A 57,671-nucleotide genomic window follows, 5' to 3' on the forward strand; every position below is an offset into this window, starting at 1 on the left:
ATCACGTTTTCCACCGAACGCGTGCGATAGCGATGGCCGCTCACCGTCTGCGGCCACAGGCAGAACGTGCAGCGCGACTTGCAGCCGCGGCCCGTATAAATCGACACATACGGGTAGTTCAGATAGCCGATGAAGTAATTGTCGATCTTCAGATCGCGCTTGTAGATCGGCGCGACGAACGGCAGTTCGTCCATGTTTTCAAGGATCGGACGCGCTTCGTTATGCTCGATCGAGCCATCCTTTGCGCGCCACGAAAGCCCCTTGATTTCGGGGAATGGACGGCCTTCGGCAATTTCCTTGCAGGTGTAATCGAATTCCTCGCGACAGACGAAATCGATCGCTTCGGTCGCCGTCAACGAATTGTGCGGATCGACCATCACCTTCGCGCCCACCATGCCCACCAGCAGCGACGGCTTGCGCTTTTTCAGATCTTCGGCGAAGAGCGCATCGGTGGGGAACGACGGCGTGCTGGTGTGAATGATGACGAGGTCATAGTCCTGCGCGATCTTCAGCGTTTCTTCCACGCCGATGCCGTCGGCGGGCGCATCGAGCACGCGGCTTTCGGGCACCAGCGCGGCGGGCTGCGCAAGCCAGGTCGGATACCAGAACGAGCGGATCTCGCGCTTCGCCTGATAGCGCGAACCCGCGCCGCCGTCAAAGCCGTCATAGGACGGGGCCTGCAAAAACAGCGTTTTCATATCGTCGATACTGCCGCGAGTGCGCGCGGACTTACGCTTCAAGGTGGGTTCCAGATCGGACAGCCGCAGCGAAAGCTTCCAGACGCGTTTCAATCCGCATGCAATCCACTTTCCAAAAAGACCATGTATTACGGGAACAACAGCCCCCTGGCGCTCTAGCGTACTCGCGCGGCCTGAAGAGAACCTTAGCTCGGAAAGCGTCTGGCGGATGCCGCAATTACCGCGCGTTACGCGGCAAGCCGCGTACTTCACGCCCTAACCCTCTAGTGTCGTCGGTGAATATGACAAACGCAGCAACGCGAACGCCATGAAGCCTGACGCCCGGCTTACCAGCCCGGCCCGCGATCCTGGCAGGCGAGCAGACAGCCCAGCGCCGACACCGTCCCCGCCACGCCAATGCCCGCGCCCAGCGCAATATTTTCAAGTGTGGTCGAACAGCCCTGCAGCGACATCGCGCCAGCAAGCGTGAGGCCCAGCAGCAAGCGACTCAATGCACGCCGAATGGATGAATGATTTTTTGACATGCTCCGGTCACCTCCTCAGACCCGTTACTGGCAATCAGGACGTGAGCATAGCGATCGCACGCGGGCGCTATGCGTGGAGCTAATCCCGGCAAATCGAAGCCCTTACAAGGTATTTCACGCGCTTTGCCCAACACGCATTTAGCGGTTTAAAGAGCGCTTGTAATACGCCAAAACCTTTCATTTAACCTACGTTTCGAAATTAGCGCGCGAGTTGGTTAGACTGCATGTCTCAAGCTCACGCGATTCGCCCCTGCATGGCGGATACGCGCTGCGGCTGCACACAACAACCATGAGAATTCGTATGCGAACCGACGACACCCGGCACGGCGCTTGCGCGGCCCGCCTGCCGCGCGCCCCCCACGGCCCCAGCATGCACATCAGTGCGCGTGCAGCGCAACGCGCCGGCACGAACGGCCTCGTCGGCTTCGATATTCTTCCCGGGAGACGGGCATGAGCGACACGCCCAACCAGGCACCCGTTCCGACCACGCCGCCCAGGCCGCCCGTGCCGCTCACGCCGCCGCCGGGCAGCAACCCGCCGCCGCCGCGCAAACGAGGCGGCCGTGGCCGCTGGATTCTGATTGCGCTGATCGTGCTGCTGATCGTCGTCGTGGTCATTCACATACTGCATCGCAAAAAACCTGAACGGGGCGCCGCTCCGCAGGTCGTGACGGTGGCGCCCGCCACGACCGGCTCGATGCCGGTCACGCTCGATGCGCTCGGCACGGTCACGCCGGTCGCCACCGTCACGGTGCTGCCGCAATTGAGCGGCTATCTCACGGAGGTCGGCTATCGCGAAGGTCAGGACGTGGTCAAAGGCCAGTTCCTTGCGCAGATCGATCCGCGCCAGTACGAGATCAGCAAGGAGCAGGCCGAGGCGCAACTCGCCAAGGACCGTGCCTCGCTGGCCCAGGCGCGCGCCGACCTCGAACGTTATACGCAACTGAACGAAAAGAAGTCGATCGCCGAGCAGACCTACAGCGACCAGAAGTTCCTCGTCGCGCAGGACGAAGCGGCGGTCAAATCGGACCTCGCCAACATCAAGCAATACGAGCTGGATCTGATCTATTGCCGCATCACCGCTCCGGTTTCGGGGCGCGTCGGCCTGCGTCTGGTCGATCCGGGCAACTACGTGACCGCGTCCAGCTCCACGGGCATCGCCGTCATCACGACGATGAAACCCACCACCGTGCAGTTCACGGTGCCGCAGAATTCGCTCTCCGATGTGCTGCAACGGGTCAACGCGGGCGCGAAACTGCCGATCACCATCTTCAACAGCGAGAACACAAAGCAACTGGCAACCGGCACGCTCTACGCCATCAGCAACCAGATGGCCACGGCCACCGGCACGGTCACGCTGCGCGCGAGCGTGCCCAACGACGACGAAGCGCTGTTCCCCAACGAGTTCGTCAACGTTCGCCTGCTGGTGGACACGCTGCAGAACGCCGTGCTCGTGCCCACGCCGGCCGTGCAGTCGGGTGCGCCAGGCGACTATGTGTATCTCGTGAACGCCGACAACACTGTCTCGGTCCACAAGGTCACGCTCGGCCCGAGCGACGGCCAGCACACCGTCATCACCGCAGGGCTGCAGGCCGGCCAGCGCGTGGTGACCGATGGCCTCGACCGCCTCAACGACGGTGCGAAGATCCAGCCCTCGACCGGCAAACCGGCTACGGCGAAGGGAGCCAGCGCCGCGCGCATGGGCAATGCCTCGCACGCACGCGCGGTCTCCGCACCGGCGGCTGACACGGCGGCTTCCAGCGCGTCCTCGGCCTCCGATGCCTCCTGATTCCACGCCTTAAGCGCCGATGAATATTTCGCGTCTTTTCATTCTGCGGCCCGTCGCGACATCGTTGCTGATGATCGCGATGGTGCTGGTCGGTCTCGTGGCAATGAAGTTTCTGCCCGTGTCGTCGCTGCCCGCCGTCGATTACCCGACCATTCAGGTGCAGACCTTCTATCCGGGCGCGAGCCCCAGCGTCATGGCCACTACCGTGACCGCGCCGCTCGAAGTGCAGCTTGGCGAGATTCCGGGTTTGCAGCAGATGGTTTCGTACAGCTCCGAGGGCGCCTCGGTCATCACGCTGCAATTCGATCTCTCGCTCAGCCTCGATGTGGCCGAGCAAAACGTGCAGCAGGCCATCAACGCCGCCAACAGTTTCCTGCCCAGCGGCCTGCCCGCGCCGCCCACCTACGCCAAGGTCAATCCGGCGGATCAGCCAATCCTCACGCTCGCGGTGACGTCGAAATCGATGTCGCTCACGCAGTTGCAGGACGCCGCCAATAACCGGCTCGCCACCAAGATTTCCGAGGTGCCGGGCGTGGGTCTCGTGAGCACGGCGGGCGGCAACGTGCCGGCCGTGCGCGTGGAAGCCGATCCGCAGAAGCTCGCCGCCTACGGCCTGAATCTCGACGATCTGCGCACCCTGCTCGCCAACGTGAACGTGAGCGCGCCCAAGGGCAACTTCGACGGCCCCGAGCTCGACTACACGATCAATTCCAACGACCAGATTTCCGATCCGAAGGATTACGAAGATACGGTCATCGCCTATCAGAACGGTGCGCCGGTCTTCATGCGCGACGTCGCTCGCGTGTCCACGGCGGCACAGGATGTCGAGCGCGGCGCGTGGTACAACAAGCAGCCCGCCATCGTACTGAACGTGCAGCGCCAGCCGGGCGCGAACGTGATCGCCACGGTCAACCAGATCATGCGTCAGCTCCCGCAGCTCGAAGCCACGCTGCCCGCCGGCATGAAAGTCACCGTGGTGTCGAACAGCGTGGGCGTGATCCAGGCGTCCGTGCACGACGCCGCGTTCGAACTGGTGCTCGCCGTCGCGCTGGTGGTGGCGGTGATCTTCGTGTTCCTGCGCAACCTGCCCGCCACCATCATTCCGAGCATCTCCGTGCCGGTCTCGCTGATCGGCACGCTGGCGGTGATGTACGAACTGGGCTACTCGATCGACAATCTCTCGCTGATGGCGCTGATCATCGCCACGGGTTTCGTGGTGGACGACTCGATCGTGATGATCGAGAACGTGGTGCGCTATCTGGAAGAAGGCGAAAAGCCCTTGCAGGCGGCGTTAAAAGGCGCCGGGCAGATTGGCTTCACGATTCTCTCGCTGACGATTTCGCTGATTGCCGTGCTGATTCCCCTGCTCTTCATGGGCGGCGTGATCGGGCGTCTGTTCAGCGAATTCGCCGTCACGCTCGCGGTGACCATCGTGCTTTCCGCGGTGGTCTCGCTCACTGTCGTGCCGATGATGTGCGCGCGTATCCTGCGCGCCCAGGCCGAGCGCCACCCCAGCCGCTTCGAGCGCATCAGCGAAGGTCTGTTCGACAAGACCCTCAACGCCTACGAGCGCGGCCTGCGCTGGGTGCTCGACCATCAGACGCTCACGCTGATCGTGGCGGTGTTCACGGTTGCGCTCACGGGTCTGCTGTACGTGGTGATTCCCAAGGGCCTGTTCCCCGTGCAGGACGTGGGCGTGATCCAGGCCATCAGCGTGGCCGACAATTCAGTCTCGTATCAGGCCATGGTGCGCCGCCAGTCCGCGCTGGCAGAAGAGATTCTTAAGGACCCCGATGTGGTTTCGCTCACTTCCTACGTGGGCATCGACGGCATCAATAAAACGCTCAACAACGGCCGCTTCCTGATCAACCTGAAGCCGCACGACGACCGTTCGGAAAGCGCCGGGGAAATCGCCCGGCGCATCCAGCAGTCGGTGTCGAACGCGGCGGGCATCAAGCTCTATCTGCAGCCCGAGCAGGATCTGACGCTCGATACCACGGTATCGCCCAACCAGTACAACTTCGTGCTGCGCGGACCGAACCAGCAGGCCTTCAACCAATACGTGCCGGCGCTCATCGCGAAGATGAAGCAGATCCCGTCGATCGCCGATGTGACCAGCGACCTCAATTCCGACGGCCTTTCTGTCGACGTGCAGGTGAACCGCCAGCTCGCTGCGCGCTACGGCATCACGGCGGCGACCATCGACAACGCGCTCTACGACGCGCTGGGCCAGCGCATCGTTTCGACCATCTTCCAGCAGTCGGACCAGTACCGCGTGATCCTGGTCGCGAAACCCGAGTCGCTGCCCACCGTCGACTCGATCGGCGATATCTATCTGCCTAGCCAGACCGCCAGCAGCGGCCAGGTGCCGCTGAAGGGCATCGCGACGATCCGCATCACCCGCTCGCCGCTGACGATCAGCCACCTGGCGCAGTTCCCCGCGGTGACGATCTCGTTCAATCTCGCCGATGGCGCGTCGCTCTCGGCCGCCGTGCGCGACATCCGCAAGGCCGAAGCCGACGTCAAGCTGCCGCCGTCGATCACCTCGGCGTTCCAGGGCGCGGCGCAGGCCTTCGAGGATTCGCTCTCTTCCGAGGTCTATCTGCTGATCGCTGCGCTGGTGGCTGTCTATATCGTGCTGGGCGTGCTGTACGAAAGCTATGTGCATCCGGTGACGATTCTCTCGACACTGCCTTCGGCGGGCATCGGCGCGCTGCTCGCGCTGATGATCGCGGGCAAGGATCTGGACGTGATCGGCATCATCGGCATCGTGCTGCTGATCGGCATCGTCAAGAAGAACGCCATCATGATGGTGGACTTCGCGCTGGAAGCGGAACGCGTGCACGGCAAGGCGCCGCGCGAGGCGATTTTCGAAGCCTCGCTGCTGCGCTTCCGCCCGATCCTGATGACCACGCTTGCGGCCATGCTGGGCGCGCTGCCGATGCTGCTGGGCACCGGCACGGGCTCCGAACTGCGCCGCCCGCTGGGTCTTGCGATCATTGGCGGTCTCACGGTTTCGCAGATGCTCACGCTGTTCACGACACCTGTGATCTATCTGTTCTTCGACCGTCTCGCGATCCGTTTCGGCCGCAAGAACAAGCCCGGCAGCGAAGGCGACAGCGAAGCAGACGCTGATGGCAGCGGCGGCCCGAACGAGCCGCCTCACAGCCCTGGCCCCACGCCCGCGCCCGAGGGCACGCCGTGAACCTTTCGGCCATCTTTATCCGTCGCCCGGTCGCCACGTCGCTGCTGGCCGTCGCGATCCTGCTTGCCGGCGCGCTGGCCTTTTTCCGGCTGCCGGTCGCGCCGCTGCCCAACATCGCCTATCCGGTGATCGTGGTGCAGGCCAATATGGCGGGCGCCAGCCCGGAAACCATGGCCTCCACCGTGGCCGAGCCATTGGAGCGGCGGCTGGGCACCATCGCCGACGTGAGCCAGCTCACCTCGATCAACAACGTGGGATCGTCGCTGATCGTGGTCGTGTTCGGCCTGAACCGCGACATCAACGGCGCCGCGCGCGACGTGGAAGCCGCGATCCAGGCCGCGCGCGCCGATCTGCCCACCACCCTGCGCAGCAACCCCACCTATCGCCAGTACAACCCCGCGAGCGCGCCGATCATGGTGCTCGCGCTCAGCTCGGACACGCTCACCACGGCGCAGCTTTACGATTCCGCCGATTCGGTCATCATGCAGCAGCTCTCGCAGGTCGACGGCGTGGGCCAGATCACGCTGGGCGGCGGCGCACTGCCTTCGGTGCGCGTCGAACTGCAGCCTGGCAAGCTCAATAGCTACGGCATCGGCCTGGAAGACGTGCGGGCGGCCATCGGTGCGGCCAATGCGGATAGCGCCAAGGGCCACCTCGACCAGGGCGACCAGCGCTTCGTGGTGACCTCGAACGACCAAATCAGCACCGCCGCGCCCTATCGCGACGTGGTGATCGCGTATCGCGACGGCGCACCGGTCTATCTGCGCGACGTGGGCACGGTGCGCGACTCCAACGAAAATATCCGCAATGCCGGCCTCTACAACGGCAAATCCGCGGTGCTGGTGATCATCTATCCGATGCCGGGCAGCAACGTCGTGAAGACCGTGCAGCAGATCCAGGCGCGCCTGCCCGATATCGAGGCCGCCCTGCCCGCCACCATCAAGGTGAACGTGGCCGTCGACCGCTCGGAATCCGTGCGCGCGTCGGTGGCCGACACCGAACGCACGCTCTTCATCGCCGTGCTGCTGGTGATCGGCGTGGTGTTCGTGTTCCTGCTCTCGCCGCGCGCCACGCTGATTCCGGCGGTGGCGCTGCCGCTGTCGATCATCGGCACGTTCGGGCCGATGTATCTGCTGGGCTACAGCATCGATTCGCTCTCGCTGATGGCGCTCACCATCGGCACCGGCTTCGTGGTGGACGACGCCGTGGTCGTGCTGGAAAACATCGTGCGTCATATCGAGGCCGGGCTCGACCCCAAGGAGGCGGCGCTGCGCGGCGCGGGCGAAGTGGGCTTTACCGTGCTGTCGATGAGCCTCTCGCTGATCGCCGTGTTCCTGCCGATCCTGCTGATGCCGGGCATCGTCGGCCTGCTGTTCCATGAGTTCGCGATGACGCTGTCGATTGCGATCATCATTTCGCTGATCGTCTCGCTCACGGTCACGCCCACGATGTGCGCCTACGTGCTCAAGCGCGAACGCGAAAGGCGCGAACCGCCGCGCGCGGCGGTGTGGATCGACGCGCAATTCGAGCGCTTCAAACAGTTTTATTCACGCACGCTGGACGCCGCGCTCGATCATGCGGTGCTGGTCATCGTGCTGTTGTTCGTGCTGCTGATCGGCAATGTGTTTCTCGCGCGGCTGCTGTCGGGCACGTTCTTCCCGGAGCAGGACACCGGTATCCTGATCGGTCAGATCGTCGCCGACCAGAGCATCTCCTTCACGGCGATGGAAAAGAAGCTCGCCCAGTTGCAGGACATCGTGCAGAAAGATCCTGCCGTGGCCTCGGTCGCGGGCTTCACGGGCGGGCGCGCGCTGAATACGGCAACGGTCTTTATCGAACTCAAACCGCTCGCGCAGCGCAAGCTGTCCGCCACGGAAGTCGTCAACCGTTTGAGGCCCAAGCTCAACGCGGTTTCGGGCGCGCGGCTGTTCCTGCAGGCGCAGCAGGATCTGCAGATCGGCGGGCGCCAGTCGGCGGCTGAATATCAATACACGCTCACCAGCGACGACGCCGATGCGCTATTCGAATGGACACCTAAACTTGTCGATGAGTTGAACAAGTATCACGGCACGCTCACCGACGTAAATTCAGACCTCCAGCAAAACGGTCTGCAGGCGTATGTAACGGTGAACCGCGCGAGCGCCAAGCGCTACGGCTTCGATCCGAACCAGGTGGACAGCGTGCTTTACGACGCCTTCGGACAGCGCACGGTATCGACCATCTACAACCCCATCAACCAGTATTTCGTGGTGATGGAAGTGGCGCCGGAGTACTGGCAGTATCCGCAGTCGTTCAACCGCATCTGGTTGAGCACGGCAGCGGGCAATGCGAGCGGATCGGCGTCCACGCAGATGCCGGGCAGCACGGTTTCGGGCATCACGGCCTACAGGGCCGAAAGCACCGCCAGCAGCGGCACGAGCAGCACCAACTCGCGCAACGCCAATGCCGTGGCCAATCAGCAGAACAATTCGATCGCCAATAGCAAGGGCGGCAGTTCGAGCGGCAGCGCGGACAGCACCGCCGCCGAAACCATGGTGCCCGTCGACGCACTGATGAGCTGGACCACCGGCCACACCGCCACCCAGGTCAATCACCAGAGCGGCGAAGTGGCGGGCACGATCTCGTTCAATCTGCCCCAGGGCGGCTCGCTCTCGGAAGCCGGCCAGATTATCGAGCAAGCGCAGCGCAACATCGGCATGCCCGCCTCGATCCACGGCGCGTTCGCGGGCGCGGCGCAAGCCTACGCGCAATCGATGGGCACGGTGCCGCTGCTGATTCTCGCGGCGCTGGCTGTCGTCTATATCGTGCTGGGCGTACTCTACGAAAACACGATTCACCCGCTGACGATTCTGTCGACGCTGCCTTCGGCGGGCATCGGCGCAACGCTTGCGATGCTGATTTTCGGCACGCCGTTCTCGGTGATCGCGATGATCGGCATCATCCTGCTGATCGGTATCGTCAAGAAGAACGGCATCATGATGGTGGACGTGGCGATCCAGTTGCAACGCAAGGAAGGCCGCAACGCGCGCGCCGCGATCCACGAGGCCGCCGTGGTGCGTCTGCGGCCGATCATGATGACGACCTTCGCGGCGGTGCTGGGCGCGGTGCCGCTGGCGATCGGCATCGGCCAGGGCGCATCGCTGCGCCAGCCGCTTGGCGTGACGGTGATGGGCGGCCTGATCCTGAGCCAGGTTTTCACGCTGTACACCACGCCCGTGATTTATCTGTTCCTCGACCGCCTGCGCGCCCGCCTCGCCCGCTGGACCGCACGCCTGCCCTGGAACCGCCAGGCCGATGAGAGCGCATCATGAAGATTCATCCGACCGTGTCCGTTTCCGTTTCTGATTTCATTTCCGATCCCGTTTCGTCCATGAACGACCGCGCCGGCTTGCGCCCACTACGATTCGTGCCCCTGTGCCTCGCGCTGCTGATGAGCGGCTGCATGGTCGGCCCCGAATATCATCGCCCGCAGGTCAACGTGCCCGCGCAATGGAAAGAGCTGCCCGGCTGGACCCAGGCCGATCCGTCCGCTGCCGAAGGCCCGAAGGGCGAATGGTGGACCGCCTTCCAGGACCCCTTGCTCGACGAACTTGAGCCGTTGGTGGCGGTCTCGAACCAGACCGTGGCGCAGAGCTACGCGAATTATCAGCAAGCGCTCGCCGAAGTGCGCGTGGCGCGCGCGAGCCTCTTCCCGACCATCGGCGTGACCGGGTCGGCCACGCGCGAACGCGCGTCCACCAGCACGACCAGTGGCTTTAGCAGCGGTGGCGCGCGCATCGTCAATTCGGGCTCGCTGGAAGCGAACGTCAGCTGGACGATCGACTTCTGGGGGCAGGTACGCCGCCAGATCGAGGAACAATCGGCCACGGCGCAGGCGAGCGAAGCAACGCTCGCCAACGCCCAGCTATCCGAGCAGATCGCGCTTGCCAATGCGGTGATCGATCTGCGCGTGACCGACGCGGATATCGACCTGCTGACGCAAACCGTCGAGGCGTACAAGGACTCATTGCGCGTGGTGTCGAATCAGGACACGGCGGGCACCGTTCCGCCATCCGACCTCATCACGGCGCGCACGCAACTGGAAAACGCGCAGTCGAGCCTGATCGCCCTGGGCGTTTCGCGCGCGCAGTATGAACACGCGATTGCCGTGCTGGTGGGCCGCAATCCCGAAGATATGACGATCCCGCACAGCGCAAAGCTGCCCACGCTGCCGGTCATTCCGGCAGGCGTGCCGTCGACCATCCTGCAACGGCGGCCCGACGTTGCCACGGCGGAGCGGCAGATGGCCTCGGCGAATGCGGCGATCGGCGTGGCCATCGCGGCGTACTACCCGACGATTTCGCTTTCGGCGCTTGACGGCTTCACCCAGGCGCCGCTCGCGGGCTTGTTGCATGTGAGCAATTACGTGTGGTCGCTGGGCGCGAGCGCAACGGAAACGGTCTTCGACGGCGGCGAGCGCAGCGGCGAAGTCGCGGTGGCGCGCGCGAGCTATAACGCTGCGGTGGCGAATTATCGCGGCACGGTGCTGAGCGCGTTCCAGAGCGTGGAGAACGACCTTTCGGGCCTGCGCATCCTGGCGCAGCAGAGCGAGGCGCTGGACGCCGCGGTGCGCGACTCGATTCGCGGCGCGCAGATCGCGCAGAACGAATACCAGGCGGGCACGGTCGATTACACGACGGTGGCGACGGCCCAGGCGACCCAGTTGAGCACGCAACAAAATGCGCTGACGGTGCAGCAGTCGCGCTTGCTGGATGCGGCTGCGCTGATCGGCGATCTGGGTGGCGGATGGACAGGCGTGCTGCATGACGCGGGTCATCCGCAGCAGGTGAGTGTCGATCGGGGCAGTAGCGCTAATGCAAACGCCGCTACGCCGCCTCAGTAGCGAGATTTCAGCGGCCGACTCGCGGCCTTGCGGATCAAGCCCCTCATTGCAGGGGCTTTTTTTCACCTCAACCAATCCGTATTCGAAATCAAACCGACTACTCACCTTGACGATTCTTGACTGTTTTTGCGCGAAGCCAATGCGACAATTCCGCGTTTTTAACCGTCCTCCTCCGCAGAAACCCGCCCTGATTTCATGGCGTGGTGGTGAGAAGCCGTCAAGGCGAGGTAAAAAAGTGAGAAAGGCAATTGCGGCCATGCTGGTCGCCGCAACATTATCCGCAGGCTGCGCAACGGGCTCCAAAGTCAAGCTCCACGATACCGCGATGCTGGGCGACGCCGCGCTCGCGCCGTCCCTATATGGCAAGTATCGCGTGCTGCAGGGGCCTTCGGAGGCGCGCATGGCTTACCTTGAGGTTTACGCCAGCACGCTGGGCAAGCCGGTATTCCGGCTCGTCGATAAGGACAATATCGAACTGGTCGTAGCAAGCCCGCTCACTTGCGAACTGAAGAAAAGCGGCGCCGATGTAACAGGCAGCATCACCTGCGGAAAGCGCCGCTCTCTCGCCGGTGAATATCCCTTCGTTCATCTTGGCTCTGGCACACATTACCCGACGAATGCGGACGGCGTTCAAGGTATCTATAACGGAAAACTGATTCCGTTTAACGATAACTGGTATTTGTTTGAGTTCAACGGAAGCGGCGGCTTCCAGACCGACGACTACCTGCTGGAAAGAATACCTGGCGATTGAGCGTAATCGCGTGCGACACAAGAAGTTGTAAAGAACAGTTAACGCGGCATGACGCCGTCAACGACGGTGAATCGCTGATCGTTAGCCGTGCAGACGCCTATGGCGTCATCCAGTCAAGCAAGTAGATCTCGATCACGAGGAAGAAAATGAAGAAGTCGTCTATCGCCATTCTGGTTTCCCTTTCGGCATTCGCCAGCATCGCCTCGGCGCAAAACGCAGACAACGGCATCCAGATGAGCAACGATCCCGCACGCGCCGCCCAGGTCGAGGAACACGCCCGTAACGTGCAAGCGCAACCGGCAACGATGCAATTCGACGAAGGTTCGGATGTCGCTAAGGCATCGCCGCAAAAGGCAAAGAGCCATCACAAGCACGGCGCAACGCAATCGAAATCGAAGAAGAAGCACGCGCACAAGGCTGAGAAGGCTCACGTCGCGCAGTAAATCGCGCGGTTAGCGATCGGCAACCCGCCGCCCGTTCAATCGGGCGGCAATCCTTGCATTAGCGACGCGCAAGGTCAATTAAGCAGGATGACGAATCAGTCCGATATCGGTGAGCCGTGTCGATACGACCGCCGATGCAATTAATTGCACGGCTCAGCCTGCGAAGCGCGCGACTCCTGCGGCAAGGGCAATGCGGACGCCGGCAAGCCAAAGACCGAATCGAAGATCAGATTGAAGATGTAGGCGTAGACGAGGAAGAACATCGTGAGGCCGATGTCCATCAAGAAGGCCTCGAGCAGCGAGACACGCAGCGTAAGCGCGATCATCGGCACCAGAAAGATCACGAGGCCGCCCTCGAAACCCACCGCATGCATCGCGCGTCGCAACGGGCTGCGCCCGCGTTTGGTTTGGCGCACTTCCCAGCGTTCGAAAAGCCAGTTGTAGACGGCGTTCCACCCCACCGCCACCAGCGACGTCAAGATCGCCGCCGCGCCCGCGCGGTCCGCGCCGCTGCCGGCAACCGTGGCGAAGCTCGTGCCGGTGATCAGAATGCCGAAACCCTCGAACAGCGTGAGATAGACGATCCGGCGCTTGATGCCTTGCATGGCCTTAACGCTCCGTTATCCGTTTGTAGCGCGTCACTGGAACGCCGATACTACACGAGCGCCAATATCCGCAGCGCCGCCGCGGTTATTGGCGAATACCCACGGCTCAGGCGAGGTCGGTGAAGACCGCTTGCGTGCCCAGACGCGACTTCGGCAGCTTTGCGTTGAAATCGTCGCCGCTGCGATAACCCAGACCTACCACCACGATGGCCGTCAGGCCCTGCGCGGCGAGACCCAGTTCCTCGTCCAGCGCCTTTGCGTCGAAACCTTCCATCGGGCAGGCGTCGATTTCGAGCGTCGATGCGCCGATCAGCAGCGTGCCCAGCGCAAGGTACGCCTGCTTCTCCATCCACGCGGAAAGATCGTCGCGTTCGCGATGCAGGTTGACGTAGAAGCCGCGCGTGTTCTGCTGGCCCGTCTTTGCCTCGGCATTGGCGAAGCGGCCGTCGGCCTCTTCCTGCGCCAGCACGGCGTTCAGATGCGCCTCATCCATGTCCTTGCGCACGCACAGCACCATGACGTGCGAGGCGCGCGTGACCTTCGCTTCGTTGTAGGCGTAACCCGGCTGCATCGACTTCGCCACGCGGGCGCGTGCGGCGTCGCTTTCGGCAACGATGAAATGCCACGGCTGCGAGTTCACCGAAGACGGGCTGAAGCGGATCAGTTCCTTGAGTTCATCGATGACGGCAGCGGGGATCTTGCGAGCGGAATCGAAAGCCTTGGTGGCGTGGCGAGCCTTGGCGAAGTGCGTGAGATTCAACGACATAGTCCTTGTAAGCGGTTTCAGAGCAAGGCCGGTATCCTACCAGCATGAGCCGTTTCCCGCGCGGGGCGGCTGATTGCCATATGACAGCCATACAACTGCCTACACGCCGCATCGACACAGGAGATCCCCACCATGCGCCAGGCCATTCATCATCTGCATGTGAGCGCGCGCTCGCGCGGTCTGACCGAGTTCACCGGGCAAGTGCGGGCGTTCGTGCGCGAAAGCGGTATCGGCATGGGGCTTCTGACGCTGTTCTGCCGCCATACCTCGGCCTCGCTGCTGATTCAGGAAAACGCCGATTCCTCGGTGCGCCGCGATCTCGAACGCTATTTCGACCAGCTTGCGCCCGAAGACCCCCAGCGCTATGAACACGACACCGAAGGCCCCGACGATATGCCCGCGCATCTGCGCACCGCGCTCACGCAGAGCCAGTTGTCGATTCCCGTCGAGCACGGCGCGCCCCTGCTGGGCGTCTGGCAAGGCATCTATCTGTTCGAACACCGCCGTCACGCCAGCGCCCGCGAAGTCGTGTTGCACCTGATCGGCGAGTAGGCGAAGCCGCCCACCGCCCCACCGCTGCGAGCAAAGCCGCGGCACAGACGCTATGCTTGCGCTTTGGCGATCTTATCTGCCTGACCCGTTCTGCCTGTTCCCTTCAACCAATCGACCGGATCCATCATGAAACACTTCAGCGGCTCCATGATCAGCTTCAACCGCCCCGACGGCAAATCGCTCCAGGGCTACCTCGCCACGCCTGAAAAGACCGAAGGCGCGCCCGCCATCGTCGTGATCCAGGAATGGTGGGGCTTGAACGACCAGATTCGCGGCGTTGCCGACCGCCTGGCGCAGGCCGGCTACTACGCGCTCGTCCCCGACCTCTATCGCGGCAAGAGCACCGTCGAGGAAGAGGAAGCGCATCACCTGATGACGGGCCTCGATTTCGGCGACGCCGCCTCACAGGACATCCGCGGCGCGGTCGATCACCTCAAGACGCTCACCGACCGCGTCGGCGTGACGGGCTACTGCATGGGCGGTGCGCTCACGCTGCTGGCCGTCAACCAGATTCCGGGCCTCGCAGGCGCGGTCGTCTGGTACGGTTTCCCCCCGCTCGAATATCTCGATGCGAGCAAGATTACCGTGCCGGTGCTCGGCCACTGGGCTACGCAGGACGGTTTCTTCAAGAGCGAGACCGTCGACGAACTCGAAACCAAGCTCAAGGATGGCGGCGTGAATGTCGAGTTCCATCGCTACATGGCGTTCCACGCGTTCGCCAACGAAACGGCGGTCGGCCCGGGCCGCATTGCGCACACGCAGTACGATCCGGTCTGGTCGCAACTTGCGTGGGACCGCACGCTGACGTTCTGGGGCCGCACACTCTGGAAACAGGCGTAAATCGCCTGAAATGAAAAACGCGGCGCACTTGTGAGACGTGCGCCGCGTTTTTGAACCTGTGCGCCGCGCATCGTATTCAGCGAAGTGTTCCGGGCACAATAGCAACTGTTGTCAATATTCCGAGGTTTCGTCGGATCGCAAAATGCTCAGCCCGCGAAGTCGTATTTCATCCGCTTGATCGGATCCTTCGTCCGTTCGAGGTTTGCGCACAGCGGGCACCATTGCCCCCTTATGACGCCAAGTGGCTGGGTTGACCAGACATGCCCCCGTCGGCACTGCCATTGCAGCGGGTGCCGCACCGAGATGTACTCCTCGGACAAGCAGCGCCCGCCATGGCTCGCGGCGATTTCGTGCATCTTCCCAATGCCGAGTCGACGCCGCTCGCGAAAGCACCGCTTGCACCAGTGCTGCTTCGCGTTCTGCGCCGTCGTCTCCCATTCGTGCCCGTTCGCGCAACGCCAGCGCAAAGGTACGGTCTGATTTTCGTAGCTCTGCGACAGGCAATCGCCACCGTGGCTTGCCGCCAGCGCGCGCATCGCGTCGATCGTATCGCGCTGCCGTTCGTGCCAGCATTGCCAGCACCATCGTCCGTTCAGGATAGCCCTGAACGATGTGCGCCAGCGATGGCCCGCTGCGCACTCGAACTCCAGTGGACTCAGAACATTGATGTACGCGGTCGAAAGGCATCGGCCGCCGTGCGCGCGGGCGGCGCGCCGGACGTCGTCCAGCGGGTGGCACTTCTGCTGCACAGCGCAGGCGCGGCACCACGAACCTCGGCTTTTCACGTTACCGAAACTTGCGAACCAGCGGTGTCCTTCGGCGCACTCCCATTCCAGCGGTCTGCGGTTATTGACATATTCCGGCGACAGGCACCGGCCCCCGCGCGATGCAGCGATCGCGTGGGCATCCTCGATTGTTAGGCGCCGGCTCATACCCGCTCCGGTCGCTGGGTGGCCATGATCGGCAAAGTCCCGATCCGTGATAACCCAATGGGCAAACGGGCGTTGGACACGCGCAGCCCCACCAACCGAGTCTTGCCGCTCCCACAGTTAAACGCGACGTGCATCTCACACCTCGCAGTAGGAACGCGTCCGCGATGCGACCAGTCGGGGCAACGGACTACAGTTCGTTTCATCTCACTGCTCCTTGGGTGATCGTGGGGGATGGCGACAGACACTGCATCGCCAGTCGGCAACGTTCCCCTTGCCTTTCGAAAATTCATCTGTTATCCGAATCAATGACCAGCGTCCGATCGGCGGCGATCAGCTTCACTAGATCCGTTTTTTTCCACTTCGATTTCGGAAGCAGCACTGACCACTCCGCATCGGACGTGTCGCGGAAGAACGCCGCCACGCCCACAAAATTCGCCGCATCGTCCATCGGCTCCGAAATCTTCAGCGTCTGCCCCGGCCCGAGCGTGACATCGCGGCTCCAAAGCATCGACGCCTTCAGTGCATCGTTACCGCCGAGCAGTTGCGCATAGGTGGCCGTGGCGAACGGTTTGTCGTCCTTCAACTGCCAGATGCGCAGCACCACCGGCAGCGATGTGCCCCGCGCGTCCTGATTCAGCGCGCCGCGTGCCGTGACGACAAGATCCATCTGTTTGACCTTCGTCTCGAATACCGCTTTCGTGACGGCCACAGTGCCGTCCTTCACGGCCTGCAACGTCCCGCATGCGCTGAAGCACAGCGCAAGGACCACGCCGCACGCGCGCCCGATCATCTTCGTGTGCATCAGAACGGCGCTCCCTCGAACATCGTGCGGGGATAGACGGTCTCTTTTCCGTCGACGACCAGCGCCAGCCCTACCGCATGGTGAACACCCGCATAACGGCCCAGGAAATGATTCAGCACATCGCCGAACAGCACGGCATCGCCCGGCCCGTCAAAGGCGCTCGCGTCAAGTTCGACATGCAGACGGATTTCCCGGAGCATCCCCCCACGCGCCAGCACCTGCCGAAGGGACACCCGTACCTCCCGGATCGCGTCGATGCGCTGCGCCGCACCGTCGTCCGGCGACCAGTCGTACAGCTCCAGCACTTCGCGCAACGCGGTCGCGCCCTCCGGGTGAAAGCGGTTTAGCTCGTTCGCGGCGCCCGAGGTGTGGTGACCCAGCACGCGCCAGTCGTAGCCCGGGAAGTAACGCGGTGGATACGGATGCGCTTCCAGCGCGTCACCACGCCGTTGAAGGTGGCCGCTGCGTGGTCCACCGGGTCGGTCCAGCTTGCCAGCGGCATCGCAGCCCGCTCGTCAACATGGAGGCCCGCGCGTCGCCCAACGTAGTCCTTGCCGTCGATATCCAGACGTGGCGAAGTAACCGTGAGATTGACCACGTAGTCCTTGCAGAACCCGCCTTTCACCTTGAAGTCCAGCACGTCAAGATCATGCTCTTCCTTGCCGATCCATAGCCTGAGGTGCTGCGTCAGGCGGACATCAGGATTACGTAGTGCATCGGCAAAGCTCTTTGTCACGGCATTCATATGCCCGCCCCTGTCAGATTGGAAGACGCAGGTCGAATTCGTTGCGCCCGCATCCACAGGGGATAAAATCTAGGTTTGGATCACCAATCAGTCAATTTCAACTTACGCCGCTTTCGCAAATTCTTAGATTCGTCTGTTGAATGACAAAAAGCCTGCACGCTTAGTTTTTTGATATTTAAATGCGTGATAGAGGAAATAAAAAACGCGGCGCACGTTGTGAGACGTGCGCCGCGTTTTATTACGACCGCTTGTTTTCTGTCGAAGCGCCTAGTGCGAGCGCCCCGCCGCCCCATCCAGCAGCGCGATTTCGCGCTCGCTCTGCAGGACCGCCTTGCGCTCGCCTTCTGCGTCGATCGAACGCGCCAGCACCAGATACGCGATCGCCGACACCACCAGGCCCACCGCCCATGCCACGTCCACGCCGCCGATGCGCGCGGCCAGCGGCCCCGTATAGATACCTGGCAGCACGAAGAACGGCACCGTCGAGGCAAAGCCCACCGCGTAGGCGATCAGCCCGCGTGCACCCCATGCGCCGTAAAGACCGTCGGGCGTGAAGAGTTGCGTGATCGCATAGTGGCCGCGCCGCACGAAGAAGAAGTCGACCAGATTCACCGATGTCCATGGCACCAGCAGATACAGCATGATCGTGAGCGCCGCGAACAGGATGTCGATGGCGTTGCCCGAGAGCGAGAGCGAAATCACCACCCACACGAGACCCAGCACGAGCACCGTGATCACGCGCACCGCCGAGGTCGGCCGCACCGGCTTGAACGAATCCACCGCCGTCACCACCGTAAGCATCGCGCTATAGGCGTTCAGGCCCATCGTCGCGACCATCGCGCCCACCGAAGCCAACGAGATCAGCACGCCGAAGCCGCGAAACATCGCATTGCCCGCATCGTAGAGCGCAACGAGGCCGTCCGATGCGCCAAGACGCGTCGCGAGCCATGCGCCCAGCGCGATCAGCCAGATCGCCGATGCCGACGCCCCGACGAACACCGCCGCAATGATGGCGCGCGGCTTCGTGTCACGCGGCAAATAACGCGAGTAATCCGACACATAGGGCGCGTACGTGATGTTGTAGCTGGCGCTCGCGGCGAACTGCGCGGCAAACGCCACCAGCGAGAAGCCGCCTGCATGCGCCACGCCGGCCTTCACGCCCACCGCGCCAAACATGATCCACAAGGTCAGCAACACGTAGAGCGGCAGGCTTGCCACCAGCAGCCACTTGAACACGCGATGCAGCCAGTCGTGGCCGTAGATCGCCAGCGCCAGCGCGATCAGCGCCGTCACGATGGTCACGAGCGTGGGCGACCAGCCGAAGATGCCTTTCACGCCGCTCGCCATCAGCACGGTATCGACCACATTGAAGCCGATGAAGGTGAAGAGTGTAGCGATAAGGATCAGCACCACGCCGCGATAGCCAAACTGCGCACGCGACTGGATCATCTGCGGCAGGCCCAGATGCGCGCCCTGCGAGGCGTGAAAGGCCATGAACAACGTGCCGAACAGAATGCCGAGCACGCCCGAGAGGATCGTGTAGCCCAGCGAAAGTCCCATGCTCGGCCCCACGAAGCCGATGGCGATCGTGAAGAACTGGAAATTGCCGAGGAACCAAAACGGTCCCTGGCCTGCCACGCTGCCGTGGCGTTCGTGCGCGGGCACATAATCGATCGAGCGAACTTCGATCTTGCGCCATTTGCCGGGCTTCGGGCCGGCTGCATCGGCGGTCTCGGCCGCGCTGTTCGCAGCGATGTTCACAGCACTGCTCGCCGCAGGCGGCGCCCAGCCATTAACGTTATCGGTGCTCATCTGTCTGTTCCTGTGCGATTCTTTGTGGGGCGCAGTGCGTCAGTTTTGCTTCACGACTGCGGCGGATGAGCGGCGCCTGCGCGCGCCCGGATGACGTGTTTGATTTCCTGGTAAGCGCGCACGCCCCAGGGACCGAGTTCGCGGCCAAGGCCGCTAAGCTTGCGTCCGCCCCAACCCGTCTGCGGGAAGATCACCTGCGGGGCATTCACCCACACCACTCCAGCCTCGCAGGCGTCGCTGACCCGCGCGGCGCGTGCGGCGTCGGCGGTCACGACCGTGGCGACCAGGCCGTAATCGCTATCGTTGGCCAGCGCGATGGCTTCGTACTCCGTATCGAAAGCGCGGACCAGCGCAACTGGGCCGAAAATCTCCTCGCACCAAAGCACGTTGTCGGGCGCAACGTTCGCGCACACCGTCGGCGCGATGAAGTAGCCGGCCTCCAGTTGCGTGGGCGCTGCGCCGCCGCACAGCACGCGTGCACCCTGCTCCTTGCCGCGCGCGAGCAAACCCAGCACGCGCTCGCGTTGCGCCGCGCTGATCAGCGGCCCGACCCGTACATCCGTTTCATGCGGCGCGCCCACCACGGCGCTGCGCGCCAGCGCAACCAGTTTCTCCACGAACGCATCGTGCAACGACCGAGCCACCAGCACGCGCGACGTCGCCGAACACATTTGCCCCGCGTTGAAGAACGCACCGTTGAACGCGAGTTCGACGGCTTCGTCGAGGTTCGCATCGTCGAATACGATCAGCGCCGATTTGCCGCCCAGTTCGAGCGAGATGCGCTGCATGCGCTGCGCAGCGGCGCGCATGACCGCCTGGCCCGCTGCCGTGCTGCCCGTGAAGGAGACCTTCGCCACCCCGCGATGCGAGGCCAGTTGCGCGCCCACCTCGCGGCCGCCCGCAACCAGATTCACCACGCCCGCAGGCACATCGGCGGCCGTGACGATATCGACGAGCGCGCGTTCTGCCAGCGGCGTCAGTTCCGAAGGCTTGATCACCACCGTGCAGCCCGCCGCCAGCGCGGGTGCGAGTTTCCACGATGCCGTCACGAGCGGGAAGTTCCACGGCACGATCAGCGCGCACACGCCCACGGCCTCGTGGCGTACATCGGCTTCGAATGCGTCGTCGGGCAAGGCGACCGGCGTGCTGGCGGCCACGCCCCCTTCGCGGCACAACTGCGCGTAATAGCGAAAGGTGGCGGCAGCGTCGCTCACGTCAAGTTCGGCTTCGAAGCGCGGCTTGCCGTTGCAGCGCATCTGCAACTCCACCAGCTCGCGCGTATGGGCTTCGATGCCTTGCGCAATGCGTTCGAGCCGTTCGCCACGTTGTGCGACGGGCGCGGTGCGCCAACTGCGCAAGGCCCGCGCCGCCGCGGCCACGGCTTCGTCGACATCGTCCGCCGCTGCGCCCGACACTCGCGCATAGGGCTGCGCGCTGCAAGGATCGACGAGTTCGAGCGCTGCGCCCGCGCCTTGCCGCCATGCGCCGTCGATAAACACGCCCGGCTCGACCGCCAGCGTGACGGCTGAAATCGCTTCGCGTTTCATGCGCACACCTCGCTTTCGTTCACGGCATCGTGCACCGCCGTGCAGGCGTGCGGCGACAGATGTTCGTGCACCGCCAGCCACTGGCCGCCGCGCTTCGCGAACGCAATCGTCTCGCGCTCGTCGAGCGTTTCGCTGCCCGCATGCGTCGCGACGCGGGTGCGCACGTTATGCACGAACAGCGCCACATCGCCGATGCATTGCACGCTGCGCGCACGCGATTCGCAGCCCAGCACGCGAAAGCCGTCCTCGCGCTCCCATTGACGCCACAGCGCCTCATAGGCCGCGCGCGTGGGCAGCGGCTCGCTCACGTGATGGAACACAAAGCTTGCGTCGGCTGCAAAGGCGGCAAAATAGACGTCGCGGTCGTGACGCGCAAAGGCGTCGATCAGGGCGTCGGCGGCGGCCAGCACCTGGGTTTCTGTGTCGCGTTCGGTCTCGCTCATGAACACTCTCCGGGGATAACGTCTGCTTATGTTTTTTAGTTTGGACGGCGAATCATCTGGATTGGACTTGCGTTCACGCGTTTTTCAAGCACGATACTTCACGCCCGGCAGCACGCACAGCATCTCGAATGCGAGATTCGCGGCCAGCAGCGCCGTGGTGCCTTGCGGGTCATACGGCGGCGAGACTTCCACCAGATCCGCGCCGACCAGATTCAGCCCGCGCAAGCCGCGAATGATTTCCAGCCCTTGCGGCACGGTCAGACCGCCGATTTCCGGCGTGCCCGTGCCCGGCGCGAAGGCCGGATCGAGACCGTCGATATCGAAGCTCAAATACACGGGGCCGTCGCCCATCTGTTCGCGCACTTCCTTCATGAGCGTTTCGAGCGAGCGGTTCCAGCAGGCTTCGGCCTGCACCACGCGAAAGCCCTGATCGCGGCACCAGTCGAAATCCTCAGCGTGATAGCCGGTGCCGCGCAGGCCGATCTGGATCACGCGGTCGCAGTCGAGCAGGCCCTCTTCCACCGCGCGGCGGAACGGCGTGCCGTGAGCGATTTTCTCGCCGTACATGGTGTCGTTGACGTCGGCGTGCGCGTCCACGTGGACCACGCCCACCTTGCCGTACTTCTTGTGCATCGCGCGCAGGATCGGCAGGGCGATGGTGTGGTCGCCGCCCAGCGTCACCGGCTTGCACCCGCTGGCGATGATGCCGTCGTAAGCCGCTTCGATATCGGCAATGGCCTTGTGGATGTCGAAGGGGTTGATCGCCACATCGCCGATATCGGCCACCTGGAGCGAATCGAACGGCGCGGCGCGGGTGGCCATGTTATAGGGCCGCAGCAGCACCGATTCGGCGCGAATCTGGCGCGGGCCGAGACGCGCGCCATTGCGGTTCGACGTACCCAGATCGAACGGCACGCCGACAAAACAGGCGTCCAGCCCCGCGCTGGTTTCGGCGATCGGCAGACGCATCATCGAGGCAATCCCGCCAAAGCGCGGCATGGCGTTACCGGAAAGGGGCTGATTCAGCGTGGTGTTGCGGGAGTCGTTCATATCCGTAAAAACCCTGTAAACATCGATCGGAGCAGTGGGTTCAAACCCAATGCTGGCAATGCTAGAGGGAAAAAATTTTGGATAAAATGATGGCCTGATGATGTTTACATCGATCTGGATCAATGTAAAAGGTATCCCGTGCTCGCCAACCTGACCGATTTCGACCTGCGGCTGATCCGCGTTTTCCTCGCCGTGGTCGACGCGCGCGGACTCACCGCCGCCCAGGCGGCGCTCAACGTAGGGCAATCGACCATCAGCACGCAGCTGTCGTCGCTGGAAACGCGGCTAGGCTTCAGGCTCTGCGAGCGCGGACGCGGCGGCTTCAAACTCACGGCCAAGGGCGAGCGCTTTGCGATGTCGGCGCGGCGGCTGCTGGTGGCCGCCAACAGCTTCTGCGCCGAAGCCGCGAACATGGACCGCCAGCTGGTGGGCGAGCTGAACCTCGGCCTGATCGGCCATACGCCGTTCAGCCAGAACGCGCGCATCAGCGATGCGATTGCCCGTTTTCGCCAGCGCGACCAGGCCGTGCGCTTCAATATCCAGATCCGCTCGCCGGGCGAACTGGAGGAACAGGTGCTCAACGGCAAGGTGGATATCGCCATCGGCTATTTCTGGCATCGCGTGCCCAGCCTCGACTACACCGCGCTCTTTATCGAGCGCCAGTACGCCTATTGCGGCGCGCGCCATCCGCTATTCGAGCGCGCGGCAGAACCCGGTTCCATCGGCGCAGACGAAGCCGCCGCCTGCGAATGGGCATGGCGCAGCTACCCGCTGCCCGAGGCGCAGCACTCCACGCACGAGCGCAATGTCACCGCCATCGCCGACAACATGGAGGCCGTCGCGCTGCTGATTCTTTCGGGCCATCACCTGGGGTATCTGCCGGTTCATTTCGCCAAACCGTATGTCGATGGCGGATTGTTGCGCGCCGTGAATCCGGCGGCGCTGCGCTACGACGTGACCTTCCATATGGTCACGCGCCGCGCGCCGCATGCGGGCGATATCCAGCGCGCCTTCGTCGACGATCTGCGCGCCGTGCATCTGAACGAGATGGCGCCGGAAGCCGCCTTATAAGACGCCCGGCACGGCCGCATCACGCAAAAAGCGTTTGCCGTAAAATCGCTTTCGCCTAGTCAGAATAGTTCGTAGTCCCTCCTATCCGCTCTTGCCGTGCATGCGCCTTCGCCTACCGGAGCCATCGTGACGCAACTGATCCAGCATCCCGCTTTTCTGTTCTTTTCGCTGATCGTCTGCCTGCCGCTTGCGGCCATGTTTGGCGCGCTGGTGCTGCACCGCCGCGCGCCGCTGTCCGAAGAGGCGCGCGAGAACTACAACATCGTGCAGGGCGCCACGCTTACGCTGCTGGCGCTGCTGATCGGCTTCACGCTGTCGATGGCGGTGAGCCGCTACGACCAGCGCAAGAATTACGAGGAAGAGGAAGCCAACGCGATCGGCACCGAGTATCTGCGTGCGGACCTCGTTGGCGCGGACGCCGCCAGAATCAAGACGCTGCTCGCGCGCTATCTGGAGGCGCGCATCGAGTACTACCAGACCCGCGATCATGCGACGCTCGACGCCAACAACCACACCACCGCCGCCTTGCAGGCGCAGCTCTGGGACAGCGTGCGCCAGGCCGCAGCCGCGCAACCGAATCCCGTCACGGCCCTCGTGGTGGCGGGCATGAACGACGTGCTCAACACCCAGGGCTATACGCAGGCCGCGTGGCTCAACCGCATTCCGGCGGCGGCGTGGATACTGATGCTCATCATCGCGCTCTTCAGCAACATCATGCAGGGCTATGGCACATGCGGCAAAAGCGGCCGGCGCGTGCTGATGTTCGTGCTGCCGGTGACGGTGTCACTATCTCTAACCTTGATCGCCGATATCGACAGCCCGCGCGCCGGCCTGATCCGCGTCGCGCCGCTCAATCTGCTGAGTCTGCAGCAGTCGTTCCAGACGCCGAACTAAAGCCTGGTTAAAGCTGAAATGCACATCAAGAAGCAATCGCAATGCACTCACGCGCTAACATAGCCTCCCCGCGCGTCGCTTGCAGGACGCGCGCGGTGCTTACGTGTGTGTATGTTTAAACCAGGACTCACGATGAAACTCTATTTCTCCCCGGGTGCGTGCTCACTTGCCTCGCATATCGTCGCGCGCGAAGCCGGTCTCGACATCGAACTCGATCAAGTCAACCTCGGCAACAAAGAGACCGCCAGCGGCAAGGACTTCCGCACGATCAACGCGAAGGGCTGCGTGCCCGCGCTCGAACTCGACAATGGCGAGCTGCTCACCGAAGGCCCGGCGATCATGCAGTATCTCGCCGACCGCAATCCCGCCAGCGGCCTCGCACCCGCACACGATTCGATCGCGCGTTATCGTCTGCAGGAAATGCTCGGCTTCATCAGCACGGAACTGCACAAGCGCTATTCGCCGCTCTTCAATCCGAACTCACTGGATAGCGTGCGCGCCGAATCCATCGCCGCATTGCAGCGTCAATACGGCCTGCTCGACAAGCGTCTGGCCGAGCATGAGTGGCTGGTCGGCGATCACTTCACTGCTGCCGACGCCTATCTCTTCACGGTCACCAACTGGGCCGCGCACGTCGGCCTCGACCTGTCCGCGTTCCCTGCGGTGCTCACGTTCCAGAAGCGCGTGGCCGCGCGTCCCGCCGTGCAGGCGGCGCTGGGCGCGGAAGGGCTGATTCCGAAGCAATAAAGCCATAACGGAACAATGGCGCACGGCGCATCCGCACAGACCGTGCGCCATTCGGGCGACGTCTGCGCGCCGGCGGCATTTCCTCTACACTGTCTCGCCTCGGTGCGTCGCACGCCCCCGTTGCGCGCCCCCTTTTCGCCTCGTTACAGGACAGCCCATGAGCGATCTCAACGCCTTCCCCATCTCCGCCAGGTGGCCCGCGCAGCATCCCGAGCGCATCCAGCTCTATTCGCTGCCCACGCCCAATGGCGTGAAGGTGTCGATCATGCTCGAAGAAACGGGCCTCGCCTACGAGCCGCATCTGGTGCGCTTCGATACCAACGATCAGCTCTCGCCCGAATTCGTTTCGCTGAACCCCAACAACAAGATTCCCGCGATCATCGATCCGCATGGCCCGGACGGCCAGCCACTCGCGCTGTTCGAATCGGGCGCGATCCTGATCTGGCTCGGCGACAAGACCGGCCAGTTCCTCGCGCGCGAAGGCCGCGAACGCTACGAGACGATCCAGTGGCTGATGTTCCAGATGGGCGGCATCGGGCCGATGTTCGGCCAGCTCGGTTTCTTCCACAAGTTCGCGGGCAAGGAGTACGAGGACAAGCGACCGCGCGAGCGTTACGTCGCCGAATCGCGCCGCCTGCTGGGCGTGCTGGAGCAGCGTCTGGAGGGCCGCGCCTGGTTGATGGGCGATCACTACACCATCGCCGATATCGCTACCTTCCCGTGGGTGCGCAACCTCGTCGGCTTCTACGAAGCGGGCGATCTGGTTGGCTTCAAGGACTTCAAGAACGTGCAGCGTGTGCTGGAAGCGTTCGTCGCGCGTCCGGCTGTGAAGCGCGGGCTGGAGATTCCGGCGCGCAATTGACGGGGCAACCGCGCGCTCAAGGCGCTGCCTTCACGCGCGCGAGCACGGCATCGGATACTTCGCTGGCCGCATGCTCGACGGTCTTGTGCTGATCGCCGCGCGCCATCACGAACTTCGCGGCGGCCACGTAGGGATTGAGCGCGATGGCCGCACCCGCGCCCGGTTTCGACGTGCTCGAATGGCTCTCGATAACCTGATAAAGCGGCGCGGGCGTTTGTTTCGAAAGATCGTCGATGGCCACGGCCAGATCGACTTCATTGGCTCCCGCGCCGAAGCCCACCATCGCCCGCCGCAGGCGATTGCCCTCATCGCCATCGAGAAACACGCCGCGCACCAGCCAGCCTTGCGCGGGCGGCGTGACGCCGGCGGGCAAGCGGCGCGCATCCCGTCCCGCGCGGCGCAGATCGCTAACCAGCGCTTGCGCTAACTGCTCGACAATGTCGCTCGCGCGCGTTTGCGGCTTGTCCCGGCGCAGCAGCGGCCTGGGCAGCAGCCCGCCCCCAGGACGCCGCGCATTGTCGAGCGGATTTTTATCGGCGCTGACGCTGGCGTCGTCCAGTTCGAAATCGCTCACATAGAGGGTGTTGGCGTTGCCGTCCGCTATCTGGGCAAACGCCGGACATGCCGCTGCCGCCAATATCGCCAGGCAGAGAGTTCTGCGGTGATTCATGGTGCGGGTCTCCACAGTGCGAGCCCCATCATAACGGCCGCGCGCAAAGCCTTATCGCCGGATGCCGCGCATTCGTGAAGTGCGTGAGTTGCGCGACTTGCGCGACTTGCGTGACTTGGGCGGCGGGATCGTTCCCCAAAAGCATCACGCGATTTTGGGTAAACTGAATCGATGGATAAATGCCAATACTGCGGAATAATGCGCGACGAGTGGGATTGCCACGGTCAGGCCTGCCGCAACGCGATTGCGCGTGCGCTGCGGCGTCAGCGTCAGGGCCTCCCGATGGTGGCCAATCTGATCCGCAACGAGATCCCGGCCCACGCCAGCACTGGTGAAGTCATCAGCGCGCTGTCGCGCCAGCGCAAACGCGCGCGGCGCGGCAACGAGGAGCGCCGCGAGCGCAAGGCGCTCGAAAACGCCGATAAGGTCGGCGGGCTGGACAACCTGTAGACGGCACGCTTCGCGTAACGGGTTTAGCGCTTGCGCCGATAGTGGATCTGCGCAGGCACCTGAAGCGACTCAGGCGGCGCATCGCCTTCAAGCAGCGAGAACACGCAACGCAGGCTATGCGCGGCAAGCTGCGCGCTGTCCTGCACGATGGCATCGATCTGCAGCGGCAGGCAGTCGAGCAATTGATGATCATCGAAGATCATCAGGCGGTCTGGCGATTGCGCAAGCGCATTGGCTTCGTTGACGAATTCCAGCACGCCTTCAAGCAAGGTGATCGAGCCCGCGAACAGCGCTTCGGGAAAGCGGCCATGCGCCTCGAACCATGCCTTCATCAGCGTATAACCCGATTCGCGCTGATAATCGCGCTCGAATACCCAATCGGGCCGCACTTCCAGGCCATGCGTATGCAAGGCCTGCCGATAACCGGCCAGACGGTCGCGGCTGGCGGAAAGCTCGGGCTGGCCGCCAAAGTACACCACTTCACGCGCGCCCTGGGCCAGGGCCTCGCCGACCAGCGTGGCGACGATTTCGGTGGCATCGGTAATCACATAGGGAATCGCGCTCGTTTCCACACGGCGATCGGCGAAAACAAGCGGCAAACGTTTCACCCATTTTTCATAGCGCGGCGCATCGGCCGTGCACGGCACCACCACCAGACCGTCCACCTGATGCGAGACCAGATGCGCGATGCCTTCGGTTTCGCGCGCCGGGTCTTCGTCGCTCGTCACGATCACCAGCTGGTAGCGGTACTGCTCGCGGCATTGCGATTCCATCGCCTGCGCGAGCGCCGCGTGCGCCGAGTTGGTGAGATCGGGAATCACGAGGCCAATGGTGTTGCTGCGCCGCGAGCGCAGCGATCGCGCCGACTGCGAGGGCGTGAAGTGATTGTCGCGCGCCACCTGCAGCACACGCTCGACCGTCGCCGCCGAAATGCGGTAGCGCTCGGCATTGCCATTGAGCACCATGCTGGCCGTGGTGCGCGAGACCTCGGCGAGGCGGGCAATGTCGTCGATGGTCAAACGCTCGAACTGGGACACGCGGGCTTCCTGCTGTGTGGGGAAAGAATTGGGGACTGCCGTGAAAGACGAGGGATTGCGGCCAGCGCAACGTTCCGGGCGCTAGCTGCGTGAAAGCGTACAACAGAATGGCACGCTCCGTAAAACAAACGGAGCGTGCCGGATTTATCGATGCAATTGTACGCAGTGACTCAGTGCATCAACTTACTGCAGCAATGAATGCGGGAATTACTGCTGCTTGTACAGATTCAGCGGGACCGGGATGAACTTGTCGACCGTCTGGCCGTCCGCAAGCTTCTTCGCGGTCTGCACGCCATACTGGCCGATCAGTTCCGGCTGCTGCTGCACGGTCGCGGCCATCTGGCCGGCCTTGACGGCGGCGATCGCGTCGTCGGTGGCGTCGAAGCCCACCACGGCCACGTTCTTCAGGCCCGCTGCCTGCAGCGCCTTCACTGCGCCCAACGCCATTTCGTCGTTCTGTGCGAACACGCCCTGGATGTCCTTGTTGCTCTGGATGATGTTTTCCATCACCGAAAGACCCTTGGCGCGGTCGAAGTCGGCCGGCTGCTTCGTGGCGATCTTCACGCCGCCCCTGGCCGCGATTTCATCGTCGAAGCCCGCGCCGCGCTCGTTGGCCGCCGAAGAACCCGGGATGCCCTGCAGTTCGACGATATTGCCCTTGCCGCCCAGCTTGTCGGCCAGGAAACCGGCCGCCATCTTGCCGCCCGCCTTGTTATCCGAGGCGATATGCGAGCTGACTTCCGCGCCGTTTACGCTGCGGTCGAGCGAGATCACCTTGATGCCCTTGCTGGTGGCTTCCTTCACCACATTGGCCACCGCCGACGAATCGGTCGGGTTGATCAGAATGACGTTGACCTTCTTTTCGATCAGATCTTCGACGCTGGCCTGCTGTTTGGCCGGGTCGTTCTGCGCATCTACAGTGATCAGCGTGACGCCATCCTTCTGCGCTTCGTCTTCCGCGCCCTTCTTGAGCGACACGAAGAACGGGTTGTTGAGCGTCGAGATCGACAGGCCCACGGTCAGCGCGCCCGATGCCGCAGCGGCGGCCGACGCGCCGCTGGCTGCATCCGCCTGGCTGCTGCCCGGACCTTCCTTCGAGCAGGCCGCAAGGCCCAGTGCGAGCGAACCGGCGACGAGCGCGGCGAACATCTTCGAAAGCGACGGCTGGAACGGCTTGTGCATAGTCTTCCTCCTCGTTTTAATGTGTGGAGTGTGGATCGAAAAACAATGATGCTAAGGATTGCTACTGGATCTGGATCGAGGCATCGCGCCAACATGGCGCGCGATGCAGGAAATACCGTCAAGACTTACGACGACTTCTTGTTGCCACGGTCGATCAGGACGGCGAGCAGAATCACGCCGCCCTTGATGACCTGCTGATAGAACGACGACACGTCCAGCAGATTCAAACCGTTATTGAGCACGCCGATCAACAAAGCGCCCACCAGGGTGCCGAAGATCCAGCCACGGCCACCCGTGAGACTGGTGCCGCCCAGCACCACGGCGGCAATCGCGTCAAGCTCGTAACCGGTGCCCGCGGTCGGCTGCGCCGAATTCAGACGCGAAGTCAGCACCACGCCCGCGAGCGCCGACATCACGCCCGAAATCGTATAGACCCACAACTGGATGCGATCGACCCTCACGCCCGAAAGCTTCGCCGATTCCGCATTGCCGCCCGTCGCGTAAATATGACGGCCAAACACGGTCTTGCGCAGCAGCACCCAGAACACGCCGAACATCACCAGCATCAGCACGACGGGAATGGGCACGAGGCGTGCAACGTAACCGCCGCCAAGCAGCGAGAAGAAGTCGCTGTTGAAGCTGCTGATCGGGCTGCCGTTCGAGACGACCAGCGCGAGACCGCGCAGCACAGTCATCGAGCCGAGCGTGGCGATAAACGGCGCGACCTTGCCCTTGCTGATGACGATGCCGTTGGCGAGGCCCATCAGGCCGCCCGCGGCTAGACCCGCCACGGTGGCGACCAGCGCGTTCGTGCCGGAACTGAGCAGCGTGGCGATGATGACCGACGACAGCGCCAGCACCGAGCCCGCCGACAGATCGATGCCGCCCAGCAGGATCACAAGCGTCATGCCGAAGGCAATCAGCGCGTTGATCGACGCCTGGCGCATCACGTTGAGCAGATTATCGAGCGTGAGAAAGTTGGGGCTCACGATCGACAGCGCCACCGCAATGATCAGCAGTGCGATGAAAGGTCCGAGCTTTTGCAGCGTCGCCCGGCTGCCGGGGGTCATGGTGAGTTGCGACATGGAATGTCTCGCTTGGTTGCCTGGAATAAGGTGTGAGCGCGCCGCGCGGCGTGGTGCGACGTAGCGGGACGCAGCGCGACGTAATGCGACGTAGTGCGTTCAGGCCGCTGCCGGTTCAGCCGGGGCTGGCGCTGCATGTCCGCCGGCTGCGGCAGTCATGATCTGCTCCTGGGTGGCCGTAGCCGCTTCGAAAAGGCCCGCCTGGCGGCCCTGGTGCATCACCAGGATGCGGTCGCTCATCGCCAGCACTTCGGGCAATTCGGACGACACCATCACGATGGCCACGCCCTGCTGGGCGAGCTGGTTGATGATCGCGTAGATCTCGGCCTTGCCCCCCACGTCCACACCGCGCGTGGGCTCGTCGAGCAGCAGCACCTTGGGCGGCTTCGCGAGCCACTTGGCGAACACCACCTTCTGCTGATTGCCGCCCGAGAGCGACTTCACATCGAGTTCCGCGTCGCGCGTACGCACGCGCAACTGTTTGATGAGACCATCGACGGCGCTGCGTTCGGCTTTCTCGTTGACGAAACCCAGCTTCGCGTAGCTGTCCAGATGCACGAGCGTGGCGTTCTCGCGCACCGACATGCCGAGCACCAGACCCTGACGCTTGCGGTCTTCCGTAACGAAAGCGATGCCTGCCTCGATCGCGCTGCACGCATCGCGTACTTCAAGCGGCTGGCCGTCGAGCGTGACGGTGCCCGCAGTCTTGCGATTCACGCCGAATAGCGTGCGCAGGATTTCGCTGCGCCCCGCGCCCATCAGACCGGCGATGCCCAGCACCTCGCCCGCGCGAACATCGAAGGTAATGCCGCTCACGTGGCCTTCGTCGGCGAGATCGTTCACGCGCATGCGCACGTCGCCGGGCGTATGGCTGCGCTTCGGAAAACGCTCGCCCAGTTCGCGCCCAACCATCAGCCGGACGATCTCGTCGAAATTCGTATTGGGGATCGCGCGCTCGCCCACGAAGTGGCCGTCGCGCAGCACGCTGATCTTGTCGCAGATGCGGAAGATCTCTTCCATGCGGTGCGAGACGTAGACGATGGCCACGCCGCTCGCCTTGAGCGACTGCATGATCTCGAACAGCGTGTCGATCTCGCGACTGGTGAGGGCCGCCGTGGGCTCGTCCATCACGAGCACCTGCGCGTTGAGCGAGAGCGCCTTGGCGATTTCCACCAGCTGCTGCTGGCCGATCGACAGATGGCCCGCCTCGGTTTGCGGATCGATGCGCTGCGCGCCGACCTTGTCGAGCCATTTGCGCGCTTCACGGCGCATGGTCGCGGTATCGACCATGCCGAAACGGTGCGGCTCGCGTCCGAGGAACAGGTTCTCCATCACCGTCAGTTGCGCGATAAGGTTGAGTTCCTGATGGATGATGGCGATGCCCGCGCGTTCGGCTTCGACGGTATTGCGGATCGTCGCCGCGCGGCCGTCGATGAGAATCTGGCCCGCGTCGGCCTGATAGACGCCGCTGAGAATCTTCATCAGCGTCGATTTGCCAGCGCCGTTTTCGCCCATCAGCGCGTGGATCTCGCCCGCCTCGATATGGAAATCGACGCCTTCGAGCACACGCACCGGACCGAACGCCTTGCCGATGCCCTGCATCATCACTTGCATCATGGACCTCTTAGAAGATCACGCCCGAATGCAGGATCACATTCGCATAAGGACTGCATTCGCCGGTGCGGATCACCACTTTCGCTTCGCGGCAGCGGCGCTTGAATTCTTCGTGCGGCACGGCTTCGATGGCGATCTGCGCGGCTGCCATCTCGCGGCTTTTCTCAACCACGGCGGCGTTGTGCGTCTGCGCCTCGCTCGCGAACACCGCACGCTCGGCCTTGAAGTCGGCGAGGATGCTATCGAGCACGTCGAAGAAACCCGGCACGCCCAGTGTGAGCGAAACGTCGATGCATTCGACGCCTGCCGGAATGGGCAGACCGCAATCGGCGATCACGAGGCTGTCGGTATGGCCCATGCCGGCCAGCACGCGCGCGATGTCGCGATTCAGGTGTCCTTGTTTTTTCATGGGTATTGCTGTGCTTGAAACCGATCAGGACTGCTGGCTCAGGAACTGCTCCAGTTCGGCGAGCGTGGGCATGCCGCCCTGTGCGCCCGCACGCGTCACGGAAAGCGCGCCGGCCGCGTTCGCGCGCCGCACCGCTTCAGCCATGCCCAGATGCCAGAACGCCGCCATCGCACCGTTGAAGGTGTCGCCCGCGCCGGTCGTGTCGACCGCTTCCACCGCGAAGCCCGGCTGATGCACGAGCGTGCCGTCGGCGTGGGTGAAGTACGCGCCCTCCTTGCCATGCGTCATCGCAATGCGGCCAGGCATGCGTGAAAGCACTTCGGCCCACCAGCCCGAAGGCGTCTGCAAGGCGGTGGCGAGTTCATGTTCGTTCGGCGTCAGCAGCGTGGTGAGCGAAACGAGTTCGTCGCTCAGCGCAACGGCAGGTGCGGGATTGAGGAAAAAAGGCTTGGCGTGTTCGCGGGCGCGGCGCGCTGCGTGCAGCACCGTGTCCATCGGCGTTTCAAGTTGCGCGAGGATCACATCGGCCTGCGCGAAGGCGTCGCTGGCGCGGTCGATATCTTCGGGCGAGAGTTCGTTGTTCGCGCCGGGCACGACAATGATGGCGTTATCGGCGCCCGAAAGCGTGATCGACGCTATGCCGGTCGATTCCTGGCCCGTGCGGATATGGCTCACGTCGATGCCTTCGCGTGCGAGCGTCTGCTTCATCTGCTCGCCAAACGCATCGGCACCCACGCAGCCGATCATCGTGACCTGAGCGCCCAGGCGCGCGGCAGCAACCGCCTGGTTCGCGCCCTTGCCACCGGGAAAGGTCGAAAAACGCGTGCCGAACAGCGTTTCGCCAAGACGGGGAAACGTATCGGTCGTCACGACCATGTCCATATTGATGCTGCCCACCACTACCACGCGCGCCATGGCACTCCTCATCACCGCTTGCGATCCGCATTATCTGGGACCATGATTTTTCGCCGTGCTAAAACGTACTCAGCTTGGGAGCGCAGTTATACCAGAGTCCTCACAGGCGCGAAATAGCATTAGGGTATAACCCGATAAGTCGGAAGATAGGGGGCGCATTGAAAAAGTGCGGGCCGACGCTCAAGCCAGCAAGCCATTCAGAAACTGATGGTTGCTGTCACGCTATCCGTGTAATTGCCCGGCTGTGGCGTGTTCTGCGCAGGCACCACGCCGTACATCGTGAAAGAAGCGGTATTGCCGGAACCGGTTCCATAGACAGCGCTCGTGCCATTGGTTCCATCGCCCCAGAGCGTCGTGTGCTGTGCATCCGAATAAATCTGATAGCCGACCGTAGCGTTGCCGCCTGACAACACCATCGTGCGCGCATTGACCTGATTGCTGGCTCCGCCGTTCAGGCTGATCTTGAACGCATCGCCATTGGTGCATTGCGCCGTGATCGTGCCGGTGGCCGATAACGCGCTACTGAGCACGCCCGCCGCCGGGAACACGATGTTGCTCGCGCTGATGTTGCAGTTGTTGGTGACGTTGGCCGTCGAGGTGAACGGCAGCGATCCGCCACTCGTGGTGAGCGACGAGCAGCCCGGCGGCCCCAGGATGCCGAGCAGATAGTAGCCGTACAGCAGCGATGTCTCACCGCCGCTGAAGGCGTGCGAATAGGTGGTATCGGCGTTATTGGCGGTTGGCACGGTGGCCTGGTTCGCGGCGATCTGCCCGTAATACGGTATCGATACCGTTGCGCTCGTCCCCAATAAAGGCTGCTGGAGGGTGACCGATATCGGCGTGGTGGCCGCTGCAGTCGATCCCCATGAAATCGAATGCGCCTGATCGCTGTAGAGGTCGTATTGCAGCGTCGCCGTGCCGCCCGCCTGCGTCAGCACGCGTGGCTGCGCGGCGTTGAGATTCAGGCACACGAGCGCGGTTGGCGCGAGCGACACCACCGTCCAGTAGCAGGTCACGTTGATCGTGCCCGAGCCGTTGACGGCCGCGCGGTTGATCGGACTGATGGTGCCGAAGCTGATGCTCGAAACCGTCGCCGTGCAAGTCTGCGCGTGCGCGCGGCCCGGCATGAGCGCAGCCGCTACACACAGCAGCACGCTGGCGAACAGCATCGCGAGGCGATGTCGGGAACGGCTCATGGGGAGTCTCCGGAAACGGTCTGGCAGGTGAGCGGGCCGTAAGTGGGCAGCGAGCCATCGGTCGGGCGCACATAGCGGAAGCTGGCAGCGCAATGAATGACGTTCTTGCCGCTCGCCGTCACGCTCAGATGGTTGTCGGTTTGCAGGTTTTCGATAAAGGTCAGGCCGTCGTAGCCGACGATCGTGTCCGTACCGCTTTCTTCGTGATGCACGCGCGCGCCGGCCGGCAGATACGCGCCGTCCGGGCCGCGCAAAATCAGCGAAGCCGCGCGGTACTGCGTGACCCTGAAGCTCGCGAGCACGCCCGATTGCGACTGCGGCACGACGTTCGCGCGCGTGGTGGCCATATGCGCCTGGGCGGGCAGGCCCATGCTGTCCACGCTGATGAGGTTGTTCTGCCAGGCGTTGAGGTCGGGCACCAGCAAGTGGCCGTGCGAATCCGTCGTGCCGATCACGCGGTTTTCATGCAGCACCGGCACGCCCGCGAGGCCGTCGGTGGACACCAGCGCGAAACCATCGTCGATGCGGCGTGCGGGCAGTGCCGCGCCATCCATCACGACCAGCGCCCCGGTAATATCGAGCGAACCCGCCATGCGCCCATCGAGCGCCTGCCCGAGCGCGGTGACCTGCCCGTAGCGGCCCAGATACTGCACCTGCGCCTGCTGATAGTGCGATGCGTGGTTGCCGCCGTCCTGCACGGTCCAGCCCCAGCCGCCGTCGTAGTCCGGCGCGCGCGCCGCATTGACGTTCCAGGTGCCCTCGCCGTTCTGGCGTCCGGCGCTGGCATTGATCGACGTCCTGTCGCCCAGTCCCATGCTCGCGCTCAGGAATACCCCCGACGAACTGCGCGAAGAAAAATCGCGAAACGCCGACACGCTCAGCGACACCAGATTGCGCAGATTCACCGTATAGGATACCGAACCAATATGCGAGGCCGCCACATCGGGGTATCGATAGCCGATGTAACTGAGCGCAACGGTCTGGCTGCCTGGCAAGGGCACGCTAAGCGTGGCGCGATCGGTAGCGAGCGGCACGGGCGTGCCGTCGCGCGCAGCCAGATCGCCGTAATGGCGCGTGGCGCGCAGCGTGCTCAGGTCGACGGAAAACGCCTGCGTGATGAGCTGATAGCCCAGTCCCACCTGTGCGCCGGTGAGATGCCCGGTCGAAGCCGCCAATGAGCCATTGATCACGCCCATCTGGCCGAGGCGCACCAGCGCGCCCGCGCCCGCGTCGTAGAGGCCGCCCGTGACTTCGGCGTGCGCCTCCACGGTCAGGCGATCGCTGATCCCGTGCCGCATCGATGCGCTCGCAACGGGTTTTGAATCGTAGTTGAAGGACTCGACGCCATAATCGCGGCGCAAAAAGCCCGCCTCGACCGAATAGCTCGACAGACCGGCTGCGAGCAGACGCGTGTCGATATAGAGCGGCACCGTGGTCGCCACCGCGCGGCCCAACGGATCGCGCGTGATGACGGTCGCCTCGCCCGCCCCCGTGATACCGGGCACGTTGCTGATGACGAACGGGCCGCCCGGCACCGAACCGGAAAACTGCCTCACATTGTTCACGTAGAGATCGACCGACGAGGGCACCACGGCCGAGCCCGAAAGCGAAGGCACCGGAAAGGTGACGAGATCGGGCCGCAGCGCAAAGTTGCTGCGCCACTGGAAGCCGCCGATGCGCAACGAGCGACTCCATTCCAGCGATGATGAAATCGTGTCGCCGACCTGCGCGGTGGTGAGTGTGGTCGCGTTCGAGGTCTGCCAGGAGGTATCGAAACGCACGTAGCGATGCATCGAGCTATAGAGATACGCGGTGCCCGTATTGCTGAGCACGCCATGCGGATCGAAGTAGCGCTGCTCGGACCAGAGCGCGGACTGGGTACTGCCGGCGTCTTCCACATAGGCGTCGTAGTTCAACACGAAGCCGCGCGAAGCACTGGCCTGCGGGGCTTTTTCGAGCGCACGCGTGTCGAACACATAGGCTTTGCGTAGCGCATCGGGCGCTTCGATGGCGATCGACTGGCTCATTTCGTCATAGCGATAATGCAGACCCGGCAGACTGTCGAGCGCGATCTCGGTGTTGGCCGCCTGCTTTGGCGTGCCGGCTGGCATGATAGGCATGTCCGGCACGCGCAGGCCGATGATGTCCAGATCGGCGGCCTCGGCATACAGGCGTCCATCGCGTTGACGGAAATGCGCGATCAGCGCCGTACGGTCGCCATTGAGCGTGACTTCGAGGTACAGGTCGCTGTGCGGCGGCAGCGCGCCCGCACGAGGGCGGCCGGCCAGCGAGGCATTGGGTTCGGCGGGCGGATTGAGCACGGTGTCGGGCAGCACGGCAGGCGACGCGTCAGACGGCGCAGCGGGCTCCTGCGCACGCGCGCACGTTTGCGCGAAGAAGAAGAAGAAGAAGAAGAAGAAGAAGAAGAAGAAGAAGAGCGCGGCAGCGAGCGAAATCGCCTTCAGTTCATCTGCAGTCCCTCGCTTGAGGCGCCGCGTCAATTGATTGGCAATCCTTTTCGAATCTGTCTGGCCGATGAATACCGCATCGAATGCAGCAAGCGGCAGGGAAAACATGATGGAAAAGGCAGCGGGCCTTTCAGGCACGCACACGGCCTCGCCTCGCCGCCGTGCGCCAGGGCGCGGGCGGGCACGCAGAAACCGGGCGAAACGAAAGCGCCTAGTGACTCAGGACAGCCGCTTCGGTCTGCTGTGCATTGACTGCGGCGCGAACCGTGAGCGTGCCGTTGAGATCGACGGACCGAGGCAGCGCGAGCTGGAACTGGCGCATCGAACCGGCCAGTGCATAGCCAAGCAGGCCACGGTTGATGGGGAAGGCATGGCCCGCGCCATCGACGATCTCGACACCCGCAATTTGCGCGCGGCGAGCGCCCGTATTCGCGACTTCGAGCGTCCAGCCCGCATCGGCATGACGCAGATGCCACGCCAGATTCGGCTGCCCCGTGGAGCCACTGCCCGGATCGATGAACACCGGTACCGAGTAGCGCAGCCGGATTGCCACGCCATTGGAAGGCGCGGCATCGGGCTCGGGCAGTTCGTCGATCAGGATGCGATAGCTCTGCTCGACGTTGCTCGCGGCCGGCGAGGTGCGCACCAGACGCACGAGTTGCTCCGCGCCCGCGCCGATCTCGATCAGCGGCGGGCTGGCGACCATCTCCTGGGTGGGCGTGAGCGTATCCTCGCCGCCTGACTGGCTCCAGCGATAGACACGCACCTGGCCGTAAATCGGCGTGCTGCCGGAATTGCGCAGCGTGAGACCGGTTGCGTTGGCGTGCGCGGGCAGATCGACCATGACGGGCGAAATCTGCAGCGTGGCGGCCTGGGCGCTGCCTGGGCTCGCTGCTACCGCAGCCCCGGCGAGCACGAGGTTAAGGAGGCGATGGAGCACGCGCATGGTGTGCCCCGCGTCTAGAAATAGACCGTCGCGGTGACGGTCGTTTGATAGGTGTCCGGACGCGGCGTGGCCTGCACCGGAATCTGGCCGTAGACGTTGATCGACTGCGCGCTGCCCGAGCCCGTGCCGCCCACCGTGTTGGTGCCCTGCGTATTGCCCCAGACTGTAGTGTGGCCGGAATCCTGGTAGAGTTGGAACGCCACCGTGGTGGTGGTATTGCCGGTTGCGGTGCCGGCCATCAGGCGGCTGGTCACCGTCGATCCGCTCACCGTGCCGCCATCCAGACCGACGTTGTACGGCGTCGTGTTGGTGCAATCGACAGCCACCGTGGTCTGCTGGTTCAGCGCAGTCGTCAGCACGCCGTTGGTGCCGAAGGCGAGCGGGTTGGCCGTGATCGTGCAGTTGGCCTGCAAGGTCAGGGAAACGAGGAACGTCGCCGTGGCGGTGCCGTTCGAATAAGTCGCGGCGTCCGCGACGCCCGTGATGGGGCCGCTAATCAGCGCGATTGTCAGTACGCTCGTCAGGAGTTTCAGTTTCATCGCATCGGCCCTCTCTCAGGCATCGGCGTCTTTTAGCGACGCATCGTGTATTTAACTTCCCGTCTCTCGTCGCGGTGGTCCGCGATTTCGTCCGGTTTGCAATGCATCATTTCGTATTCAAAACAATTACTGACGCATCTACTCACGTTTACGGCGTGCGCATTTTTTTCCTGAAGACAAATGCGTACTTTTCAACCAGGCAGTTGCCCTGCGGCGTGAACACGAATTTTTATGTCACCCCTGATTTCGCTGCGTTTTATGAAATTCTAGACGGAGATTTTTCGCTCATTACATCGATAAGACGTGATTTATACGCGCACTTCGTCAATTCGCCTGGTAGTCCGTCAGAATGTTTTTTCAGCGCGAAATGCCGCGTGCATGAAGAGAGCCGCACGCCCGTTAGCGGAGCGTGAGATGGGGCCCTTAAAAGCAAGGCTGATCAGCAATATTTACTGGCAGTGATGCGAATTGCAACGCAAACGTATGCGCGGAATACGCGGATTTTCAGGCACCTGGGCGTTGGCCCGCCATCGCGTCGAACTCCGGCTGGCGTGCCGCGAAAAATAGCTGCGTGGCCGGCATGAGTTACTCAAAGGCATCGCGTTCTACGGAAGCATCTTCGCGCTGATGGTGCGCACGCACGCGCCGATCTGGTTCGACATCACGGTCGTTGCGCTCGCAATCGTCATTTCCCGCGCGTGGTATTGCTCGATGGCCATGCCAGCCTCGCACCCCGTTGCGCGCGGCGTGCTGGTGCGGCGCAAAGCTGTGCGCGACAGCGTGACCGGCGCGCTCTTGACGGCCGTGGGCGGACGTTGCTGGCTGGGCGCCAACGAAAGCGGATCAGGCCCCGGCCGCCCCGCCCCTCGGCAAAAACCCGCAAAGTGGCCTAAACTTGCGCCCTTGCACTTCGCGCCGGCTTAAGCGCCGCCGCTCAACCCGGTTTTTTCAGGTCTTACGCCATGTTTTCGCTTTCCGACGCTCTGCCCGCCGATAAATCCGCCCTCTACGAAACGCTCGCCGCCCAGGCGCGTTCGCTGATCGAAGGCGAAACCGATGCGATCGCGAACGCGGCCAACTTCGCGTCGCTCGTGTTCAACTCGCTGGAAGGGCTCAACTGGGCCGGCTTCTACTTCTTCGACGGCACGGAACTGGTGGTCGGCCCGTTCCAGGGCAAGCCGGCCTGCGTGCGCATTCCGCTCGGCAAAGGCGTGTGCGGCACGGCCGCGAAGACGCGCGAAACCCAGGTCGTGCCCGACGTGCATGCCTTCGCGGGCCATATCGCCTGCGATTCGGCTTCGCAATCGGAAATCGTGGTGCCGCTGGTCGCCGCTGACGGCACGCTGATCGGCGTGTGGGACGTGGACAGCCCGCACCTCGCGCGCTTCGACGACGTCGACGCCAAGGGCATGGTCGAACTGTGCCGCGTGTTCGTCGAATTCGGCTGGCACAAGGCCAAGGTCGCCTGACGACGGCGTCGCCCCTGCTTCACGCGCCTTCAGCGATAAAACGCCGAAGGCGCAACGCCAAAATGCCGCCTGAACATGGCGGCAAATGCGCTCTGGCTTGCATAGCCGTGATCGAGCGCCACATTCACGATCTTCTCTCCGTGCGCGAGGCGCTCCAGCGCCAGGAAAAGCCGCGCATGCTGACGCCAGCGCCCGAGCGTCATGCCGGTTTCGCGCTGGAATACGCGGTGCAGCGTGCGCTCGGCCATGCCCAGCTCAGCGGCCCAGTGCGCGATTTCATGCGCGGCCTCGGGCGCAGCCACGATCGCATCGCATAGCCGCCGCAGACGCGCGCGCGCAGGCCAAGGCAGATAGAGCGGCAGGCGCGGAATCACGGCCAGCTCCGCCAGCAGCAGACGCATCAGCCAGTCGTGACGGCTGCCCGGCGCATAGTCCAGCGGCACGTCCACGGCGGCGAGAATCAGCTCGCGCAGCAGCGGCGGCACATCCACCACGCAACTGCCCTGCGGTAAGCCTTCAGCCGCGCCAGGCTCGATAAACACGGTGCGCATGCGCACGTTGCCGCTCATGCGCACCGTATGCTCCAGCCCCGCGTCGAGCCACACCGCCCGCGTGGGCGGCACGACCCAACGGCCCGCGCGGGCCTCGATCAGCATCACGCCTTCGATCGCATAGAGCAGTTGCGCGCGCCGGTGCCGATGCGTGGCAATAAACGCGCCATGCGGATAATCGGCGGCCAGCGCCGCAACCGGCATTGGTGTGTCTTCGAAGCGAACGTGGATATCGGCGGGAGGAATGGCGATCATTATTTACGCTGCCGGTCTGGCATTTTTGCGATAGCTTTGGCCATTCTAGCGCATGACGGGCACCCGGCTACGCCCGCATGATCGGGGCTCCTTCAGCTCTCGTGAGAACCGACTCGATGTCCGCCGCTCCTTCCCCGCGCCACGCGCTTTTCCCGCTCATCGCCATTCTGCTGTGGTCCGGCAACGTGATGGTGTCGAGGCTTTCCGCACACACCATCGATCCGTACGCCATCACCTTCTGGCGTCTCGTGCTGGCCGTCACGCTGATGAGCCTGTTCGTGCCCGCCGCCGCGTGGCGCAACCGCGCCGCGATCCTGCCGCAATTGCCGAAGCTCGCATTCCTCGGCCTGCTCGCCATGGCGCTGTTCCAGTGCCTCTCGTACGCGGCGGCGAAGACCACCACGGCGACCAACATGTCGATCATGACCGCGCTCGTGCCGCTGCTCACGATGCTGCTCTCGGTCGCGCTGCTCGGCGAGCCGCCCACCACCGGCATGGCCAGCGGCGGCCTGCTCTCGTTCGCTGGCCTGGTGTGGCTCATCACGGCGGGCCACCCTGCCGCGCTGCTCGCGGGCGGCGTCCATACCGGCGATCTGCTGATGCTGGTCGCGGCGCTCGCCTATGCGCTCTATGGCGTGCTGCTGCGGCGCTGGCACGTGGGCTTGCCGTCGTGGCAATCCACGTATTTTCAGGCCATCGCCGCGCTGCTTTTCATGCTGTTGCCGCTCTCGCGCCTGCCGCTCGCCGATGCGCTGCCCAGCCGCGCGAGCCTGCCGCTGATCGCCTATGCGGGGTCCCTGGCGTCGGTCGTGCTGCCGTTCTTCTGGATGCAGGGCGTCAAGCATCTCGGGCCGAACCGCTGCAGCATGTTCATGAACCTGCTGCCCGTGTTCACGGCGACGCTGGCCGTGAGCGTATTCGGCGAGCAATTGCACGCGTATCACCTGCTGGGCGGCGTCACGGCGCTCGCGGGCGTGCTGCTCGCGCAAACCTGGCGCGCGCCGCTCGCCCGGCAGATCAAGAGGATGACGAATCATCCTTCGATTTCAGAAAATCGATGAAGGCCCTGAGCGGCGCGGGCACATGCCGCCGCCCCGGATAGTAGAGAAACGGTCCGGAAAATTCGGGCCACCATTCGGTGAGCAGCGGCACGAGCGCGCCGCTTTCGAAATGCGGCGCCAGCATGTCCTCGAACAACGCCACGACACCCGCGCCACGCAAGGCCATTTCCACCGCGAGATCAAGCGATGCGGCGGGCTTCACCACCAGTTGTCCCGGCGGATCCACGCGCAGCGTTTCGCCGTTGCGCTGATATTCCCAGATCGCCATCGCGCCGCCCGAAAACCGGACGCGCAAACACGCATGGCCCAGCAGATCGCGCGGATGTTCGGGCACACCGCGCGCGGCGAGATAGGCAGGCGACGCCGCCGTGGCGAAACGCTGCGTGCGCGGCCCGATCGGCAGCGCGATCATGTCCTGATCGAGCCGCTCGTCATAGCGGATGCCGGCGTCGCAGCCCACTTGCAGGACGTCGACGAAACCATCCTCCACCATCACTTCCACGCGAATTTCCGGGTACGCCTGCGCGAACGGCGCGAGGATCGGCGGCAACACATTGCGCGCGACATTGGCAGGCACGTTCAGGCGCAGCACCCCGGCGGGACGGTCGCGATAACCGTTGAGGACGTCGAGCGCGGCTTTCATCTCGGCGACCAGCGGCGTGATGGTGTCGAGCAACCGCTGGCCGGCCTCGGTGGGCGCGACGCTGCGGGTGGTGCGGTTCAGCAGGCGCAGGCCAAGCCTGGTCTCCAACCGGCGCACGGCCGTGCTCAGACTGGAAGCCGACACGCCGCCGGCGCGCGCCGCATCGCGAAAGCCACCGGCGTGCGCGACGGCGGCAAACGCGACGAGATCGTTCATCTCGAAGGCAAGGTTCGGCTGGGCGCGGGTTTCCTGAGGACTTTCCGGGTTCATGGCAGTCGATGATGGGCGTAAAGCACTGGGTCCATTGTGCAAAATTTTGCACAAGCCGTGCGGATCGACTGGGATTATCTAACAGCGCGAGAGCGACCATACTGGCGCCATCCCTTTTCGAGGAGAACGCAATGACGCAATCGACGAAATCCCCCGCACGCACCTTTCCGCTGGCCGGCCGCAGCGTCAACCGCATGGGCTACGGCGCCATGCAACTGGCTGGTCCGGGCGTATTCGGGCCGCCGAAGGACCGCGCGCAAGCCGTCGCGGTGCTGCGCGAGGCGCTTGCGCTGGGCGTAAACCACATCGACACGAGCGACTTCTACGGCCCGCACGTGACCAACCAGATCATCCGTGAGGCGCTGCATCCCTATCCCGCCGATCTGACGCTCGTCACCAAGGTGGGCGCAGTGCGCGACGACAAAGGCGCGTGGCTGCCCGCACTCGAACCCGCGGACATCGAGCGCGCCGTGCACGACAACCTGCGCAATCTGGGCCTCGACGTGCTCGATATCGTGAACCTGCGCATCATGGGCGACATCCATCAGCCGTCCGAAGGCCCGATCGAGCGCCAGATGGAAGCGCTCGCGACGCTGCGCCAGCGGGGCCTCGTGCGCCATATCGGCATATCGAACGCGACGGCAAAGCAGATCGCCGATGCGGGCCGCTTCGCCCCGATCGTCTGCGTGCAGAACCACTACAACCTCGTGAATCGCGCCGACGATGCACTGATCGACACCCTCGCCGCCCAAGGCATCGCGTACGTGCCGTTCTTCCCGCTGGGCGGCTTCACGCCGATCCAGTCGTCGGCACTGTCGGCGCTTGCCCAGTCGCTGGACACCACGCCGATGACGGTTGCGCTCGCCTGGCTGCTACATCGCGCGCCCAATATCCTGCTGATTCCTGGCACCTCGTCGCTGGCGCATCTGCGCGAAAACATGCAGGCCGAAACGCTCGAATTGAGCGAAGACGTGCTCGCGCAGCTCGACGCCATCGGCAAAAAATCGAACTGAGTGAACTGAGCTAAGCGTGCAAGGCGGGCGAAGCGGGCAATCTGAGCGCCGTCGCACACGCGGGAATGGACCTTGCGCCCAGAATGGGTCCAGTGTGAATTCGCGCTGAGTCGCGCGCGACTTGCGGAGGATCCAACGATGCCAGCAATCCACCTCCGGCGCGGCGCCCGTGCGGCAGTGCTAGCGGCGGCTTTCGCAGGCGCGTCGCCCTGCATGCAGGGCGCTCGCGCCACTGGAAAATTCGATGGCACATGGAGCGTGACGCTCACCTGCCAGACCGGCCCGGACGGCGCTTATAGCTACACCTTCCACTTCCCGGCGACGGTGGTGGACGGCGTGCTGCACGGCGAGCGCGGTAATAAAGGGCGCGGCGGCTGGTTTACACTGGACGGCAAGATCGAACCGGACGGCGGTTCCACGCTGATCGGCCAAGGCCTGACGAGCGCGCCGGGCTACACGGTCGGTCATATGGACCCGCTCACGCCCTACGAATACAACGTCAGCGCCCATTTCGACGCGGCCTCGGGCACCGGCTCGCGCACCACTACGCGGCAATGCGACTTCGTGTTCGTGAAGCAATAGCCGCGCGAGCAAGACGCATCGACGGACCGCATCGACGGACGAAAAAAAGCCGCGGTTCGAAAACCGCGGCTCATGAAGTCCTGCCACTCTCATCCGGCTCGCGCCGTTCCCTCAAACGATGCGTCCGGGAACCCCGTGCTGTTTCTTCGCGCGCTGCTACGTGATGCCAGGTGTTGCTACGTGGCGCTACGCGTATTCCTTCTGCTGGCTCCGTGCCGCCCTCAGGCTTGCGGATCCGCCGAAGCATCGCCGGCGTCGGCTTGCTGCGTGCCGTCGTCTGCCTGCTTCTCGTCTTCTTTCTTTTCGACCAGCTTTTCGAGCGCGCCGGCGCCCTCGAAACCGGCCACCGCTGCGGCGGCCTTGGTCAGAAAACCGGCGTCCGGATCGACCTTATCCGTCGCTTCGACGGCAGCCACTGCGCCGGCGATTTCGCCTACCTTGTCCAGAATGCCCATTTGACCCCTCCGGTTCATGCCAGTTGACGCTTCGGGCGCATCACGCCTGAAGCACACACCCATCGACCCTGCCGATCCTGCTTTCCCTGCTTTTTTGCCTGTCGAGGTGCCGCTGCGGCGCCACGCGGTATCGCCAACATGCCGCCTTCGAGCAATTCCGTTGCCGCTGCACCCTTCTCCCACCGCCCGCTTCGCTGCCGGACAGAAGCGAGGCGCTGGCGTTGATGCATTGTCGACGCGCGCGACGAGCAGAGCAACCATAAATCGCCGTTTCTGACAATGGTTAACGATTCAATCTTCGGATGTTTATTGCGATGCATCAAAGGCTTACCTATACTGAATTTGTCTCCTCCATGTCTCCTTAGACGTGGTTCAAGCCCGCCTCCACGCGGGCTTTTTTCTTTCCCGTGACGCACGCCTGCCGCTCACCGTCTCAATTCACGCCTGCCTGCTGCTGCATGCGCTGGCATAATCCGGGTTCCCTTTTTCGATCCCTGCCAGGCCGTTGCAATGAACCTCCATACCTGGTGGCTGTTCCTCGCCACCGTCTTCGTCGTCTGCGCCATCCCCGGTCCCAATATGCTGCTGATCATGTCGCACGGCGCGCAGTACGGCCTGCGCCGCACCGGCGCGACCATGGGCGGCTGCCTGTCCGCGCTCGTGCTGATGCTGGCCGTTTCCGCCGCCGGTCTCGGCGTATTCCTGCAGGCATGGCCGACCATGTTCAACGTGCTGCGCTTTGTCGGCGCGGGCTATCTGGTCTATCTGGGCATCAAGGCGTGGAGCGCGCCCGTCGAGTCGAACGAACACGCCGATGCCGGGACCGAAGCGCTCACGGCCCGTCCGACGCGTTCGGCCGCCACGCTGTTCCGCAACGGCTTCCTGGTGGCAAGCAGCAACCCGAAGGCGATCCTGTTCGCCGCCGCGCTGCTGCCGCAGTTCATCGACGCGAGCCGCCCGACGCTGCCGCAATTCGGCGTGCTGGTCGCGACTTTCGCGGTCTGTGAAGTGAGCTGGTATCTGGTCTACGCGAGCTTCGGCACGCGCATCGGCGCAACGCTGAAGAGCCAGCGCGTGGCCAGAGTGTTCAATCGCGTGACGGGCGGCGTGTTTGTCGGCTTCGGCGCGATGATGGCGCTGATGCGCCAGTAAACGAAACAGGGCAGCCTCGCGTGGTACGGGAACCATTAATCTTTATAAGTTGAAACTTTAATGGTTTCCTTATCTGCCTCGATATCTTCGCCTTCCTTTATCACACCATTCGTGTGCAATTTCCTTACCAAGAGCAACGCAACATGAATGTCGAGACGACGCTCAAAGCGAATGCGCAGCTTGCCGAATCCGGCAAACCAGGCACGCGTGCGTTCGACCACCCAGCGATGTCGTCCGAGCCGCTCTTTGCTTTCTACGCCTCGACGGGCGACACGTGCCGTCATTGCCACGCTGCCCCAGGCTAACGTCGGCAGCGGGCGAACTCATAGCCCTTTTCCGCACGCAACTTGCCCGAGCATTTGCAGGGCTGGCCATTCAAGCCTGACACCGCCGGAATTGCATCGAGCGTGGGCTCGAATGCCATCGAGTCATGCCGGTTGTCTTCCAGTTGCATACGGTCGACGTTGCCGCCGGGAAGGTCGGGCGAGTGAAACTCAAGCGAGGTGACGTCGCGGATTTCCTGGCAAAGAGGGAGCGCTCACTCGTGGCCAGCGAAGCGTGCGGTGGTGCACATTACTGGGCCCGGCAACTGCAAAAGCTTGGTCATGAACTGAGGCTTATTGCAGCGCATTCAGTGAGACTCTTCGTTTTGCGCAACAAATCCGATGCGGCCGATGCGCGCGGTATCTGGACTGCGGTCCAGCAGCCGGAAGCCCGGTTTGTCGCCGTCAAAAACGAAACGCAGCACTCCCCGATTCCCGGAGCGGTTCACTATCCGGATATTCAGTAAAACTGATGTCGATAACAAGCTGGATATGAATATGATGCCGTCGGGATAACGCACTTTCCTCGTGGCTATCCAGGGTATGGATGACGGTCTTTGCTTGAGAACGCGAACATGCCTTACATACATACGCGCATGCATGCTCGAGCTCGATCTATCGCTTTAAAACTTGTGGCGGATGCCCGCGCGGACTGAACTTTGACGGTCGCTCGTCGAGGGCGTCAGGTTGTTGATCCCCGCGACCGCCGCCGTGCCGGTGGAATCGGTGCCTTTAGCCTTCTGGTACACGCCGATCAGATAAACATCAGTGCGCTTTGCCAGGAAGTAGTCCGCGCCGATGCGTAGCAGCTGTAGACCGGCGACGAGATGAAGTTCGCGCTCGCGGTAGGTGGAGTGCTCGCGCCGTTGTCGCCGAAGAAGCCGACGTTCGGATTGCGCGCGTTCAGTGAACCGACACCCAGCGTAAGTGGGCCGTTCGCGTAGCCTGCGCCGAGCGACCACAACTGGTTGCGCGAGCCCGCGCCTGCCACGCCACCCAGACTATAAACGCCGCCGAGCGAAATTCCGTAGTATGACTTACTTGTGAACTTGATCGCGTTATTCACGCGATATGCGTTGTTGAGGTTGTCCAGATCGCCCGGATGAGCGCCGATATATCCCGCCCACTGTGTGCCGGACTCGAACGGGCCTACATAGTCGACAACCGAGTCATATTGACGTCCGAGCGACACGGTGCCGTAAGCGCTGGACAAGCCCACATATGCCTGGCGACCGAACATCAGGCCTTGGGTGCTTGCGCGATTCCTTTGCGCAAGCGAGCCGCTATTGAGGTCGAAGCCGGTCTCCAACACGAACAGGGCCGCGAGCCCACCGCCGAGCTCTTCTCTTCCCCTGAGCACAGCGGCTTGCCTGCAACTGCAAGCAGCGCCAGAGAAGTTCTCAAGGCAAGTCTCATACGTGTGTATTCCGTTAGCGAGAAGCTTTATTAAAGGACGCGATGAAGGCTCATTGCGGTGATGAAGGCGATGCGATATGCAGTCTGCGGGCGACCATTTCACGCGACAAATAAATCAAAAGCATGGCAATCGATAAGCGCGATTGATATGCCGCGCAAAGCAAAGACCAGTACTTACTCCTCACAGATCCACATGCACGAAATTCATATCGTGCATTTTTGTCTCGAATTTGACCGCGATTGTCGAGACTCATATCGTGGACACATCGCAGCGATACGACTCGCGCCGCTTCTCAAGCATCAGCGAAGCGGGAACCATCACTTCATGTCTTCCCCAACAATGAACCCTGAAGCTTTGAACTCCGATCCAGGCGCGCTCGCTCACCCCAGATCCGCGCATCCCGCAAACAACTTGCGCCGTGCCGTCACCACGGCAGTGCTCGGCCAAATCCTTGAGTGGTATGACTTCTTCTTGTATGGCACCGCCGCCGCGCTCGTCTTCGGCAAGCTGTTCTTTCCGGTCGGCACTGATCCGCTGACGGGCACCATCGCCGCATTCGGCGGTTTCACGGTCGGCTTCATTGCGCGACCGATCGGCGGAGTGCTATGCGGGCATATCGGCGATCGCTACGGTCGCAAGACAGTGATGATGCTCACACTTCTTACGATGGGCACTGCCACGGTCCTGATGGGCGCTTTGCCAACGTATCAGCAGGTGGGCATTGCGGCGCCCGTCATGTTGGTTCTTTTGCGCATTCTTCAGGGGCTAGCGGCAGGTGGTGAATGGAGCGGCAGCATTCTGCTCATTCACGAGAACGCGCCGCAGTCCAGGCGCGGAGCACTCGCGGCATGGAGCCCCTGCGGCGCCGCACTCGGCTTCGTACTGTCCACTGGCGCATTCCTTCTGGCGCAGAACCTTCCGGCCAGTGACTTCCAGAGCTGGGGCTGGCGCCTTCCGTTTCTCGCCAGCATTGCACTGGTCTTCCTCGGCCTGTGGATGCGCCGCTCCGTTGGCGAAAGCGTCGCGTTCGCCAAAGTGAAGGCGACGCGCCACGAAAGCCGGACGCCTGTAATCGAAGTGCTGCGCCAATGTCCGCGCGAAGTGCTCACCGTGTTCGGCTTGCGCTTTGGCGAGGGCGCGGCCTCCTATCTCTTCTTCGCATTTTCGATCGCCTACGGGCAGTTTCTCGGCGTCAAATCGAGCTGGATTCTCAGCGGCCTGTGCATTTCGATGCTGCTGATGATCCCGACCTCGCTGCTCTTCGGCTGGGTGACCGACAAGGTCGGACGCAAGCCTGTGTATCTCGCCGGTGCGATCGCCATTGTGCTTGTTGCGTGGCCATATTTCGCGCTGCTCGGCTCGGGCGAGTACTGGAAGGTCGTCGCCGCGCTCATCCAGCCATGACCTGCGCCTGAAAGACAAATACGTCGAGGAACAATGGACCTTCGTGCGCGGAGGCACACCGCTGATCGATGAACCACTGTATCGGTATCCCGCCGTCGCCTATCAAGCCCAGGTGCACGCGGCGGTAAACATCGGTCTGGCACGCGCCGCTCTCGACATGCTGGCGGGGATGTCCGGAGTGACAAAGACCACGACAGGTGCGCCGCGTCTTGCTGATCGCGCCTACTATCGCTCGGGGCTCGCACAAGCGGAAGCGCAATTGCGCAGCGCGCGGGCGTTCTTCTTCGAATGCGCGGAAGCATCGTGGCGCACGGTGCTCGCCGGCGACCCGGTGTTGCCTGCAGAAGCAAATTTGTTGCGCCTCTCCGCCACGCATGCGGCCCATACCTGCGCCGATATCGTAATGCAGGCGTACAAGATGGCGGGCATCAGTGCGATCTATCGTGAGAACCGGATGCAGCGTCTGGTACGCGATTCGATCGTTGTCACCCAACACGCCTTCCTCGGCGAAGGTAACTACGATGCATCGGGCGCGATCTTCGTTGGCATTCCGCCCATCACGCCGTATCCCTGAATCCGCAAGCCCGGAAAGGACACCAGTCATGACCAACGATCAAGCGCGTGCAGAATTTCGCAACGCAATGGCTTCGCTCGGCGCGGCCGTCAATGTCATCACCACGGACGGCTCACACGGACGCTGCGGTATCACAGCAAGCGCCGTTTGCTCCGTGACCGATACGCCGCCAACAATGCTAGTCTGCATCAATCAGTCGAGTTATGTTCACGATGTGCTGCTCACCAACGGCCGTGCGTGCATCAATGTGCTCGGCGCGCATGCGGAGGAACTGGCACGCGTGTTTGCCGGCATAGATGGATGCTCGATGGAAGAACGCTTCGCGCGCTGCGGTTCGCGCCCGGGCGCCCTGCAACTTCCCGTGCTCGACGATGCCATTGCGAGTCTTGAAGGCCGCATCGTCGACAGCAAGAACGTCGGGTCGCATTCGGTGCTTTTCGTACAGGTGGACCATATCCGCTCGCGTGAAGACGGCGATGGTCTCGTGTACTTCGGCCGGCAGTTTCATCGGCTCACGCGCGCGGCAAATTCCTGCGAGGCGGCGTGACCATGCAAGTTTGTCTGTTTCTGATCGGTGCGAGCGGACAGCAACCGCTGCTCGATGTCGCGCCGCTACGGGGCATCGACGGATTGCGCAGCCTGGTCGTGCACGAGCCGATAGCACGGCGCGTCGATCCACGCATCCCTCACTTCGCCGATGCGCCATCGTGCGTACTGCAACTTTATTTCGATGAACTTGCTGCACTCGAAGCGGCCACGACCCTCGATGGGCCGATTCACCGCTCCCTGCAAAAGCAAGCGCCCATCAAGCGCTTTACGCAGCAAGTTATGGCAGTGCGCGCCCTGACGCCATCCACGCCGATAGGTGCGGTAGGTGAATCCCGTGCCCATCGGTGTACCTACCTCGTCGCGTACGAAGGGCCGGCCGAAGACTTCGACACATGGCTCTCGTATTACCTGCAGCATCACGCGCCTCTGATGTCGACCTTGCCCGGACTGCGCGAGTTGGAGATCTACACGCGCGTCGATTGCACGAGCGGCCTGCCATGTGAGCGCGCGAATGCGATGCAGCGTAACAAAGTCGTCTTCGACGACGCGAGCGCGCTCGCGCACGCGCTCGCCTCGCCGGTGCGCGATCTGATGCGCCGCGACTTCCATGCCTTGCCGCGCTACCGGGGAGGCGCGCCGCATTTTGCAATGCGCAGCACATACGGTAATTTCGCCATAGACTAGTGGCCACAAGGCGCAATCAGCGCTTGTTCGTGAGTGAACCGTATGACCAAACTCAACCTCGGTCTCGCCGATCTAAACCTGCTGCGCGTGTTCCTCGCCATCTGGGATCTGCGCAGCCTCACCGCGGCCGGCGACCGTCTGGAATTGACACAGCCTGCGGTCAGTCACGCACTACGGCGCTTGCGCACACTGTTTGACGATCCACTCTTTGTCCGCACGCCCACCGGCATGGTGCCGACCGACGCGGCGCATCGGCTATACCCGCCTCTCGCTCAGGCATTGTCGATCATCAATGAGGCGGTACAAGAGCTTGCCAAGTTCGACCCCGCGACGGCACGACGCACGTTTCGAATCTCGATGTCAGACATGTCGGAGTTCTTTTTTCTGCCCCCGCTTCTGGCGCTGCTTGAACGCGACGCGCGCGGCATTCGCATCGAAGTGGCGAATGTTCCAGTGGAATCCGTAAGCGCCGCCATGCGCGCTGGGGAAATCGATCTTGCTCTGGGCTACGTGCCGGGCCTCGACATGGGATGCGTCAGCCAAACGTTATTTGTCGACGAGCATGTCTGCGTGGTGCGCGCAAATCATCCCTTAGGCAGGTCAAGGCCGACACGCGAAGACCTTGCCGCGTTGCGCTACGTCTACGCGAGTACCAACGCGACGGGCCATCGCATGGTCGAGCAATGGCTCGACGAGCTCAATCTCAAGCGCGATGTCGTCGTCCGACTGCCGCATTTTGTAGTCGCGCCCGAAATCGTAATGAACACGGACCTCGCCGTGATCTTCCCCAGGAGCATTGCGCAGCGATTCAATCGCGGCAAGGCCTTCCGCATTCTTCCCTTACCCTTCGCCTTACCCCCCATCGAAATACAGATTCATTCGCATACGCAATTCGCTAACGATCCTGGCGTCGTATGGCTGCGCGAAACCATCTCCGGGATGTTTCGTCGGCCCGAGTGAGTTCGGCTGAAAAAAAAGGACGACAATATTCCGTTAATTGATGAATGGAGGCACGCGCACGTCAATAGGCGGACGTGGAAATCTCTTCGACAATGCGCGCATCGAATCATTCTCGGGTTCATTGAAAAATGAACCCGGCTATCATTGCAAGACGGTGGCGCGCAATCAGGCCCAGAAATAAACCAGGGAATACATCGAGTTGCATTTATAACCGGCCGCGCCCTTAGGAGCGTTTTGACTACCTGTCGCAGCCCGCTTCCACGCAGCGATTCCATTTAAGTAAAATCGCTGACTGAACCGCTTTCGCCCACGCTCCCATCAACATCAAATTCAATATCCATCACAGTTTCAGTAGTAATCCGAACTATTTTTTGTCGCATGAAAGCGATTCATGCCTGCCATTATTGGCCCGAATTTGACAGTAAAAATCCACGCTTCGATACTAGATTCCACTCTGCGCCGCAGAAGCCGCCGACATAAATAACCATGGTGGTAAGCGAAACATTTCACGCTCAGACAATCGATTGAGACAAAGGACGATGACAGCCATGAATGCACGCAGACACATTGCTTCGAAAAAGACGAAACTTCGCTCTGTATTGACGCAAGATGGATCGATGCGCGTGGCCGCGCTATTCGTTTCGTCCACGCTCGCGGTCGTACTGGCGGCTTGCGGGGGCAGCGGCTCCTCCGTTAGTTCGGATCCCACCATTGCCGCGACTGCCGACGGAGCGGTGCAAGGCTCGGCCAGTAACGGCGTGATCGCATTCAAGGGCATTCCTTTTGCGGCTCCACCAGTCGGAGGCCTGCGCTGGAGACCGCCACAGCCTGTAACTGCGTGGAGCGGCGTGCGCCAGACTACGTCTTTCGTTCACGACTGCATGCAGACGAGCGGCCCAAATTCGGGGCTGACGGTCACGCCGTCGGAAGACTGTCTGTATCTGAACGTGTGGCGCCCGCAAAACAGCAGCGCCAAGAACCTGCCGGTCATGGTCTGGATCTACGGCGGCGCATACGTCATTGGCGGCACGTCTATGCTGGCTTATGACGGCACGCAGTTCGCCAAAGAAGGCGTCGTCATCGTCACTGTCAACTACCGCCTCGGCCGATTCGGCTTCTTTGCCCATCCCTCCTTGACAGCAGCAGCCGCGCAATCCGGCGAGTTGTTAGCCAATTACGGCTACATGGACCAGATTGCCGCGCTGAAATGGATACAGCGCAACATTGCCAACTTCGGCGGTGACCCGGCGAACGTCACCCTCTTCGGAGAATCCGCTGGGGGTGAATCGGTTCACAACCTGCTGACCTCACCGCAGGCATCGGGACTTTTCGCCAAAGCAATTATCGAATCCGGCAATGGACGCGTGAATCAGTACTACGGGCGTACTCTCTCGCGCAACGCGAAAACAGTCGGAGCCTCAGCCGAAGAACAGGGTTCTGCATTTGCGGGAGGATTTGGCATCAACGGTAGCGATGCCGGTTCGTTGCAGGCTCTGCGCGCGCTCTCCGCAGATCAGGTTCTTGACGGCCTCGACGTAACCTCGTTGAATAGCGCGCACAGCCTCGCCACATTCTCTGGCGGTTCCATCATCGACGGCAAACTCGTCGTGGATGAGCCGGAGAATCAGTACAAAGCCGGTCAGTTTGCGAAGGTTCCGCTTCTGCTCGGCGTCAACAGCGCCGACCTTGGTTTTGCTACTGGCGGGCTCACGACGAAGGAACAGGCGTACGCGATCTTCGGTGCACAAAACTTGAGTACGGCTGCTGCGGCGTTCGATCCCTCGGGCACAGCTTCCGTTTCAAGCGTGGAGAACCAGATTGCCCGTGACATCACAATGGACGAGCCCGCGCGCTTCGTCGCACGAACCTTTACCTCGCGCGGTCTGCCGACGTATCTCTATCGCTTCTCGTATGTAGCCCAGTCGATACGTAGCAAGGTCAGCGGCGCAACCCATGCGGCCGAGATTCCCTATGTGTTCGACACTCTCTCCACAGCGTACGCCACAGCAGTCACAAGTCAGGACGAACAGGTGGCGCGCAACATGATCGCCTATTGGGCGGCGTTCGCCAAAAGCGGGAATCCTTCTGATGCGGGTCTGACTGCCTGGCCGGTATACAACGCCGGTCTCGACAATCAACTGGAGTTTACGTCGGCGGGCACCTTGCAGGTAGACCAGCCAAATCCGTTGAAAGCGCAGCTTGATCTCGTCGAGCCGCTCAATGACACCAACCAAACGGTGAATCGTCAGTACCAGTCGCAGTAGCACCAGGGGCCGCGCAAAGATAGCTCGATGTAGCTGCCAAAGCACCGGTTGCTTCATCGACATCCCCCGCCGGCGAACGCGTGATGCCCGGCTTGGAGAATTGCGTCGGGGAATGGTGGATCCGCACCTGAAATCGCACGCGACAACACTTGCCCCGACCCACTGACTGAACGCTGCCATCGCCCGTCGGAATCCGGCTGGTGCGAGGCTTCCCCAGCACGCTCGCGTTTAGAACGTGTTTGGATCGTGTGCGAGGGCGCTCCGTGGCAGCTTCTGCTGCATGAATTCCTGCGTTGGGAACTGGTCTATCGACAGACTCAACGCTGGATTCAGGCGGGTTGCTTCGAGGCGATGGTGATCGGCCTGCGTTCGGCCATCCGGGTCGTGCCAGGTACAACGGCTACACGCGCAAGAAAGGCAGCAAGGTGCATATGTCGGCGATACCCTTGGGCAGTTGCTTGCGGTGCATGTGACGCCAGCAAACGGACAGAAGCGAGCGCAGGTCGGTGAACTCGCACGACAGGTCCAGCACGCCACAGGCCCGACAGTAAAGATATCGTTCGCCGATCAGGGATAGACGGGTGAAAAACCGCGCAGGCAGCACTTGATGAAGGTATTGAGCTTCACGCGATCAAGTTGGCGCGGGCGAAAAGAGACTTCTTACTGCTGCCACGCCGTTGGGTGGCGGCGCGCAGTTTCGGCTAGCAATTTTATGGCTTCCGGACCAGGCCGCCCTGCAATCAACGTTCAAAAGGACAATCAGCGAGTCGCGCCGCGGCGGCTCATATGTTCGTCGAGAATCGCATCGGCCATCGCTCGCGCCTTTGCGCTTGAGCGGGCGTCGAACATCGCAATCGCAATCGACGCGGCAAAAATCAGCAGGCTGAAGGTCACGACGATACCGGCCAGCCAGGGCACTGGCATATTGCGCAGATCGGATATCGAATAGCTGCCCGCCTCGAAATGCGCGGCCGCCATGCCGCAGTAATGCATCCCACACACCGCCACGCCCATCACCACCGCCGAGCTGATCTGGCGCGTGCGGCGCATCGCGCTGCGGCGGCGCAGATCGAACGCCAGCAACAAAGCCGCGCCACTGGCGATAATCGCGATGATGACGGACAGGACCACTAACCAGGTCTGGTAGTGAATCGCAGGACAGATATCCATTGCCCACATGCCGAGATAATGCATGCCGGCCACGCCCAGCCCCATCGCGACGGCCGCGCCCGCCAGCTGCGACCAGCGCAGTTCATAGCGGCACAGCGGCAGAAAGCCGATTGCGGACGCCACGATCGCGATCAGCAGCGAAAGCAGCGTCACGGGAATGTTGTAGCCGACTGCGATGGGCAAATGAAACGCGAGCATGGCGATGAAATGCATCGACCAGATGCCGAGTCCCATGATGCAGCCGCCAAATGCAATCCACGGCAAAAGGGGGCGCTTGCCAATGACGTCGAGGCGATCGGATATATCCAGTGCCGTAAACGATGCGAAGATCGCCAGCAGGCAGGAAAGCACGACAAGCGAGGGATCGTAGTAGCCGGTCATTTTCGTTCAACTCGTGTGAACTGCGTGTGTCGAGGCTTTGAGCAGGACGCGTTTGACGACTTCCCCGGTGCGCCCCTTTCCTCTTAGGATTGGCAACGAGTATACATAGAATTGCTCGCGCGCAATAGCAAGGCTGAACCCAAATTTCCAGTTTCTGGAAATACGTGAAGATGTAGAAATGACCTGCTTTTGAAGGGTGATTCGGGAAAATCCGGGTCTCTTATGCGCGAAGCATTAATTCTTTCGAAGTGGCGTTCAGGTTATGTTTAATTAATAGCCTTGGGCCTTGTTCAGCCGAGAAAGCCAGGTATCGTCGCCTTCGTGCTGGATCCGATGTGTCATCGGTCGATTCGCGATCAGCAATGCCTGCAAATGAGCGCGTCGGATTTCGGCGACGCTGTGCGAAGCTTCGGTAAATCCTGGTGTCGGCGATCGATATGCACGGCGCATTCAGGCCGCAACCGCTAGAATTGCGGTTTTAGTCTGGAATACGCCCATGTCTTTTGCCTCGCTTGGCCTGATCGATCCGTTGCTGCGTAATTTGCAGGACCTCAATTACCAGACACCTACGCCGGTGCAGGCCAAGGCGATCCCGGCTGTGCTCAACGGCAAGGACGTCACGGCTGCGGCGCAGACCGGCACCGGTAAAACGGCCGGCTTTGCCCTGCCGCTGCTTCAACGGCTGGTGCAACACGGCCCCGCTGTATCCAGCAACCGCGCGCGCGTGCTGGTGCTGGTGCCCACGCGCGAGCTGGCCGAGCAGGTGCTGCAAAGCTTCATCGAATACGGCAAAGGCCTCGATTTGCGCTTTCTGGCCGCGTACGGCGGCGTGAGCATCAACCCGCAGATGATGAAACTGCGCAAAGGCGTGGACGTGCTCGTGGCCACGCCAGGCCGTCTGCTCGACCTCAATCGCCAGAACGCCGTGCAGTTCGATCAGGTACAGACGCTGGTGCTCGATGAAGCCGACCGCATGCTGGACCTGGGCTTCGCACGCGAACTCAACGCTGTCTTCGCGGCCCTGCCCATGCAGCGACAGACCTTGCTGTTCTCCGCCACGTTCACTGACGATATCCGCACCATGGCAGCCGGCATTCTGCGCAGCCCGGTCAATATCAGCGTCAGCCCGCCCAATACCACGGTCAGCAAGATCAAGCAGTGGGTGGTGACAGTCGACAAGAAGAACAAGCCCGATCTCTTCATGCACCTGGTGGCCCAGAACAACTGGGAGCATGCGCTGGTGTTCGTCAAAACCCGCAACGGCGTGGATTATCTGGCGACCGTGCTGAACGACGCGGGCTATGCGGTCGACACCATCCACGGCGACAAACCGCAGCCGGCGCGTCTGCGCGCGCTGGAGCGCTTCAAGTCGGGTGAGGTGAATATGCTGGTGGCCACCGATGTGGCCGCGCGCGGCCTCGATATCGACGACCTGCCGCTGGTGATCAATGTCGATCTGCCGATCGTCGCGCAAGACTATGTGCACCGGATTGGCCGTACCGGCCGCGCGGGCGCCAGCGGCGTGGCGGTATCCCTCGTCTGTGCCGATGAAGCGCCGCTGCTCGCTGCGATCGAAGCGCTGATCCAGAAAACGCTGCCCCGCGAAGAAGAGCCGGGTTTCGAAGCGGAACATCGCGTGCCGCAAACCAGCACGACGGGCGAACTGATCAAGAAACCCAAAAAGCCCAAGAAGCCCAAAGTGCCACAAGCCGCGCCTGGCGTGAAACAGGCGTCTGGCCAGAAACCGCGCCCGCAGGGCGCCGAAGGCAAACGCAAGCCTGCCGCGCAGTCGCAACGCGCCGCTGCGCCGGGCAAAGGCGCGCAGCCGTCCGGCACCGCATTGACCGGCGCCAACCCTTTCAGCACCTGCGGATTCGGCACTAACCCGTTCAGTACGCAGAAGCCGCGTGGCAAACCTGCCAGCAAGCCCACGAACAAGCCCACCAACAAGCCAGCCAGCAAACCCGCAGGCAAGCCAGCCGCAGGTTCGCGCAAGCCGGCGGCCGGGTCCGCGGGCGGGCGCG

The 57,671-nt window shown here is 62.7% G+C and carries 50 protein-coding genes and 7 pseudogenes (1 of these 57 running past the window's edge); 27 read left to right on the plus strand and 30 right to left on the minus strand.

The features are described 5' to 3' along the window. Both F4827_RS27095 and F4827_RS27100 read right to left on the minus strand, forming a co-directional pair. A pseudogene (locus F4827_RS27095) lies at window positions 1-698 on the minus strand (hopanoid biosynthesis associated radical SAM protein HpnJ); the annotation flags it as partial. A gap of 326 nt (window positions 699-1,024) precedes the next feature. After that, a complete protein-coding gene (locus tag F4827_RS27100) occupies window positions 1,025-1,189 on the minus strand; it encodes a hypothetical protein (protein WP_183729793.1) in 165 nt (54 codons plus the stop codon). Between the two features lie 483 nt (window positions 1,190-1,672). Between F4827_RS27100 and F4827_RS27105 the strand changes: the two genes are divergently transcribed. From F4827_RS27105 to F4827_RS27130, 6 genes are all read left to right on the plus strand, one after another. Further along, entirely contained in the window at window positions 1,673-3,010 is a 1,338-nt protein-coding gene (locus tag F4827_RS27105) for an efflux RND transporter periplasmic adaptor subunit (RefSeq protein ID WP_183729796.1), read from the plus strand. A 19-nt stretch (window positions 3,011-3,029) separates the two neighbouring features. Then, entirely contained in the window at window positions 3,030-6,215 is a 3,186-nt protein-coding gene (locus tag F4827_RS27110) for an efflux RND transporter permease subunit (protein WP_183729799.1), read from the plus strand. Beyond that, window positions 6,212-9,526 (plus strand): efflux RND transporter permease subunit, encoded by a 3,315-nt coding sequence (locus F4827_RS27115; protein WP_183729801.1) that lies wholly within the window; start codon window positions 6,212-6,214, stop codon window positions 9,524-9,526. Before F4827_RS27110 ends, F4827_RS27115 begins: the two co-directional genes overlap by 4 nt. Before the next feature lie 59 nt (window positions 9,527-9,585). After that, window positions 9,586-11,097 (plus strand): efflux transporter outer membrane subunit, encoded by a 1,512-nt coding sequence (locus F4827_RS27120; RefSeq protein WP_183730112.1) that lies wholly within the window; start codon window positions 9,586-9,588, stop codon window positions 11,095-11,097. Between the two features lie 256 nt (window positions 11,098-11,353). Further along, window positions 11,354-11,848 (plus strand): hypothetical protein, encoded by a 495-nt coding sequence (locus F4827_RS27125; RefSeq protein ID WP_183729803.1) that lies wholly within the window; start codon window positions 11,354-11,356, stop codon window positions 11,846-11,848. A gap of 146 nt (window positions 11,849-11,994) precedes the next feature. After that, window positions 11,995-12,291 carry a hypothetical protein gene (locus tag F4827_RS27130; protein WP_260175452.1) on the plus strand — a complete coding sequence of 99 codons (297 nt, stop codon included), beginning with the start codon at window positions 11,995-11,997 and terminating at the stop codon, window positions 12,289-12,291. A 140-nt stretch (window positions 12,292-12,431) separates the two neighbouring features. On the opposite strand, the gene F4827_RS27135 is transcribed toward F4827_RS27130, so the two are convergent. Together F4827_RS27135 and nfsB are read right to left on the minus strand one after the other, a co-directional pair. Beyond that, on the minus strand, window positions 12,432-12,896 hold the full coding sequence (locus F4827_RS27135) for a PACE efflux transporter (protein ID WP_183729805.1): 465 nt from the start codon (window positions 12,894-12,896) through the stop codon (window positions 12,432-12,434). Between the two features lie 106 nt (window positions 12,897-13,002). Further along, window positions 13,003-13,656 carry an oxygen-insensitive NAD(P)H nitroreductase gene (gene nfsB, locus F4827_RS27140; RefSeq protein ID WP_183729808.1) on the minus strand — a complete coding sequence of 218 codons (654 nt, stop codon included), beginning with the start codon at window positions 13,654-13,656 and terminating at the stop codon, window positions 13,003-13,005. A 138-nt stretch (window positions 13,657-13,794) separates the two neighbouring features. On the opposite strand from nfsB, the gene F4827_RS27145 reads away from it, so the two are divergent. Next, on the plus strand, window positions 13,795-14,214 hold the full coding sequence (locus F4827_RS27145; protein ID WP_183729810.1) for a secondary thiamine-phosphate synthase enzyme YjbQ: 420 nt from the start codon (window positions 13,795-13,797) through the stop codon (window positions 14,212-14,214). 126 nt (window positions 14,215-14,340) lie between these two features. Beyond that, complete coding sequence (locus F4827_RS27150) at window positions 14,341-15,054, plus strand: dienelactone hydrolase family protein (protein WP_183729812.1); 714 nt, start codon at window positions 14,341-14,343, stop codon at window positions 15,052-15,054. A 146-nt stretch (window positions 15,055-15,200) separates the two neighbouring features. Here F4827_RS27150 and F4827_RS27155 read toward each other — a convergent pair whose 3' ends face one another. From F4827_RS27155 to speB, 8 genes are all read right to left on the minus strand, one after another. Continuing rightward, window positions 15,201-15,986, minus strand: coding sequence for a hypothetical protein (locus F4827_RS27155; RefSeq protein ID WP_183729815.1), 786 nt, complete (start codon window positions 15,984-15,986; stop codon window positions 15,201-15,203). A 286-nt stretch (window positions 15,987-16,272) separates the two neighbouring features. After that, window positions 16,273-16,776, minus strand: coding sequence for a type VI secretion system lipoprotein TssJ (gene tssJ / locus F4827_RS27160; RefSeq protein WP_260175453.1), 504 nt, complete (start codon window positions 16,774-16,776; stop codon window positions 16,273-16,275). 11 nt (window positions 16,777-16,787) lie between these two features. Continuing rightward, entirely contained in the window at window positions 16,788-17,171 is a 384-nt protein-coding gene (locus F4827_RS27165) for a type VI secretion system baseplate subunit TssF (RefSeq protein WP_311674600.1), read from the minus strand. After that, window positions 17,132-17,533 (minus strand): hypothetical protein, encoded by a 402-nt coding sequence (locus F4827_RS35560; RefSeq protein ID WP_260175454.1) that lies wholly within the window; start codon window positions 17,531-17,533, stop codon window positions 17,132-17,134. The genes F4827_RS27165 and F4827_RS35560 overlap by 40 nt, the downstream gene beginning before the upstream one ends. Window positions 17,534-17,800: 267 nt before the next feature. Continuing rightward, entirely contained in the window at window positions 17,801-19,345 is a 1,545-nt protein-coding gene (locus F4827_RS27170; protein ID WP_183729821.1) for a cytosine permease, read from the minus strand. A gap of 50 nt (window positions 19,346-19,395) precedes the next feature. Further along, window positions 19,396-20,892: an aldehyde dehydrogenase family protein gene (locus F4827_RS27175; protein ID WP_183729824.1), complete on the minus strand. Its 1,497-nt coding sequence runs from the start codon at window positions 20,890-20,892 to the stop codon at window positions 19,396-19,398. Continuing rightward, on the minus strand, window positions 20,889-21,335 hold the full coding sequence (locus F4827_RS27180; RefSeq protein ID WP_183729826.1) for a nuclear transport factor 2 family protein: 447 nt from the start codon (window positions 21,333-21,335) through the stop codon (window positions 20,889-20,891). The genes F4827_RS27175 and F4827_RS27180 overlap by 4 nt, the downstream gene beginning before the upstream one ends. Window positions 21,336-21,419: 84 nt before the next feature. Then, complete coding sequence (speB, locus tag F4827_RS27185) at window positions 21,420-22,385, minus strand: agmatinase (protein ID WP_183729829.1); 966 nt, start codon at window positions 22,383-22,385, stop codon at window positions 21,420-21,422. A 138-nt stretch (window positions 22,386-22,523) separates the two neighbouring features. Between speB and F4827_RS27190 the strand changes: the two genes are divergently transcribed. From F4827_RS27190 to F4827_RS27205, 4 genes are all read left to right on the plus strand, one after another. Further along, complete coding sequence (locus F4827_RS27190) at window positions 22,524-23,456, plus strand: LysR family transcriptional regulator (RefSeq protein ID WP_183729831.1); 933 nt, start codon at window positions 22,524-22,526, stop codon at window positions 23,454-23,456. A 126-nt stretch (window positions 23,457-23,582) separates the two neighbouring features. Further along, complete coding sequence (locus F4827_RS27195) at window positions 23,583-24,350, plus strand: hypothetical protein (protein WP_183729834.1); 768 nt, start codon at window positions 23,583-23,585, stop codon at window positions 24,348-24,350. A gap of 132 nt (window positions 24,351-24,482) precedes the next feature. Further along, window positions 24,483-25,097 (plus strand): glutathione transferase GstA, encoded by a 615-nt coding sequence (gene gstA / locus F4827_RS27200; RefSeq protein WP_183729837.1) that lies wholly within the window; start codon window positions 24,483-24,485, stop codon window positions 25,095-25,097. Window positions 25,098-25,254: 157 nt separating this feature from the next. Continuing rightward, window positions 25,255-25,959: a glutathione binding-like protein gene (locus F4827_RS27205; RefSeq protein ID WP_183729840.1), complete on the plus strand. Its 705-nt coding sequence runs from the start codon at window positions 25,255-25,257 to the stop codon at window positions 25,957-25,959. A 16-nt stretch (window positions 25,960-25,975) separates the two neighbouring features. Here F4827_RS27205 and F4827_RS27210 read toward each other — a convergent pair whose 3' ends face one another. Next, window positions 25,976-26,629, minus strand: coding sequence for a DUF4410 domain-containing protein (locus tag F4827_RS27210; RefSeq protein WP_183729843.1), 654 nt, complete (start codon window positions 26,627-26,629; stop codon window positions 25,976-25,978). A 171-nt stretch (window positions 26,630-26,800) separates the two neighbouring features. Between F4827_RS27210 and F4827_RS27215 the strand changes: the two genes are divergently transcribed. Beyond that, entirely contained in the window at window positions 26,801-27,079 is a 279-nt protein-coding gene (locus F4827_RS27215; protein ID WP_183729846.1) for a hypothetical protein, read from the plus strand. Window positions 27,080-27,102: 23 nt separating this feature from the next. Here F4827_RS27215 and F4827_RS27220 read toward each other — a convergent pair whose 3' ends face one another. The 11 genes from F4827_RS27220 to F4827_RS27270 all read right to left on the minus strand — a co-directional run bounded on the left by F4827_RS27220 (window position 27,103) and on the right by F4827_RS27270 (window position 39,303). Next, window positions 27,103-28,116 (minus strand): substrate-binding domain-containing protein, encoded by a 1,014-nt coding sequence (locus F4827_RS27220; RefSeq protein ID WP_183729849.1) that lies wholly within the window; start codon window positions 28,114-28,116, stop codon window positions 27,103-27,105. A gap of 207 nt (window positions 28,117-28,323) precedes the next feature. Continuing rightward, complete coding sequence (gene rbsB, locus F4827_RS27225; RefSeq protein WP_183729853.1) at window positions 28,324-29,298, minus strand: ribose ABC transporter substrate-binding protein RbsB; 975 nt, start codon at window positions 29,296-29,298, stop codon at window positions 28,324-28,326. A gap of 125 nt (window positions 29,299-29,423) precedes the next feature. Beyond that, the gene (locus F4827_RS27230; RefSeq protein ID WP_183729856.1) at window positions 29,424-30,383 is read right to left on the minus strand and encodes an ABC transporter permease; all 960 of its coding nucleotides are present in this window, start codon (window positions 30,381-30,383) and stop codon (window positions 29,424-29,426) included. A 99-nt stretch (window positions 30,384-30,482) separates the two neighbouring features. Next, complete coding sequence (locus tag F4827_RS27235) at window positions 30,483-32,000, minus strand: sugar ABC transporter ATP-binding protein (RefSeq protein WP_311674605.1); 1,518 nt, start codon at window positions 31,998-32,000, stop codon at window positions 30,483-30,485. Window positions 32,001-32,007: 7 nt separating this feature from the next. Next, complete coding sequence (rbsD, locus tag F4827_RS27240; protein WP_183729859.1) at window positions 32,008-32,406, minus strand: D-ribose pyranase; 399 nt, start codon at window positions 32,404-32,406, stop codon at window positions 32,008-32,010. A 24-nt stretch (window positions 32,407-32,430) separates the two neighbouring features. Next, a complete protein-coding gene (rbsK, locus tag F4827_RS27245; protein ID WP_183729863.1) occupies window positions 32,431-33,321 on the minus strand; it encodes a ribokinase in 891 nt (296 codons plus the stop codon). Between the two features lie 197 nt (window positions 33,322-33,518). After that, window positions 33,519-34,517, minus strand: coding sequence for a spore coat U domain-containing protein (locus F4827_RS27250; RefSeq protein ID WP_260175456.1), 999 nt, complete (start codon window positions 34,515-34,517; stop codon window positions 33,519-33,521). Further along, window positions 34,514-37,018, minus strand: coding sequence for a fimbria/pilus outer membrane usher protein (locus tag F4827_RS27255; RefSeq protein WP_260175457.1), 2,505 nt, complete (start codon window positions 37,016-37,018; stop codon window positions 34,514-34,516). The genes F4827_RS27250 and F4827_RS27255 overlap by 4 nt, the downstream gene beginning before the upstream one ends. A gap of 178 nt (window positions 37,019-37,196) precedes the next feature. Further along, window positions 37,197-37,931, minus strand: coding sequence for a molecular chaperone (locus tag F4827_RS27260; protein ID WP_183729869.1), 735 nt, complete (start codon window positions 37,929-37,931; stop codon window positions 37,197-37,199). A gap of 14 nt (window positions 37,932-37,945) precedes the next feature. Beyond that, window positions 37,946-38,470 carry a spore coat U domain-containing protein gene (locus F4827_RS27265; protein WP_183729872.1) on the minus strand — a complete coding sequence of 175 codons (525 nt, stop codon included), beginning with the start codon at window positions 38,468-38,470 and terminating at the stop codon, window positions 37,946-37,948. 605 nt (window positions 38,471-39,075) lie between these two features. Next, complete coding sequence (locus F4827_RS27270) at window positions 39,076-39,303, minus strand: hypothetical protein (protein WP_183729875.1); 228 nt, start codon at window positions 39,301-39,303, stop codon at window positions 39,076-39,078. 129 nt (window positions 39,304-39,432) lie between these two features. Between F4827_RS27270 and F4827_RS27275 the strand changes: the two genes are divergently transcribed. Continuing rightward, entirely contained in the window at window positions 39,433-39,939 is a 507-nt protein-coding gene (locus tag F4827_RS27275; RefSeq protein ID WP_183729878.1) for a GAF domain-containing protein, read from the plus strand. 29 nt (window positions 39,940-39,968) lie between these two features. Here the strand turns inward: F4827_RS27275 and F4827_RS27280 are convergent, their stop codons facing one another. Continuing rightward, window positions 39,969-40,745, minus strand: coding sequence for a helix-turn-helix transcriptional regulator (locus F4827_RS27280; RefSeq protein WP_260175458.1), 777 nt, complete (start codon window positions 40,743-40,745; stop codon window positions 39,969-39,971). A gap of 116 nt (window positions 40,746-40,861) precedes the next feature. Between F4827_RS27280 and F4827_RS27285 the strand changes: the two genes are divergently transcribed. Further along, the gene (locus F4827_RS27285; protein WP_183729880.1) at window positions 40,862-41,806 is read left to right on the plus strand and encodes a DMT family transporter; all 945 of its coding nucleotides are present in this window, start codon (window positions 40,862-40,864) and stop codon (window positions 41,804-41,806) included. On the opposite strand, the gene F4827_RS27290 is transcribed toward F4827_RS27285, so the two are convergent. Then, window positions 41,763-42,719, minus strand: coding sequence for a LysR family transcriptional regulator (locus F4827_RS27290; protein ID WP_183729883.1), 957 nt, complete (start codon window positions 42,717-42,719; stop codon window positions 41,763-41,765). The genes F4827_RS27285 and F4827_RS27290 overlap by 44 nt on opposite strands. A gap of 131 nt (window positions 42,720-42,850) precedes the next feature. On the opposite strand from F4827_RS27290, the gene F4827_RS27295 reads away from it, so the two are divergent. Then, window positions 42,851-43,732, plus strand: a complete 882-nt coding sequence (locus F4827_RS27295; protein WP_183729887.1) for an aldo/keto reductase family oxidoreductase — start codon at window positions 42,851-42,853, stop codon at window positions 43,730-43,732. 138 nt (window positions 43,733-43,870) lie between these two features. After that, window positions 43,871-44,314, plus strand: a complete 444-nt coding sequence (locus tag F4827_RS27300; protein ID WP_183729891.1) for a hypothetical protein — start codon at window positions 43,871-43,873, stop codon at window positions 44,312-44,314. A 221-nt stretch (window positions 44,315-44,535) separates the two neighbouring features. Here the strand turns inward: F4827_RS27300 and F4827_RS27305 are convergent, their stop codons facing one another. Then, complete coding sequence (locus F4827_RS27305) at window positions 44,536-44,769, minus strand: hypothetical protein (RefSeq protein WP_183730128.1); 234 nt, start codon at window positions 44,767-44,769, stop codon at window positions 44,536-44,538. Between the two features lie 510 nt (window positions 44,770-45,279). Between F4827_RS27305 and F4827_RS27310 the strand changes: the two genes are divergently transcribed. Next, window positions 45,280-45,921: a LysE family translocator gene (locus F4827_RS27310; protein WP_183729894.1), complete on the plus strand. Its 642-nt coding sequence runs from the start codon at window positions 45,280-45,282 to the stop codon at window positions 45,919-45,921. A gap of 35 nt (window positions 45,922-45,956) precedes the next feature. Here the strand turns inward: F4827_RS27310 and F4827_RS35565 are convergent. After that, window positions 45,957-46,360, minus strand: a pseudogene (locus tag F4827_RS35565) (transposase); the annotation flags it as partial. Between F4827_RS35565 and F4827_RS27320 the strand changes: the two are divergent. Continuing rightward, a pseudogene (locus F4827_RS27320) lies at window positions 46,352-46,672 on the plus strand (IS110 family transposase); the annotation flags it as partial. The pseudogenes F4827_RS35565 and F4827_RS27320 sit on opposite strands and share 9 nt — an antisense overlap. Before the next feature lie 195 nt (window positions 46,673-46,867). Here F4827_RS27320 and F4827_RS27325 read toward each other — a convergent pair. Beyond that, a pseudogene (locus tag F4827_RS27325) lies at window positions 46,868-47,601 on the minus strand (porin); the annotation flags it as partial. Window positions 47,602-48,000: 399 nt separating this feature from the next. Between F4827_RS27325 and F4827_RS27330 the strand changes: the two are divergent. The 7 genes and pseudogenes from F4827_RS27330 to F4827_RS35570 all read left to right on the plus strand — a co-directional run. Continuing rightward, a pseudogene (locus F4827_RS27330) lies at window positions 48,001-49,056 on the plus strand (MFS transporter); the annotation flags it as partial. After that, a pseudogene (locus tag F4827_RS27335) lies at window positions 49,052-49,639 on the plus strand (acyl-CoA dehydrogenase family protein); the annotation flags it as partial. The pseudogenes F4827_RS27330 and F4827_RS27335, both read left to right, overlap by 5 nt. Before the next feature lie 28 nt (window positions 49,640-49,667). Further along, entirely contained in the window at window positions 49,668-50,186 is a 519-nt protein-coding gene (locus F4827_RS27340; RefSeq protein ID WP_183729903.1) for a flavin reductase, read from the plus strand. A gap of 2 nt (window positions 50,187-50,188) precedes the next feature. Continuing rightward, the gene (locus F4827_RS27345; protein ID WP_183730131.1) at window positions 50,189-50,872 is read left to right on the plus strand and encodes an EthD family reductase; all 684 of its coding nucleotides are present in this window, start codon (window positions 50,189-50,191) and stop codon (window positions 50,870-50,872) included. 42 nt (window positions 50,873-50,914) lie between these two features. Then, window positions 50,915-51,832, plus strand: a complete 918-nt coding sequence (locus F4827_RS27350) for a LysR family transcriptional regulator (RefSeq protein WP_183729906.1) — start codon at window positions 50,915-50,917, stop codon at window positions 51,830-51,832. 548 nt (window positions 51,833-52,380) lie between these two features. Continuing rightward, the gene (locus F4827_RS27355; RefSeq protein ID WP_183729910.1) at window positions 52,381-54,096 is read left to right on the plus strand and encodes a carboxylesterase/lipase family protein; all 1,716 of its coding nucleotides are present in this window, start codon (window positions 52,381-52,383) and stop codon (window positions 54,094-54,096) included. A gap of 240 nt (window positions 54,097-54,336) precedes the next feature. After that, window positions 54,337-54,798 (plus strand): annotated as a pseudogene (locus F4827_RS35570) (transposase); the annotation flags it as partial. A 57-nt stretch (window positions 54,799-54,855) separates the two neighbouring features. Here the strand turns inward: F4827_RS35570 and F4827_RS27360 are convergent. Beyond that, a complete protein-coding gene (locus F4827_RS27360) occupies window positions 54,856-55,647 on the minus strand; it encodes an MHYT domain-containing protein (RefSeq protein WP_183729913.1) in 792 nt (263 codons plus the stop codon). A gap of 496 nt (window positions 55,648-56,143) precedes the next feature. Between F4827_RS27360 and F4827_RS27365 the strand changes: the two genes are divergently transcribed. Next, window positions 56,144-57,671: the 5' portion of a DEAD/DEAH box helicase gene (locus tag F4827_RS27365; protein WP_183729916.1), read on the plus strand. It continues 11 nt past the right edge of the window; 1,528 of the gene's 1,539 nt are visible here — the first part of the coding sequence; it begins with the start codon at window positions 56,144-56,146; its stop codon lies off the right edge, out of view.

This window comes from Paraburkholderia bannensis, from assembly GCF_014200455.1.
GTDB classification, from domain to species: Bacteria; Pseudomonadota; Gammaproteobacteria; order Burkholderiales; family Burkholderiaceae; genus Paraburkholderia; species Paraburkholderia bannensis_A.

What these genes read in the sequence shown, in the direction of transcription:
- F4827_RS27105 (WP_183729796.1), top strand. Translation starts at nt 1,673, where the DNA reads ATGAGCGACACGCCCAACCAGGCACCCGTTCCGACCACGCCGCCCAGG.
- F4827_RS27110 (WP_183729799.1), top strand. Translation starts at nt 3,030, where the DNA reads ATGAATATTTCGCGTCTTTTCATTCTGCGGCCCGTCGCGACATCGTTG.
- F4827_RS27120 (WP_183730112.1), top strand. Translation starts at nt 9,586, where the DNA reads ATGAACGACCGCGCCGGCTTGCGCCCACTACGATTCGTGCCCCTGTGC.
- F4827_RS27125 (WP_183729803.1), top strand. Translation starts at nt 11,354, where the DNA reads ATGCTGGTCGCCGCAACATTATCCGCAGGCTGCGCAACGGGCTCCAAA.
- F4827_RS27130 (WP_260175452.1), top strand. Translation starts at nt 11,995, where the DNA reads ATGAAGAAGTCGTCTATCGCCATTCTGGTTTCCCTTTCGGCATTCGCC.
- F4827_RS27135 (WP_183729805.1), bottom strand. Translation starts at nt 12,896, where the DNA reads ATGCAAGGCATCAAGCGCCGGATCGTCTATCTCACGCTGTTCGAGGGT.
- F4827_RS27145 (WP_183729810.1), top strand. Translation starts at nt 13,795, where the DNA reads ATGCGCCAGGCCATTCATCATCTGCATGTGAGCGCGCGCTCGCGCGGT.
- F4827_RS27150 (WP_183729812.1), top strand. Translation starts at nt 14,341, where the DNA reads ATGAAACACTTCAGCGGCTCCATGATCAGCTTCAACCGCCCCGACGGC.
- F4827_RS27155 (WP_183729815.1), bottom strand. Translation starts at nt 15,986, where the DNA reads ATGAGCCGGCGCCTAACAATCGAGGATGCCCACGCGATCGCTGCATCG.
- tssJ (WP_260175453.1), bottom strand. Translation starts at nt 16,776, where the DNA reads ATGATCGGGCGCGCGTGCGGCGTGGTCCTTGCGCTGTGCTTCAGCGCA.
- F4827_RS35560 (WP_260175454.1), bottom strand. Translation starts at nt 17,533, where the DNA reads ATGAATGCCGTGACAAAGAGCTTTGCCGATGCACTACGTAATCCTGAT.
- F4827_RS27170 (WP_183729821.1), bottom strand. Translation starts at nt 19,345, where the DNA reads ATGAGCACCGATAACGTTAATGGCTGGGCGCCGCCTGCGGCGAGCAGT.
- F4827_RS27175 (WP_183729824.1), bottom strand. Translation starts at nt 20,892, where the DNA reads ATGAAACGCGAAGCGATTTCAGCCGTCACGCTGGCGGTCGAGCCGGGC.
- F4827_RS27180 (WP_183729826.1), bottom strand. Translation starts at nt 21,335, where the DNA reads ATGAGCGAGACCGAACGCGACACAGAAACCCAGGTGCTGGCCGCCGCC.
- speB (WP_183729829.1), bottom strand. Translation starts at nt 22,385, where the DNA reads ATGAACGACTCCCGCAACACCACGCTGAATCAGCCCCTTTCCGGTAAC.
- gstA (WP_183729837.1), top strand. Translation starts at nt 24,483, where the DNA reads ATGAAACTCTATTTCTCCCCGGGTGCGTGCTCACTTGCCTCGCATATC.
- F4827_RS27205 (WP_183729840.1), top strand. Translation starts at nt 25,255, where the DNA reads ATGAGCGATCTCAACGCCTTCCCCATCTCCGCCAGGTGGCCCGCGCAG.
- F4827_RS27210 (WP_183729843.1), bottom strand. Translation starts at nt 26,629, where the DNA reads ATGAATCACCGCAGAACTCTCTGCCTGGCGATATTGGCGGCAGCGGCA.
- F4827_RS27215 (WP_183729846.1), top strand. Translation starts at nt 26,801, where the DNA reads ATGGATAAATGCCAATACTGCGGAATAATGCGCGACGAGTGGGATTGC.
- rbsB (WP_183729853.1), bottom strand. Translation starts at nt 29,298, where the DNA reads ATGCACAAGCCGTTCCAGCCGTCGCTTTCGAAGATGTTCGCCGCGCTC.
- F4827_RS27230 (WP_183729856.1), bottom strand. Translation starts at nt 30,383, where the DNA reads ATGTCGCAACTCACCATGACCCCCGGCAGCCGGGCGACGCTGCAAAAG.
- F4827_RS27235 (WP_311674605.1), bottom strand. Translation starts at nt 32,000, where the DNA reads ATGATGCAAGTGATGATGCAGGGCATCGGCAAGGCGTTCGGTCCGGTG.
- rbsD (WP_183729859.1), bottom strand. Translation starts at nt 32,406, where the DNA reads ATGAAAAAACAAGGACACCTGAATCGCGACATCGCGCGCGTGCTGGCC.
- rbsK (WP_183729863.1), bottom strand. Translation starts at nt 33,321, where the DNA reads ATGGCGCGCGTGGTAGTGGTGGGCAGCATCAATATGGACATGGTCGTG.
- F4827_RS27250 (WP_260175456.1), bottom strand. Translation starts at nt 34,517, where the DNA reads ATGAGCCGTTCCCGACATCGCCTCGCGATGCTGTTCGCCAGCGTGCTG.
- F4827_RS27260 (WP_183729869.1), bottom strand. Translation starts at nt 37,931, where the DNA reads ATGCGCGTGCTCCATCGCCTCCTTAACCTCGTGCTCGCCGGGGCTGCG.
- F4827_RS27265 (WP_183729872.1), bottom strand. Translation starts at nt 38,470, where the DNA reads ATGAAACTGAAACTCCTGACGAGCGTACTGACAATCGCGCTGATTAGC.
- F4827_RS27275 (WP_183729878.1), top strand. Translation starts at nt 39,433, where the DNA reads ATGTTTTCGCTTTCCGACGCTCTGCCCGCCGATAAATCCGCCCTCTAC.
- F4827_RS27280 (WP_260175458.1), bottom strand. Translation starts at nt 40,745, where the DNA reads ATGATCGCCATTCCTCCCGCCGATATCCACGTTCGCTTCGAAGACACA.
- F4827_RS27285 (WP_183729880.1), top strand. Translation starts at nt 40,862, where the DNA reads ATGTCCGCCGCTCCTTCCCCGCGCCACGCGCTTTTCCCGCTCATCGCC.
- F4827_RS27290 (WP_183729883.1), bottom strand. Translation starts at nt 42,719, where the DNA reads ATGAACCCGGAAAGTCCTCAGGAAACCCGCGCCCAGCCGAACCTTGCC.
- F4827_RS27295 (WP_183729887.1), top strand. Translation starts at nt 42,851, where the DNA reads ATGACGCAATCGACGAAATCCCCCGCACGCACCTTTCCGCTGGCCGGC.
- F4827_RS27300 (WP_183729891.1), top strand. Translation starts at nt 43,871, where the DNA reads ATGCCAGCAATCCACCTCCGGCGCGGCGCCCGTGCGGCAGTGCTAGCG.
- F4827_RS27305 (WP_183730128.1), bottom strand. Translation starts at nt 44,769, where the DNA reads ATGGGCATTCTGGACAAGGTAGGCGAAATCGCCGGCGCAGTGGCTGCC.
- F4827_RS27310 (WP_183729894.1), top strand. Translation starts at nt 45,280, where the DNA reads ATGAACCTCCATACCTGGTGGCTGTTCCTCGCCACCGTCTTCGTCGTC.
- F4827_RS27340 (WP_183729903.1), top strand. Translation starts at nt 49,668, where the DNA reads ATGACCAACGATCAAGCGCGTGCAGAATTTCGCAACGCAATGGCTTCG.
- F4827_RS27345 (WP_183730131.1), top strand. Translation starts at nt 50,189, where the DNA reads ATGCAAGTTTGTCTGTTTCTGATCGGTGCGAGCGGACAGCAACCGCTG.
- F4827_RS27350 (WP_183729906.1), top strand. Translation starts at nt 50,915, where the DNA reads ATGACCAAACTCAACCTCGGTCTCGCCGATCTAAACCTGCTGCGCGTG.
- F4827_RS27355 (WP_183729910.1), top strand. Translation starts at nt 52,381, where the DNA reads ATGAATGCACGCAGACACATTGCTTCGAAAAAGACGAAACTTCGCTCT.
- F4827_RS27360 (WP_183729913.1), bottom strand. Translation starts at nt 55,647, where the DNA reads ATGACCGGCTACTACGATCCCTCGCTTGTCGTGCTTTCCTGCCTGCTG.